Annotated in this window: 57 protein-coding genes, 7 pseudogenes and 1 riboswitch (1 of these 65 cut by a window edge); of the genes and pseudogenes, 43 read left to right on the forward strand and 21 right to left on the reverse strand. The window is 60.1% G+C overall.

Annotated elements, in window-relative coordinates:
• Positions 1–57: 57 nt before the first annotated feature.
• From NKH21_RS26950 to NKH21_RS26965, 4 genes are all read left to right on the forward strand, one after another.
• Entirely contained in the window at positions 58–564 is a 507-nt protein-coding gene (locus NKH21_RS26950; protein ID WP_352868783.1) for a GNAT family N-acetyltransferase, read from the forward strand.
• Positions 565–770: 206 nt separating this feature from the next.
• Positions 771–1,748, forward strand: coding sequence for a Bug family tripartite tricarboxylate transporter substrate binding protein (locus NKH21_RS26955; protein ID WP_352868634.1), 978 nt, complete (start codon positions 771–773; stop codon positions 1,746–1,748).
• Positions 1,749–1,900: 152 nt separating this feature from the next.
• Positions 1,901–2,449, forward strand: coding sequence for a tripartite tricarboxylate transporter TctB family protein (locus NKH21_RS26960; protein WP_352868637.1), 549 nt, complete (start codon positions 1,901–1,903; stop codon positions 2,447–2,449).
• A complete protein-coding gene (locus tag NKH21_RS26965) occupies positions 2,446–2,796 on the forward strand; it encodes a flavin reductase family protein (protein ID WP_352868640.1) in 351 nt (116 codons plus the stop codon). Before NKH21_RS26960 ends, NKH21_RS26965 begins: the two co-directional genes overlap by 4 nt.
• A gap of 6 nt (positions 2,797–2,802) precedes the next feature.
• Here NKH21_RS26965 and hpaR read toward each other — a convergent pair whose 3' ends face one another.
• Positions 2,803–3,213: a homoprotocatechuate degradation operon regulator HpaR gene (gene hpaR, locus NKH21_RS26970; protein ID WP_352868642.1), complete on the reverse strand. Its 411-nt coding sequence runs from the start codon at positions 3,211–3,213 to the stop codon at positions 2,803–2,805.
• Positions 3,214–3,433: 220 nt separating this feature from the next.
• On the opposite strand from hpaR, the gene NKH21_RS26975 reads away from it, so the two are divergent.
• Genes NKH21_RS26975 through hpaH form a run of 5 tightly spaced genes read left to right on the forward strand, consistent with a single transcriptional unit; the run spans position 3,434 to position 8,052 of the window.
• On the forward strand, positions 3,434–3,820 hold the full coding sequence (locus NKH21_RS26975; protein ID WP_352868645.1) for a 5-carboxymethyl-2-hydroxymuconate Delta-isomerase: 387 nt from the start codon (positions 3,434–3,436) through the stop codon (positions 3,818–3,820).
• 14 nt (positions 3,821–3,834) lie between these two features.
• Positions 3,835–5,352 carry a 5-carboxymethyl-2-hydroxymuconate semialdehyde dehydrogenase gene (gene hpaE, locus NKH21_RS26980; protein ID WP_352868648.1) on the forward strand — a complete coding sequence of 506 codons (1,518 nt, stop codon included), beginning with the start codon at positions 3,835–3,837 and terminating at the stop codon, positions 5,350–5,352.
• A gap of 15 nt (positions 5,353–5,367) precedes the next feature.
• The gene (hpaD, locus tag NKH21_RS26985; RefSeq protein ID WP_352868651.1) at positions 5,368–6,348 is read left to right on the forward strand and encodes a 3,4-dihydroxyphenylacetate 2,3-dioxygenase; all 981 of its coding nucleotides are present in this window, start codon (positions 5,368–5,370) and stop codon (positions 6,346–6,348) included.
• A gap of 25 nt (positions 6,349–6,373) precedes the next feature.
• Complete coding sequence (locus NKH21_RS26990; RefSeq protein ID WP_352868654.1) at positions 6,374–7,249, forward strand: fumarylacetoacetate hydrolase family protein; 876 nt, start codon at positions 6,374–6,376, stop codon at positions 7,247–7,249.
• Positions 7,246–8,052 carry a 2-oxo-hept-4-ene-1,7-dioate hydratase gene (hpaH, locus tag NKH21_RS26995; RefSeq protein WP_352868657.1) on the forward strand — a complete coding sequence of 269 codons (807 nt, stop codon included), beginning with the start codon at positions 7,246–7,248 and terminating at the stop codon, positions 8,050–8,052. The genes NKH21_RS26990 and hpaH overlap by 4 nt, the downstream gene beginning before the upstream one ends.
• A 409-nt stretch (positions 8,053–8,461) precedes the next feature.
• Here hpaH and NKH21_RS27000 read toward each other — a convergent pair whose 3' ends face one another.
• Positions 8,462–9,205 carry an ABC transporter permease gene (locus tag NKH21_RS27000; RefSeq protein ID WP_352868659.1) on the reverse strand — a complete coding sequence of 248 codons (744 nt, stop codon included), beginning with the start codon at positions 9,203–9,205 and terminating at the stop codon, positions 8,462–8,464.
• A 10-nt stretch (positions 9,206–9,215) separates the two neighbouring features.
• Positions 9,216–9,524, reverse strand: coding sequence for an ABC transporter substrate-binding protein (locus tag NKH21_RS27005; RefSeq protein WP_352868661.1), 309 nt, complete (start codon positions 9,522–9,524; stop codon positions 9,216–9,218).
• 39 nt (positions 9,525–9,563) lie between these two features.
• Here NKH21_RS27005 and NKH21_RS27010 point away from each other — a divergent pair, with 39 nt between their 5' ends.
• Positions 9,564–9,842 (forward strand): helix-turn-helix domain-containing protein, encoded by a 279-nt coding sequence (locus NKH21_RS27010; RefSeq protein WP_352868663.1) that lies wholly within the window; start codon positions 9,564–9,566, stop codon positions 9,840–9,842.
• A 604-nt stretch (positions 9,843–10,446) separates the two neighbouring features.
• Here the strand turns inward: NKH21_RS27010 and NKH21_RS27015 are convergent.
• Positions 10,447–10,995 (reverse strand): TetR/AcrR family transcriptional regulator, encoded by a 549-nt coding sequence (locus NKH21_RS27015; protein ID WP_352868665.1) that lies wholly within the window; start codon positions 10,993–10,995, stop codon positions 10,447–10,449.
• Between the two features lie 97 nt (positions 10,996–11,092).
• On the opposite strand from NKH21_RS27015, the gene NKH21_RS27020 reads away from it, so the two are divergent.
• From NKH21_RS27020 to NKH21_RS27030, 3 genes and pseudogenes are all read left to right on the forward strand, one after another.
• Positions 11,093–12,040 (forward strand): PDR/VanB family oxidoreductase, encoded by a 948-nt coding sequence (locus NKH21_RS27020; RefSeq protein ID WP_352868668.1) that lies wholly within the window; start codon positions 11,093–11,095, stop codon positions 12,038–12,040.
• A 143-nt stretch (positions 12,041–12,183) separates the two neighbouring features.
• Positions 12,184–12,378, forward strand: a pseudogene (locus NKH21_RS27025) (Rieske 2Fe-2S domain-containing protein); the annotation flags it as partial.
• A gap of 183 nt (positions 12,379–12,561) precedes the next feature.
• Entirely contained in the window at positions 12,562–13,332 is a 771-nt protein-coding gene (locus tag NKH21_RS27030; RefSeq protein ID WP_352868786.1) for an SRPBCC family protein, read from the forward strand.
• A gap of 32 nt (positions 13,333–13,364) precedes the next feature.
• Here NKH21_RS27030 and NKH21_RS27035 read toward each other — a convergent pair.
• Positions 13,365–13,825: pseudogene (locus NKH21_RS27035) on the reverse strand (maleylacetoacetate isomerase family protein); the annotation flags it as partial.
• A gap of 37 nt (positions 13,826–13,862) precedes the next feature.
• Positions 13,863–13,979, forward strand: a riboswitch (TPP riboswitch).
• A gap of 103 nt (positions 13,980–14,082) precedes the next feature.
• Between NKH21_RS27035 and NKH21_RS27040 the strand changes: the two are divergent.
• A pseudogene (locus tag NKH21_RS27040) lies at positions 14,083–14,667 on the forward strand (phosphomethylpyrimidine synthase ThiC); the annotation flags it as partial.
• Here NKH21_RS27040 and NKH21_RS27045 read toward each other — a convergent pair.
• Both NKH21_RS27045 and NKH21_RS27050 read right to left on the reverse strand, forming a co-directional pair.
• Positions 14,654–14,968, reverse strand: coding sequence for an FAD-dependent oxidoreductase (locus NKH21_RS27045; RefSeq protein ID WP_352868671.1), 315 nt, complete (start codon positions 14,966–14,968; stop codon positions 14,654–14,656). The pseudogene NKH21_RS27040 and the gene NKH21_RS27045 overlap by 14 nt on opposite strands.
• A 99-nt stretch (positions 14,969–15,067) precedes the next feature.
• Positions 15,068–15,684: pseudogene (locus NKH21_RS27050) on the reverse strand (FAD-dependent oxidoreductase).
• On the opposite strand from NKH21_RS27050, the gene NKH21_RS32870 reads away from it, so the two are divergent.
• Positions 15,577–16,095, forward strand: coding sequence for a hypothetical protein (locus NKH21_RS32870; RefSeq protein ID WP_502911919.1), 519 nt, complete (start codon positions 15,577–15,579; stop codon positions 16,093–16,095). The pseudogene NKH21_RS27050 and the gene NKH21_RS32870 overlap by 108 nt on opposite strands.
• A 117-nt stretch (positions 16,096–16,212) precedes the next feature.
• Here NKH21_RS32870 and NKH21_RS27060 read toward each other — a convergent pair whose 3' ends face one another.
• Positions 16,213–17,130 carry a LysR substrate-binding domain-containing protein gene (locus NKH21_RS27060; protein ID WP_352868674.1) on the reverse strand — a complete coding sequence of 306 codons (918 nt, stop codon included), beginning with the start codon at positions 17,128–17,130 and terminating at the stop codon, positions 16,213–16,215.
• A gap of 97 nt (positions 17,131–17,227) precedes the next feature.
• Here NKH21_RS27060 and NKH21_RS27065 point away from each other — a divergent pair, with 97 nt between their 5' ends.
• The 5 genes from NKH21_RS27065 to NKH21_RS27085 are packed head-to-tail and all read left to right on the forward strand — an operon-like array spanning position 17,228 to position 22,282.
• Positions 17,228–18,514 carry an aconitase X gene (locus NKH21_RS27065; RefSeq protein WP_352868677.1) on the forward strand — a complete coding sequence of 429 codons (1,287 nt, stop codon included), beginning with the start codon at positions 17,228–17,230 and terminating at the stop codon, positions 18,512–18,514.
• 3 nt (positions 18,515–18,517) lie between these two features.
• Positions 18,518–18,907, forward strand: a complete 390-nt coding sequence (locus NKH21_RS27070) for an aconitase X swivel domain-containing protein (RefSeq protein WP_352868679.1) — start codon at positions 18,518–18,520, stop codon at positions 18,905–18,907.
• A complete protein-coding gene (locus NKH21_RS27075) occupies positions 18,904–19,893 on the forward strand; it encodes a fumarylacetoacetate hydrolase family protein (RefSeq protein ID WP_352868681.1) in 990 nt (329 codons plus the stop codon). The genes NKH21_RS27070 and NKH21_RS27075 overlap by 4 nt, the downstream gene beginning before the upstream one ends.
• Positions 19,894–19,932: 39 nt before the next feature.
• On the forward strand, positions 19,933–21,513 hold the full coding sequence (locus NKH21_RS27080; protein ID WP_352868684.1) for an ABC transporter substrate-binding protein: 1,581 nt from the start codon (positions 19,933–19,935) through the stop codon (positions 21,511–21,513).
• Between the two features lie 40 nt (positions 21,514–21,553).
• Positions 21,554–22,282 (forward strand): dienelactone hydrolase family protein, encoded by a 729-nt coding sequence (locus NKH21_RS27085; protein WP_352868687.1) that lies wholly within the window; start codon positions 21,554–21,556, stop codon positions 22,280–22,282.
• 84 nt (positions 22,283–22,366) lie between these two features.
• On the opposite strand, the pseudogene NKH21_RS27090 reads toward NKH21_RS27085, so the two are convergent.
• A pseudogene (locus NKH21_RS27090) lies at positions 22,367–22,540 on the reverse strand (IS630 family transposase); the annotation flags it as partial.
• A 35-nt stretch (positions 22,541–22,575) separates the two neighbouring features.
• Here NKH21_RS27090 and NKH21_RS27095 point away from each other — a divergent pair.
• The 7 genes from NKH21_RS27095 to NKH21_RS27125 all read left to right on the forward strand — a co-directional run bounded on the left by NKH21_RS27095 (position 22,576) and on the right by NKH21_RS27125 (position 30,585).
• Positions 22,576–23,070: a type 2 periplasmic-binding domain-containing protein gene (locus NKH21_RS27095; protein WP_352868690.1), complete on the forward strand. Its 495-nt coding sequence runs from the start codon at positions 22,576–22,578 to the stop codon at positions 23,068–23,070.
• Positions 23,071–23,098: 28 nt separating this feature from the next.
• On the forward strand, positions 23,099–23,614 hold the full coding sequence (proX, locus tag NKH21_RS27100; RefSeq protein ID WP_352868788.1) for a glycine betaine/L-proline ABC transporter substrate-binding protein ProX: 516 nt from the start codon (positions 23,099–23,101) through the stop codon (positions 23,612–23,614).
• Positions 23,615–24,337: 723 nt separating this feature from the next.
• Positions 24,338–25,903 (forward strand): ABC transporter substrate-binding protein, encoded by a 1,566-nt coding sequence (locus NKH21_RS27105; protein WP_352868692.1) that lies wholly within the window; start codon positions 24,338–24,340, stop codon positions 25,901–25,903.
• A 67-nt stretch (positions 25,904–25,970) separates the two neighbouring features.
• Entirely contained in the window at positions 25,971–26,918 is a 948-nt protein-coding gene (locus tag NKH21_RS27110) for an ABC transporter permease (RefSeq protein ID WP_352868695.1), read from the forward strand.
• 1 nt (position 26,919) lies between these two features.
• Complete coding sequence (locus NKH21_RS27115; RefSeq protein ID WP_352868698.1) at positions 26,920–27,765, forward strand: ABC transporter permease; 846 nt, start codon at positions 26,920–26,922, stop codon at positions 27,763–27,765.
• Positions 27,765–29,480, forward strand: a complete 1,716-nt coding sequence (locus NKH21_RS27120; RefSeq protein WP_352868701.1) for an ABC transporter ATP-binding protein — start codon at positions 27,765–27,767, stop codon at positions 29,478–29,480. Before NKH21_RS27115 ends, NKH21_RS27120 begins: the two co-directional genes overlap by 1 nt.
• A gap of 154 nt (positions 29,481–29,634) precedes the next feature.
• A complete protein-coding gene (locus NKH21_RS27125; RefSeq protein WP_352868704.1) occupies positions 29,635–30,585 on the forward strand; it encodes a LysR substrate-binding domain-containing protein in 951 nt (316 codons plus the stop codon).
• A gap of 165 nt (positions 30,586–30,750) precedes the next feature.
• On the opposite strand, the gene NKH21_RS27130 is transcribed toward NKH21_RS27125, so the two are convergent.
• Complete coding sequence (locus NKH21_RS27130; protein ID WP_352868706.1) at positions 30,751–31,506, reverse strand: class II aldolase/adducin family protein; 756 nt, start codon at positions 31,504–31,506, stop codon at positions 30,751–30,753.
• Positions 31,507–31,753: 247 nt separating this feature from the next.
• On the opposite strand from NKH21_RS27130, the gene NKH21_RS27135 reads away from it, so the two are divergent.
• The 4 genes and pseudogenes from NKH21_RS27135 to NKH21_RS27150 all read left to right on the forward strand — a co-directional run.
• On the forward strand, positions 31,754–32,956 hold the full coding sequence (locus NKH21_RS27135) for a mandelate racemase/muconate lactonizing enzyme family protein (protein WP_352868709.1): 1,203 nt from the start codon (positions 31,754–31,756) through the stop codon (positions 32,954–32,956).
• A 24-nt stretch (positions 32,957–32,980) separates the two neighbouring features.
• Positions 32,981–34,009: a membrane dipeptidase gene (locus tag NKH21_RS27140; RefSeq protein ID WP_352868712.1), complete on the forward strand. Its 1,029-nt coding sequence runs from the start codon at positions 32,981–32,983 to the stop codon at positions 34,007–34,009.
• A gap of 39 nt (positions 34,010–34,048) precedes the next feature.
• Entirely contained in the window at positions 34,049–35,248 is a 1,200-nt protein-coding gene (locus tag NKH21_RS27145) for an NADH:flavin oxidoreductase/NADH oxidase (RefSeq protein WP_352868715.1), read from the forward strand.
• Positions 35,249–35,265: 17 nt separating this feature from the next.
• Positions 35,266–35,968: pseudogene (locus NKH21_RS27150) on the forward strand (NAD(P)-dependent oxidoreductase); the annotation flags it as partial.
• An 88-nt stretch (positions 35,969–36,056) separates the two neighbouring features.
• Here the strand turns inward: NKH21_RS27150 and NKH21_RS27155 are convergent.
• From NKH21_RS27155 to NKH21_RS27180, 6 genes are all read right to left on the reverse strand, one after another.
• Positions 36,057–36,395, reverse strand: a complete 339-nt coding sequence (locus tag NKH21_RS27155; protein WP_352868718.1) for an NAD(P)H-binding protein — start codon at positions 36,393–36,395, stop codon at positions 36,057–36,059.
• A 272-nt stretch (positions 36,396–36,667) separates the two neighbouring features.
• Complete coding sequence (locus tag NKH21_RS27160; protein ID WP_352868721.1) at positions 36,668–37,504, reverse strand: helix-turn-helix transcriptional regulator; 837 nt, start codon at positions 37,502–37,504, stop codon at positions 36,668–36,670.
• 202 nt (positions 37,505–37,706) lie between these two features.
• The gene (locus tag NKH21_RS27165) at positions 37,707–38,909 is read right to left on the reverse strand and encodes an acyl-CoA dehydrogenase family protein (protein ID WP_352868724.1); all 1,203 of its coding nucleotides are present in this window, start codon (positions 38,907–38,909) and stop codon (positions 37,707–37,709) included.
• Between the two features lie 19 nt (positions 38,910–38,928).
• Positions 38,929–39,363, reverse strand: coding sequence for an ester cyclase (locus NKH21_RS27170; protein WP_352868726.1), 435 nt, complete (start codon positions 39,361–39,363; stop codon positions 38,929–38,931).
• Positions 39,360–39,893, reverse strand: coding sequence for a flavin reductase family protein (locus NKH21_RS27175; RefSeq protein WP_352868729.1), 534 nt, complete (start codon positions 39,891–39,893; stop codon positions 39,360–39,362). Before NKH21_RS27175 ends, NKH21_RS27170 begins: the two co-directional genes overlap by 4 nt.
• 41 nt (positions 39,894–39,934) lie before the next feature.
• Complete coding sequence (locus tag NKH21_RS27180) at positions 39,935–41,410, reverse strand: aldehyde dehydrogenase family protein (RefSeq protein WP_352868731.1); 1,476 nt, start codon at positions 41,408–41,410, stop codon at positions 39,935–39,937.
• A gap of 210 nt (positions 41,411–41,620) precedes the next feature.
• On the opposite strand from NKH21_RS27180, the gene NKH21_RS27185 reads away from it, so the two are divergent.
• Positions 41,621–43,072, forward strand: a complete 1,452-nt coding sequence (locus tag NKH21_RS27185) for an NAD-dependent succinate-semialdehyde dehydrogenase (RefSeq protein WP_352868734.1) — start codon at positions 41,621–41,623, stop codon at positions 43,070–43,072.
• 126 nt (positions 43,073–43,198) lie between these two features.
• Here the strand turns inward: NKH21_RS27185 and NKH21_RS27190 are convergent, their stop codons facing one another.
• Complete coding sequence (locus NKH21_RS27190; RefSeq protein WP_352868737.1) at positions 43,199–43,345, reverse strand: hypothetical protein; 147 nt, start codon at positions 43,343–43,345, stop codon at positions 43,199–43,201.
• Between the two features lie 24 nt (positions 43,346–43,369).
• Positions 43,370–44,251 carry a MoaF C-terminal domain-containing protein gene (locus tag NKH21_RS27195; protein ID WP_352868740.1) on the reverse strand — a complete coding sequence of 294 codons (882 nt, stop codon included), beginning with the start codon at positions 44,249–44,251 and terminating at the stop codon, positions 43,370–43,372.
• Positions 44,252–44,520: 269 nt separating this feature from the next.
• Between NKH21_RS27195 and NKH21_RS27200 the strand changes: the two genes are divergently transcribed.
• Both NKH21_RS27200 and NKH21_RS27205 read left to right on the forward strand, forming a co-directional pair.
• Positions 44,521–46,026: an APC family permease gene (locus tag NKH21_RS27200; protein WP_352868743.1), complete on the forward strand. Its 1,506-nt coding sequence runs from the start codon at positions 44,521–44,523 to the stop codon at positions 46,024–46,026.
• Between the two features lie 293 nt (positions 46,027–46,319).
• Entirely contained in the window at positions 46,320–47,111 is a 792-nt protein-coding gene (locus tag NKH21_RS27205; protein ID WP_352868746.1) for a MoaF C-terminal domain-containing protein, read from the forward strand.
• A gap of 20 nt (positions 47,112–47,131) precedes the next feature.
• Here NKH21_RS27205 and NKH21_RS27210 read toward each other — a convergent pair whose 3' ends face one another.
• Entirely contained in the window at positions 47,132–47,833 is a 702-nt protein-coding gene (locus tag NKH21_RS27210; RefSeq protein WP_352868749.1) for an IclR family transcriptional regulator, read from the reverse strand.
• Between the two features lie 170 nt (positions 47,834–48,003).
• Here NKH21_RS27210 and NKH21_RS27215 point away from each other — a divergent pair, with 170 nt between their 5' ends.
• The 9 genes and pseudogenes from NKH21_RS27215 (at position 48,004) to NKH21_RS27255 (ending at position 53,769) form a co-directional block, all read left to right on the forward strand.
• Positions 48,004–48,921: a fumarylacetoacetate hydrolase family protein gene (locus NKH21_RS27215; protein WP_352868752.1), complete on the forward strand. Its 918-nt coding sequence runs from the start codon at positions 48,004–48,006 to the stop codon at positions 48,919–48,921.
• Positions 48,922–48,923: 2 nt separating this feature from the next.
• Positions 48,924–49,313 carry a carboxymuconolactone decarboxylase family protein gene (locus NKH21_RS27220; RefSeq protein ID WP_352868754.1) on the forward strand — a complete coding sequence of 130 codons (390 nt, stop codon included), beginning with the start codon at positions 48,924–48,926 and terminating at the stop codon, positions 49,311–49,313.
• Positions 49,314–49,459: 146 nt separating this feature from the next.
• A complete protein-coding gene (locus NKH21_RS27225; RefSeq protein ID WP_352868756.1) occupies positions 49,460–50,050 on the forward strand; it encodes a VOC family protein in 591 nt (196 codons plus the stop codon).
• Between the two features lie 82 nt (positions 50,051–50,132).
• A pseudogene (locus NKH21_RS27230) lies at positions 50,133–50,541 on the forward strand (MBL fold metallo-hydrolase); the annotation flags it as partial.
• A gap of 33 nt (positions 50,542–50,574) precedes the next feature.
• Positions 50,575–50,955, forward strand: a complete 381-nt coding sequence (locus tag NKH21_RS27235) for a LysR substrate-binding domain-containing protein (protein WP_352868791.1) — start codon at positions 50,575–50,577, stop codon at positions 50,953–50,955.
• Between the two features lie 54 nt (positions 50,956–51,009).
• Complete coding sequence (locus NKH21_RS27240; protein WP_352868759.1) at positions 51,010–51,150, forward strand: SDR family NAD(P)-dependent oxidoreductase; 141 nt, start codon at positions 51,010–51,012, stop codon at positions 51,148–51,150.
• Between the two features lie 45 nt (positions 51,151–51,195).
• On the forward strand, positions 51,196–51,915 hold the full coding sequence (locus NKH21_RS27245) for a LuxR family transcriptional regulator (protein ID WP_352868762.1): 720 nt from the start codon (positions 51,196–51,198) through the stop codon (positions 51,913–51,915).
• Positions 51,916–52,154: 239 nt separating this feature from the next.
• The gene (locus NKH21_RS27250) at positions 52,155–52,793 is read left to right on the forward strand and encodes an acyl-homoserine-lactone synthase (RefSeq protein ID WP_352868764.1); all 639 of its coding nucleotides are present in this window, start codon (positions 52,155–52,157) and stop codon (positions 52,791–52,793) included.
• Between the two features lie 22 nt (positions 52,794–52,815).
• Positions 52,816–53,769, forward strand: a complete 954-nt coding sequence (locus NKH21_RS27255) for a LysR family transcriptional regulator (protein WP_352868766.1) — start codon at positions 52,816–52,818, stop codon at positions 53,767–53,769.
• On the opposite strand, the gene NKH21_RS27260 is transcribed toward NKH21_RS27255, so the two are convergent.
• Together NKH21_RS27260 and NKH21_RS27265 are read right to left on the reverse strand one after the other, a co-directional pair.
• Entirely contained in the window at positions 53,717–53,941 is a 225-nt protein-coding gene (locus NKH21_RS27260) for a DUF2274 domain-containing protein (protein ID WP_352868768.1), read from the reverse strand. The genes NKH21_RS27255 and NKH21_RS27260 overlap by 53 nt on opposite strands.
• A 3-nt stretch (positions 53,942–53,944) precedes the next feature.
• Positions 53,945–55,102 carry the 3' portion of a TraB/TrbI/VirB10 family type IV secretion system protein gene (locus tag NKH21_RS27265; protein ID WP_352868771.1) on the reverse strand. 45 nt of this gene lie beyond the right edge of the window, so 1,158 of the gene's 1,203 nt are visible here — the last part of the coding sequence; its start codon lies beyond the right edge, outside the window; the stop codon is at positions 53,945–53,947.

Raw genomic sequence — 55,102 nt, forward strand, 5'->3', positions numbered from 1 at the left:
CGCCCGTCGCTTCACCGGCCCAGCAGGGCACAACCCACGCCGGAAACGAACTCAAAACTGGATAGAAACTGGGGGCAACGTCAGCCGCACCGGCTTGACGATTTCGACGCCTATGTCGCCATGTGGGCCGATCCCGTTGTCACCCGCTTTATCGGCGGCAAGCCGCGCACGCGGGAGGAAAGCTGGATGCGCTTTCTACGCCACGCCGGCCTGTGGTCGCTTCTGGGCTACGGCTTCTGGGCGATCGAGGAAAAGGCGACCGGCCGCTTCATCGGCGAGGCCGGCTTTCACGATCTGAAACGCGACATGACGCCGTCGATCGAGGGCATTCCGGAGACCGGCTGGGCTCTGGTTTCGGGCGCGCATGGCCAGGGGTTGGCCAGCGAAGTCGTCGCACGGGAGCTTGCCTGGGGCGACGAGACGTTCGGCGCCGCGAAGACCGTCTGCATCATCGATCCGGAAAACACCGGATCGCTGAACGTCGCGGCAAAATGTGGTTATGGCGAAGTGCTGCGAACCGTCTACCAAGGCAAGCCGACCATCCTGCTGGAGCGGCAACCCTGACGGATGCTGTTTGGCACTGCCTGCCACGTCGTCGTCGGGCATCGAGTTCGCCAGCCTGAAATCGCGCAGGCCGATTGTGCCGCATGCAGCGCCTTCTGTCTTTGACAGGAGGACGCAAACTCTGCATGAATTTTGTCGAGCGGGTCTGAAGTCAGGCCACGTTTCTGGCAGGCACCGGAGGAGGTGTCGCGATTTGGAGGAATCCCATGCTGAACAGACGCCGATTCTTGATGAGCACCGCGGCAGCAGGTGCTGCCGGACTCGCAGCATCGCATTTTGTCCCCGCCTTCGCGCAGGACGCGCCGCAGCTGCAGATTTTCGTGCCGGCGGCGCCGGGCGGCGGCTGGGACCAGACGGCGCGCGCCATGGACCAGGTGCTGCGCAGCGAAAAACTGATCTCCGGCTCGCAGATCACCAATGTCGGCGGTGCAGGCGGCACTGTCGGCCTGCCGCAGTTCGTCAACCAGTGGAAAGGCAAGGGCAATGCGCTGATGGTGGCCGGCATGGTCATGGTTGGCGCCATCATCGCCAACAAGGCGGCCAACAACCTTACCGAAGTCACGCCGATCGCCCGCCTCACCGGCGAGTTCGAGGCGCTTGTGGTGCCGGCCGCCTCGCCGTTCAAGACGGCCGCGGACTTTGTCGCTGCCCTCAAAGCTGACCCGACGCAGGTTCCGGTCGCTGGCGGTTCGGCCGGCGGCTCGGACCACATCTTGTTCGGCCTCATCGCCAAGACCGTCGGTGTTCCGGCTACCAATCTCTCCTATGTGCCGTTTGCCGGCGGCGGCGAGGCGCTTTCGGCGCTGCTCGGCAACCAGGTCGCGGCCGGCATCTCCGGCTATGGCGAGTTCGCCGAACAGATCAAGGCGGGTGCGCTGCGGCTGCTGGCCATCTCCGCCGACAAACGCCAGGACGGGATCGATGCGCCGACGATGAAGGAAGCCGGCATCGATGTCGAGTTGTTCAATTGGCGCGGCGTCTTCGCACCGCCCGGCGTCTCAGACGCTGACAAGGCAGCAATGATCAAGCTGATCGAGACCATGGCCAAGAGCGACGCCTGGGCCACCGAATGCAAGAACCGCAACTGGACGCAGATCCTGCTTACCGGTGACGATTATGCGAAATTCGTCGCCGAAGACACGGCCCGCATCGGGACAATCCTCAAGGACCTCGGCCTGGCGTGATGCTCTCGGCAAGGGGCGGCCTGCGCCAACCCTTGCCGACTTTCGCCAGCCGCATGGACATACGCGGCGCCGGAGGTGAAACTACGAGATCGGCCGAGTGAGACCGGTCCAAGGAGAACCGGCCCCAAGGGACCGACATTGGGAGGACGATCATGAGCACCAGCGACCAGCAGGCGCCGCCGCGCCTTGCAGTGCCCGAACTGCTGATCGGCGTTGGGCTCCTCGCCTGTGCGGGTGCGGTTGCCTGGCAGACGCTGGCAATCCCGGTGTCGCCGCTCTATTCCAAGGTCGGTCCGACCGTATTTCCCTACATCACCATGACCGGGATGGCGATCCTGTCGCTGCTGCTCATCATTGCCGCCTTGCGGGGCGGCTGGCAGCCGGACGACGAAAAGGAGACGCCGACCGACTGGAAGGCGATGGGCATCGTCGCCCTCGGACTGATCGCCAATCTGGCGCTGATCCAGCCGCTCGGCTTTACCGCCGCATCTGTCATCATGTTCGTTCTCATCTGCCACGGTTTCGGCAGCCGGCGTCCGCTGCGTGATGTGCTGCTGGGGCTGATCCTGGCGCTGGCCGCCTATTTCGGTTTTGCCAGGGCGCTCGGCGTCAATATTGGCGCCGGCTTCATCGAAAACCAGCTGAACGCGATCGTCGATTCAGCGTTTCCGACGATCCGCCGACGCTGCTTGTGTGCATGAACGAGCGCTCGGCGCAGACCGGCTTGTTCCTTGCCAACCAGCGTTTCTGCGTCAACGTGCTGACGCAGTTACACACGCATCTGGCGGCAAAGTTCGCCGGCACGATCCGCGACATGGGCGAGCGCTACAATGCTGCCCGATGGCAAACCATGCCGTCCGGCATGCCGGCGCTACTCGACGCCATCGTCAGCTTCGACTGCGAGATCGGCGACGTGAACAAGGTTGGAACGCACAATGTGATGTTCGGCCGCGTCGTCGACATCCGCCACGGCAGCGACGAGGCGGCGCTGCTCTATGTCGGCCGCAACTACATGCAGCCAAGCGCGCTCGGCAGTTTTGGCGGGTAGAGGCTGTCAGGTCTGGTTTTCGGATGATTCCGACTGGATCAGGTTCTCCAGAAGGTCGAGCAGGTGCTCGTGCTGTTCGGCACCGTAGCGCTGCTCGATCGCATCGTAGATGGCGATTCGCTCGGGCGACAAATCCTCGATCAGCGCCAGCCCGGCCGGGCTGATTGCGAGCAGCGCCCGGCGGCCGTCGTCCTTGACCTTGTTGCGGGTGATGAACTGCCGCTCCTCCATCGCCTTGATGATGCGTGTGAGGCTGGGCGGCAGGATCGAGGTGCGATTGGCCAGTTCGGTCGCCTCCAGCGGACCGGCTTCGGCAAGCACACGCAGCACGCGCCATTGCTGTTCGGTGATGTCGTGCCGGGCAAGCATCGGCCGGAAATGCGCCATGATCACTTCCCGGGCGCGCAGTAGAGCCATCGGCAGGGAACGGCGAGTGCTGGGCGGTAACAAGGTCAGGTCTCCGACAATTCCAATTCTGATACGACTCGCACCTCACAATGAGGCTCGGATCGAGCTATATCCGCGATTTTGCCGGGGGCGGCAATCCCACCATTGGAGCTGTACCTCATAGAGAACGACACTTGACATTCCGTCGTCAAGATGTAATTCACATGTTAATTACAAGGTGGAGGAAACCTTGCCACATATGGCGATCGAATATTCGGCGAATCTCGACGCCAAGGTCGACATCAGCGCGCTTTGCACGCTGGTCGCGCGCACCATCCTCGAAACCGGCCTGTTCGAGCCGGGCGCGGTGAGGGTACGCGCTTTCCGCACCGAGGCATATGCGATCGCCGATCGTCTCCCGGAGAACGGGTTCATCGACATGAATTTCCGCATCGGCAAGGGCCGCAGCGCCGAGCAGAAGAAGCGCGCCGGCGAGGCGATCTTCACTACGGTTTCGGATCATCTCGCATCTCTGTTCACGACGCCGCATTTCGCGCTGTCGCTGGAGGTCCGCGAGATCGATGCCGAACTAAGCTGGAAAAAGAATGCCATCCACCCGCGCCTGCGCGGCAAGTGACAGGAACCCATATCATGGCGGCATTGGACGACAATCTGAGAAAGGCCGAGGCCTATCTGGAGCGCTTCAGGAGCGCGGGCGTGCTTAACCAGATCGGCGGCGAGGCCGTGCCGGCCGCCGACGGTTCGACATACGAGACAATCTCGCCGATCGACCTGAAGCCGATCGCCAAGGTGGCACGCGGCAAGGCTGCCGACATCGACCGCGCCGCCAAGGCGGCGAAGGCTGCCTTCCGCGACTGGGCGGCGATATCGGGCGACGCTCGCAAGAAGCAGTTGCATAAAATAGCCGACGCCATCGTCGCGCGCGCCGAGGAAATCGCTTTCGTCGAATGCATGGACACCGGCCAGTCATTGAAGTTCATGGCCAAGGCAGCGCTGCGCGGCGCGGAGAACTTTCGCTTCTACGCCGACCGCGCGCCGGAGGCGCGCGACGGCCACACGATCCGCGCACCGAACCAGGTCAACATGACGACGCGCGTGCCGGTCGGCCCGGTCGGCGTGATCACGCCGTGGAACACACCTTTCATGCTGTCGACCTGGAAGATCGCACCGGCGCTCGCCGCCGGCTGTACGATCGTCCACAAGCCGGCCGAGTTCTCGCCGCTGACGGCACGGCTTTTGGTCGAAATCGCCGAGGACGCGGGCCTGCCGAAAGGCGTGTGGAACCTCGTCAACGGTTTTGGCGAGGACGCTGGCAGAGCGCTGACCGAACACCCCGACATCAAGGCGATCGGCTTCGTCGGCGAAAGCCGCACCGGCTCGATGATCATGAAGCAGGGTGCCGACACGCTGAAGCGCGTGCATTTCGAGCTCGGCGGCAAGAACCCGGTCATCGTCTTTGCCGATGCCGACCTGGAGCGGGCGGCGGATGCCGCCGTCTTTATGATCTATTCGCTGAACGGCGAGCGCTGCACCTCGTCGTCGCGGCTGCTGGTCGAGGACAGCGTCTACGACAAGTTCACCGCGCTGGTGGCGGACAAGGCCAAGCGCATCAAGGTCGGCCATCCGCTCGACCCTGAAACCGTTGTAGGCCCGCTCATCCATCCGATGCATGAGGAAAAGGTTCTCTCCTATATCGAGATAGGCAAGTCGGAAGGCGCCGTCGTCGCCGCCGGCGGCGGCAAGTTCGCCGGTCCGGGCGGCGGCTGCTATGTCAGCCCGACGTTGTTCGTCGGCGCCACCAACAAGATGCGCATCGCCCAGGAAGAGATATTCGGACCCGTGCTGACCGCCATCTTGTTCAAGGACGAGGCCGAGGCGCTGGCGCTGGCCAACGACACCCAATACGGCCTGACCGGCTATCTCTGGACCTCGGACGTCACCCGCGCCTTCCGCTTCACCGACGCGCTCGACGCCGGCATGATCTGGGTCAATTCGGAGAATGTGCGCCACCTGCCGACGCCGTTCGGCGGCGCCAAGAACTCGGGCATCGGCCGAGACGGCGGCGACTGGTCGTTCGATTTCTACATGGAAACCAAGAACATCGCGTTCGCCACGGCGCCGCATTCCATTCAGAAGCTCGGCGGCTGACCGGAGACCCTCAAGATGCCCTTGCCCACACCCAATCTCTACCCGGCATTCAATATCGTGCGGCTCAGCCACGTCGAGCTGGCCGTCACCGACCTTGCGAAATCACGCGCTTTCTATGTCGACACGCTCGGCCTGCAGGTGACCGACGAGACCAAGGAAGCCATCTATCTGCGCGCCATGGAAGAGCGCGGCCACCACTGCATCGTGCTGCGCAAAGGCCCGACCGCGGAAGCCCGCGACCTCGGCTTCAAGCTGTTTTCCGACGACGATCTCGACAAGGCCGAGCACTTCTTCAAAGCCAAGGGCCTGCCGGTCGAGTGGGTTGATAGACCCTACCAGTCGCGCACCTTCCGCTCCCGCGACCCGCATGGCATTCCGCTCGAATTCTATTCGAAAATGGAGCGGCTGCCGCCGATCCATCAGAAATATGCGCTGTACAAGGGCGTCAAGCCGCTGCGCATCGACCACTTCAACTGCTTCTCGCCCAACGTCGATGAATCGGTGGCGTTCTACAACGAGCTTGGCTTCCGCGTCACCGAATACACGGAAGATGAAGCGACCGGAAAGCTGTGGGCGGCCTGGACGCACCGCAAGGGCGGCGTCCACGATATCGCCTTCACCAATGGCATTGGCCCACGCCTGCACCACGTCGCTTTCTGGGTGCCGACGCCGCTCAACATCATCGACCTGCTCGATCTTATGGCCACCACCGGCTGGTTGCCGAATATCGAGCGCGGCCCCGGCCGGCACGGCATCTCCAACGCCTTCTTCCTCTATATCCGTGATCCCGACAATCACCGCATCGAGATCTATTGCTCGGACTACCAGACGGTAGATCCCGACCTAGAGCCGATCAAATGGGACCTCAAGGACCCGCAGCGCCAGACGCTGTGGGGTGCACCGGCACCGAAGAGCTGGTTCGAGGAAGGCAGCAGCTTTGTCGGCGTCGAACCGCGTGCGTCCGAGCTGGCAGCCTCGCCGATCGTCGCGCCGTGACGCCGGCTAACTGCAGGGGAAACATATGAGCGCGGCACGTCTCGCCACCTTCACCGTCGGCGGCAAAACGCGCTACGGCGCGATCACGGCCAAGGGTGTTGTCGACCTGTCGGCGCGACACGCAAAGTGGCCGACTTTGCGCGAGGTGATAGAGGCCGGCGCACTGCGACGGCTGGCGGAAGAGGCGGACGCTTTCGCCGCCGATTTCCCGCTCGACGCCATCGCTTACGAGATACCCGTCCCCTCGCCCGAAAAGATCATCTGCGTCGGCGTCAACTATCCGGACCGTAACGAGGAGTACAAGGACGGACAGGCCGCACCCTCGAACCCGTCGCTGTTCATCCGTTTCCCGCGCTCCTTCGTCGGCCATGCCGCGCCGCTGGTCCGGCCGCCGGAATCGCCGCAATTGGACTATGAGGGCGAGATCGTCATCGTCATCGGCAAGGAGGGCCGCCGCATCGCCGAGGCGGATGCGCTCGGCCACATAGCAGCACTGTCGCTCTGCAACGAGGGCACTATCCGCGACTGGGTGCGCCACGCCAAGTTCAACGTCACCCAGGGCAAGAACTTCGACCGCACCGGTTCGATCGGACCGTGGCTGGTGCCGTTCACCGACGAGGCTCAGATCGCCGACATCGATCTCACCACCCGCGTCAATGGCGAAATCCGGCAGCAGGACCGCACCAGCCGCATGATCTTCTCCTTCCGCAAGATCATCAACTACGTCTCGACCTTCACCACGCTTGTTCCCGGCGACATCATCGTCACCGGTACGCCGACGGGCGCCGGCGCCCGCTTCGAGCCGCCTATCTGGCTGAAGCCGGGCGATGTCATCGAGGTCGGGGCCGACGGCATCGGCCTGCTCAGCAACGGCGTGGTCGACGAAGGAGCCGGCCGATGATGACGCCGGAACAGGTCGAGGACGCGGCCGCGAGGCTGTTCGAGGCCGAGCGCGACCGCCGCCAGATCGGGCTGCTCAGCCTCGATTTTCCGCAGGCGTCGATGGACGACGCCTATCGCGTGCAGGCAGCACTGGTGAAACGGAAGGTCGCATCGGGCCTGTCGATCAAGGGCTGGAAGATCGGCCTGACTTCGAAGGCGATGCAGTCGGCGCTCGCCATCGACATTCCCGATTCCGGTGTGCTGTTCGACGACATGTTCTTCGAGGACGGCGGCACCGTTCCAGCCGGCCGCTTCATCCAGCCGCGCATCGAGGCCGAGATCGCCTTCATCATGAAAGCACCGCTGGCCGGCCCGGACGTTTCGATCGACGACGTGCTCGACGCCACCGACTACATCACGCCGGCGCTGGAGATCCTCGATACCCGCATCGAGCGCGTCAACAAGGAGAGCGGCAGGATACGGACCATCTTCGACACCATCTCCGACAATGCCGCCAATGCCGGCATCGTCATCGGCGGCCGTCGTGCCGGGCCGCGCGAGGCGGACCTGCGCTGGATCGGCGCCATCCTGTCGCGCAATGGCGAGGTCGAAGAGACCGGGCTCGGCGCCGGCGTGCTCGACCATCCGGCGAAGGGCATCGCCTGGCTGGCCAACCGGCTGCATCAGTACGGCATGCAGATCGAGGTCGGACAGGTCGTGCTGTCGGGATCGTTCGTGCGCCCGGTAGAAGCGCGCCGCGGTGACAATATCATTGCCGATTTTGGCCCCTACGAAACGATCCGCATCGCTTTCGCCCAATAGCCGCCACCAAGATCATCGGTGGGATGAACGTCAAACACCCATAGCGGATTGCGAAACACAAGGCACTTGCAATGACGCCGGCGCCCCGAATGATGTTATTCGCCGGCCAAAGTTCTGGTTGGATTTCTGGATCAACCAGTTCACTGGATCATTTTTGGCGAGGCCGGACTTTCTCCCGTCGTCCGCTACGATAGCGCGCTTAGGGAATGTGTTACTGGCGATGAGACAAGCCGCCGGGATATCGGCCGCCGGCCTCATCGAATTCTTGCTGGCGACTAACGTCGCTTGGTCACGGCACCTGCGGTTCACCGGGCAACCGAGCATCGACCGGGCGTGCCGGGCAGCCAGTGCTATCGATTCGAGCGGCCGAGCGCCGTGGACGCAATCAGCAAAACGATCGAGGCGGCGATCAGGACCGTCGCGGCAGCGCGATGGTCGGCGTGAGCGTGTCGCGCGCGATGGTGAACATCTCGCGCGGCAAGGTGCGTTGTCCAGGACCGGCGAGGAACATCGTCACCACGACTTCGTCGAGCGAGGTGGCGAAGGCAAACAGCGCGCCCGACGCGATGCCCGGCAGGATGACCGGAAGCGTGACTTTGCGGAAAGTGAGGAAGGGCGGCGCCCCCATGCTGGCGGCCACCCAGAGCAGCCGCCTGTCGAGACCGGTGAGAACGGCCGAGACGGTCACCACGACGAAGGGAACGGCGAGCGAGGTGTGGCCCAGGATGAGGCCGGGAAAAGTCGCGGTCAGGCCGGTCATCGAGAACACGAAATACATGCCGACGCCGACGATGACCACCGGCGCGATCATCGGCACCAGCAGCAAGGCCGAGATCGTACGCCGGCCTGGCAGATTGGGGGCCGCGAGGCCGAGCGCGGCCATGGTGCCGAGCGGCGTCGCCAGCAGCGTCGTCGAGACAGCCAGAACAAGGCTGTTGCGCAGGGCATCCATCCAGGTCTGCATCGAGAAGAACTCGCGGTACCATTTCAGCGACCAGCCGGTGATGGGAAAGGTGAAATCGCCGCTGCTCTTGATCGAGAACAGCACGATTATGATCAGCGGCGCCATGAGGAAAGCCAGCACCATCATGGCCGTCAGCCCGAGGCCGAAGCGGCCAAGCCGGCCCGCGGTCGTTGGTCGTGGAGCGGACATACCTAGCCTCCTAACGCGGGCCGGCGCCGCTGCGGCTGAGCAGGGCGTTCTGGATGGCATAAAGCGAGAGCGTGACCTCTCCCGATGCGATCGCCCCCATGGAGGCCGGCCCGCCCTGGACAGCAATCAGTTCAAGGTCGATCCCCGCCTCCGCACAATACCCTTCATCCAGTGCGTAGATCACCGGCAGCATCGCGTCGGCGAGCAGATAGGCCATGCGGACCTTGACGTTTCCCGCGTTGGCCGAAAGTGCCGACACGGCGACCGATGTCAAAGCAAGCAGGCCGCCCATAAGGACTTTTCTGGTCACGCTGGTCATCTAGCCTTTTCCGTGCGCCGTTTATTATTTGAAACGCACATGTCACTGACTGTTGCCAAGACGATGTCCCTGCTTTGGCTCTTCAACGAAGAGGAGCCCGAGTTGAGCCTGCGCGATCTGGCGCTGCGGGCAGGATTGCACAATTCGACGACGCATCGGTTGCTTGTTTCCCTGGCCGAGGAATGGCTTTGTCGAGCAGAACCCCGAAACCCAGAAATACCGGCTAGGAAGGGCCTTGTTGCGGCTTGCTCGAATCCGGGAGGCAGTCTTCCCGCTCGTGGCCCTTGCACAGCCAATCGTCGACCGTCTTGTGCTTGAGACTGGAGAGACCGCGTATGCTACCTTGCCCCATAAGGCGGGCATGGCACCGTTGCAATCGAGGAAAGTCGGCAGCCGAATCGAGTTTCCGTGCTGGCCTCTCAACATTTGCCATTCCATGCGACGGCTGCCGGCCTAGCGTTTCTGTCGTACAATACTAGCGAGACGCGCGACAAAGCCCTGACACAAGACTGGAGGCCTCACCGAGAAAGCCCCGACCTCTCGCGCGGTACTGGAGGAACACATGCGGCAAACCCGCATTGCAGGATGCGGCTTCGTAGATCAGACGTTTTACGACGGCGTCAACAGAATCGCGTCGCCGATCTTCGGCGCTGGCGGATCAGCATCGGTGCGGTGTCGATCTCCGCTCCCATGCAGCGGCTCTCAGACGAGATCATAAGATCCTATGCCGAGGCAGTGAAGCGCGCGGCCGTAACCATTTCCAGGTCAGTGGGCTACGAGCCGCCCAACGACTTCCTGTCGATGCTGGGCGCGAAAGAACGGTAGTTCTCGCGCGATAGTCAGCATGGCACAGCGCTGTGGTTCCCGAAGGTAGCCGATCATCGTTAACCGAGGACTAATCTGCCAAAGTAGTCTTGTCTGGTTATATATCACCCTTGGCGGCGAGTTCGGTCAGGAGTCCGAAAAGTCGTGAGCGGTCGGCCGGCTCGAATCTGTGCAGGCCCATCAATTCGAGCATCATGATCCCTTCGCATGCCATCCAGACGACGCGAGCATGGTCGACATCGTTTGCCTCCGCCTCGATCATGCGTGCATAGTTCTGATAGGCTTCGCGAACCGGCCGCATCAACCTAGGATCCTCCGCCAGCGCAAGCAGCATCGCCTCCGCATAGGAGGGTGCCTGCGGATCGGTGGCAGAAAACGTCTCGAGATAGGCGCGCAACGTCGCGGACGGTTCGCCGGAAACCAGATCGCGGCTGCGCCTGAAGCGTTCATCCCAATCCTCACAGAGATCCTTGAGCAGCGCCTCGAACAGCTTGGCCTTGCTCGGAAACGAGTGAAGAACCGCCCCTTTGGTGGCACCGATCTCCCTTGCCACGGCCTCAAGGGTGACGTTTCCCGCTCCACGCTCGAAAGCGATCCGTCTTGCCGCCGCGATCATATTCTGTCTGTCGAACTTGCGCCTTGCCACCCGGTAAACCTTCCTGTTACATACCTTCTGGTCGGTATAAATGATAATACGAGACGCTGCCGACGGAAAGCCAAAACATTCCAGGACGCGGGAAGCGATGATCGAAGCCAGAATTGTCAGCGTCGAACAATTGTCGCCGGACGTGAAGTCCTTTGCAGTCGAATCTGTCACAGGCAAGCGCATGCCTGCGACCGCGCCTGGTTCGCACATTGACCTCCACCTCACCAACAGTCTGATCCGTCAATACTCGCTTTACGAGGAAACGGACGGAAGCCGGTACAAGTTCGCCGTCAAACACGTCCCAAATTCGAGGGGCGGCTCGCGGTTCATTCACGAGAACCTCGCAAAAGGCGATAAGATTACGATTTCTCCGCCACGCAACAACTTCATTCTTGGGCGCCACCCGCACACGCTACTCATTTCAGGCGGAATCGGCATTACGCCGATCATGTCCATGACGCGAGCGCTCGCCACCGAAGCCCGGAGCTTCGCCCTCCACTATTTCTGCCGTGACGCAAATGCGCCGTTCAAGGATTTCGTCGACGGACTGGCAGTGGATGCATATGCGTCATGTCATGTCGGGTTGGATCCGATGGCGACCGCGCGCAAGCTCCACGAACTCATTGTCAGCGACCTGCCTGCGCAGACTCATATTTACGTGTGCGGCCCTGAACCACTGATGGACGAGACCATCAGGCTCGGGACGCCAAAGCTAGGCACACACGCTGTCCATCTCGAGCGGTTCAGCCCCAAAAGCTCCACCACCGACCAGACCGACCAGGCTTTTGTCGTGAAGCTTGCCCGAACCGGGAAGGTCCTCGAAGTGCCGGCGGGCCAGTCACTTCTGTCGGTCCTTGTCGGGGCTGGAGTTCGCATATCCTCTTCCTGCGGAGAGGGCGTGTGCGGCTCGTGCGTCACAGGCGTTCTCTCCGGCATCCCCGACCACCGTGATTCCTTCCTGACCGAGGAGGAAAGGGAATCGGGGCAGGACATCTGCCCCTGTGTGTCGCGTGCCAGGACGCCGGAACTGACCCTCGATCTTTAGAACCACGGAAACTGAATGGGAGCAGCACCATGACGATCGTAGCCAGAACCCATGAACCGCAGACAAACTTCGACTGGGCGCCAGGCCATTGTTTGCCGCAGCCCCTTTATCTGTCGGAGGACATATTCCGCTCCGATGTGCGGATGCTGTTGAATGGTCAATGGCTTCTGGTCGACCACGAAAGCCGGATTCCCAATCCGGGTGACTACTTCTTGTTCGAGATCGGGGCCGAGAGCATCATCGTCCTGCGATCCCGATCTGGCGCCGTGAACGCCTTCCACAATGTCTGCCGCCACCGCGGCTCGCGTATCTGCCTGGAGCCGGAAGGCAGCAAGCGGATACTCACCTGCCCATATCACGCTTGGAGCTACGATCTCGACGGCAAGCTGCGGGCCGCGCACTTGATGCCAGAGGATTTCGACCATTCGCAGATCTCACTGGAACCGGTCCATGTCGGCGTTTTCGAGGGGTTACTTTTCCTGAATGCGGCCGTCGACAAACCGCCCTCTTTCGAGGAGTTCGTGGCGCCCTTCCGCGAACTGCTTCGGGGGCAAGGCGTGGCGGTCGGCAAGATAGCGGCGCGCAAGCTCTACCCGACGCAAGCGAATTGGAAGCTGGTCGTCGAGAACTTCTTCGAATGTTACCACTGCAACACCGCACACCCGACCTACTGCTCGGTCCACGACAAAATGAAGATGCTCGCCTTTGGCGCGGGCGCGGGATCGGGGGACCGCGAGGCCGTCCATGAATACGAGAAAAAACTGAAGGAATGGGAAGTGAAGTCGGCTGCCCTTGGATATCCGATCGGCATGTTCGCAGACGGACCGGACACCCGCTTCTTCAGGTCGGGCAACCGCCTTCCGATCTCGGACGATGCGAAGACCGAAAGCGTCGACGGCAAACCCGTGGCGCCGCTAATGTCCGCCTACGGCGAATTCGACGGGGGACAGACAGGATGCGTCTTTAATCCCCTGAGCACGATACTGGTCAACAATGACCATGCTGTGATCTTCCGCTTCACACCACGTGGCCCGCAATCGACCGATGTCGATGCGATCTGGATCGTCCGCGGCAATGCACGTGAAGGCATCGATTTCGTGCCGGAAGAACTGATGCGAGTTTGGGACGTGACGCTTCGGGAAGACAAGACAATCACCGAAAACAATCAGAAAGGTGTCAACTCGTCCGCCTACAGGCCGGGCCGATACTCCACCCAGGAAAAGCGCATCTCGGAGTTCGCTGATTGGTACATGGGGATGCAGCTCGAGCCCACAGCGCCGAGCGCGGCCTGACAGAGACGCGGCACCGCGGTAGAAGTCCTTCTTCAGCCCTCCGTCCGCGCGGATCCCCCGCTCGGCCCGCGCGTTTTCTCCCCCACCCAGTTGCGGGGAGCGGCAGTTTGGAACGCCGGCAGCTCCGCACAGCGCTCCACGATCGCATTGACGCTGTGCAACGCGCCTATGTCAACATTCCAGCGGCGGGCGTTGTAGACCTGTGGCACCAAGCACAGATCGGCCATGGTCGGCCCGTCGCCATGGCAAAAGTGGACCTTGGCCGGATTGTCGAGCATCTTCTCGAACGCCGGCCAGCCCCTCGCCGATGAACTTCTGCATCCAGGCGGCCCGGACCTCCTCGCCGCCGCCGGTCAGGAGCATCACATGGCTGACCGGGCCGAGGTTGCAGATTGGATGGATGTCAGCGGCGATCGTATAAGCCAGCTTTCTCACCCGCGCGCCCGGCAGGCTCCGACGGCAGCAGGCCGGTGTCCGGACGGGTCTCGTCCAGAGCGCTTGACAAAATAGCGCCAGCCCATTCAATTCGACGCATTCACCAGGGGAGTCCCGGCAAGGGGCTGAGATACTGCTGGCTTTCGCGGCGCAGTGACCCGTTGAACCTGATCCAGTTCATACTGGCGTAGGGACGGTGCAAGCGCTTTGCGGGGGTTTACACCCGAGGTCCTGTTTCGAGCAGGTCGACCAAGCGTCTTTTCATCCTTCCGGCACAGAACTGGGTCTCCAATGCATGAGCAAAGGAGCCTCAAGATGAATGCCCTCACCCCCGCCGTGTCGACGGGACCGCTGCCCGCCTCACGGAAAATCCACAAGCCCGGTGCCATCCACCCGCAGATCAGGGTGCCGATGCGCGAAATCTCCGTCCATCCGACGGCCGGCGAGCCGCCCGTCACCGTCTACGATTCGTCCGGCCCCTACACCGAACCGACTGTCGGAACCAGCATCGAAAAGGGCCTTGTGCGGCTTCGCCACGAATGGGTCACCGCGCGCGGCGACGTCGAACCCTATGACGGCCGCCATGTCCGGCCGGAAGACAACGGATTCGCGACTGGCGAGCGCCTGACGCCGGAATTTCCAGTCCGCAACCGGCCACTCAGGGCCAAGACCGGCAGGGCTGTGACCCAGCTTGCCTATGCGCGCGCCGGCATCATCACGCCAGAAATGGAGTTCGTCGCCATCCGCGAAAACCTCGGACGCGAAATCCTGCGCGGCAAGCTGCAACGCGACGGCGAGGCCTTCGGCGCATCGATACCAGATTTTGTCACGCCTGAGTTCGTCCGCGACGAGGTGGCGCGCGGCCGGGCAATCATTCCCGCCAACATCAACCACCCTGAGGGAACAGCACAGGCGCACCTGCATCAACAACCAGTTGATCAAGCTGGCGCTTCAGGCCTTCTGGCTTGAAGGGGATCCACCTGTTGAGTTGCGATGACCAGAACGTCTTGTCCACATGCGGGCCCAGATGGCCGTTGCTATACATGGTTTCGATCAATTCGCGAGTGAAGCCGCCGACAAGTGTGCGCACTCCGTCGGATATCGGTCCGAAGGTCGTGACCATGCCGGAGGTGCCCATACCACCAAGGCAGCCGGTGGCTTCGATCAAAAGGACGCCCAAGCCGAGCCGTGCCCCGCACACGGCTGCCGCCGTGCCAGCCGGCTCGCCGCCAGCGACTACCAGGTCATAACCTTTAATCGTCGATCCGTCTGGAAAATTGAAAAGTCATGAGGAACAAATCTAGCTATGGGGGCCGGTTCGCCGCAGGATTGCACCTTGGGATTTCAGCAGCGCCAGCACCGGCGCAGGCGGCACGTCACTGATAGGAACGTTGTGACGCAATGATACGGCGGCCAAAGCTCCGGCTGCGTGTCCAGTAACCATGCATGTCGCCTGACCTCGGACTGAGCTCCCAGCTTCGTGGTCGGCCGAAATCGCCCGGCCTCCTACCGCGACGTTGCGACAGCCGAGCGGCACCAGGCAGCGTAGGGGCACACCAAATGACCGGGTTAATCGCTTGTAGTGGATGTCGCCGAGCGGCCCTGCCCTCTCGTCGCCAGGCTTCACGTCATGAATGTCGAAGGGATAGGACGACAGCCCAATCTGGTCTTCGAACTGGCGCCCCCGAACATGTCGTCCTTGTCGAGGACATAGGATCCGACGATGTGACGCGACTCGCGGATTCCGAAGTGATCCGGGGATGACGAAATAAAGATGTTCTGGAGCCCAGGCACGTATTTGCGCAGAAAGTGAATCGCCTCCAGCATTTGGCGCTGGCACTCCACATCCGCAGCTGTGACCGAAAAGGGATCATCGACGACAACGCGATGAACGCGGGTTATGTTTATTCCAAGCATGTCGCGGCCGGGCAGCGTATAGACGATCACGTTGCTGCGCGGGATCGTGAAATCCCCATTGCGTTTGGCGTCGTCGACCAACGGCCCGAAGCCGGAAAATGCGACCCCTGGCGCATCACGCACGATCCTGACGAGGTATTGCGCCTTGGTGACCGGATCGCCATCCTAAGAGACGGAGAAATCATCCAGCAAGGAACCGGACAGAACATCATGCTGCGGCCGGCCGACGACTATATTGCCCGGTTCGTGCGCGAGGTTAATCGCAGCAAAGTGGTGAAGGCCGCCTCGATCATGAATGAACTCAGGGGTCGTCCGCCCGTCGGGCCGGAATTAGAGGACGACGCCTCACTTGAGAATGCGGTCAAAAACTGTGACAGCGACAGGCAGCCGCACTGCACACCTAGTCGATAAGCAGGGAACCGCGGTCGTCGAGGTAACGCTCGAGTCGCTGGTTGCAGCGATGATGACTCCGGCCGAAAGCTGAAGCGGGTCGTCCTAAGGTGCTTGCGCACTTTTCGGCGACAAGCATCAGCCGGCAGCTTTGACCGCTCTGACTTCATCAAGCAACCAGGTCCGGAATGACCTGACGACCGGTCGATCGAGGATCGTCGGAGGCGTCAGCAATCGGTAAGCGAACCTCGAGGAGAGGCTGAGCGCATGCGGAAATAACTGGGCCAGGCGGCCAGCCTTGATGTCGTCGGCGACAAGGGTCGAATTTCCCAGAACGATACCCTGCCCTTGGATAGCCACCTCGAGCGCGAGATAGGTCTGTGAAACGTGCAGCCCGCGTTTGACATCCACGCCATGCACACCCGCCGCAAGCAGCCAGGAGTGCCAGTCAGGCCAGGCATCGTTCTTGCCACGCCAGTCGACGTGAATAAGATGCTGTGACTTCAAGTTCTCTGGGTCGGAAAGACCGGGGTTTGCATCCAGCATGCTCGGCGCACACACGGGCGATATCCGTTCGTCAAAGAGTTGTTCGGCATGCAGTCCGTCAGGTGGAACCGCGCCGAACCTAACCGACAAGTGGGGGCCTTTTTCGCTTAGCGGAAGGTTCTGATCGGACACGTCCAACCTTAGCTCGACCTCGGGGTACTGGCGGCAGAACGCGCCAAGTCTGGGAACCAGCCATTTTGTCGCAAAGGACGGCGAGGTGGTGATGCTCAAGGTTCGGCGCTTCGCGTCACCAATCCAGTTTGTAGCGCGCCGCAGCAGCGTGAAGGCGTCTTGGGCGCTGACAAGAAGCAACTCCCCGTTCTCGGTAAGCTTCAGGGATCGGGCATTGCGTTCGAAAAGCATCGTGCCGATCTCCTTCTCAAGTTGGCGGATCTGATTGCTCACCGCAGCGGGCGTGACATTCAGTTCCTCGGCCGCCCTGGAGAAATTCAAGTGGCGAGCCGCGCATTCGAACACGTAGAGCGTTGCTAGCCCTGGCAGTCTTTTCATGTGGGGTCGACAACTTTCCGTTTAAGCCCCTTCAATAAGATATCGTTTGTGGTTTGCAAAGAACCGCCTCAGCCTGAAGCAAGAGCAGGCGAGCCCCATGGTTGCATTGACGGTTCACGACCTCAGGACGTTGGACGGCCTACACGGCGACGGCGCTGCCTTGGCCATGAAGCTTGTCGTTGGAGTGGCTGAGTCTCTTGATGCGGCCAACCTGATCGATGTCTCGTCAGCACACATAACTGGCTGCTTCTACAATGGTCAGCCTAGCCTCGACTTCGCTGAAAAACTTGCCACCGCCAAAGCGCGAGTTAGTGTGCCCACTACCTTGAACTCTACCGCCCCTCCGGCGTGCCTGTTCAACAACGGATGCTCAGAGCTGCTGAGCCGACGCTATCCTCCATCTTCTGCCGAATGCTTAGACGGCGCTCGCTTGATGCACCTGTACACGGTCCTAGGCTGTCGACCGACGTTCACCTGTGCTCCTTACGAATTGCCGACAGTGCCCAAGCTAGGTGAGCAGATTGCTTGGGCGGAATCAAACGCCGTGATGTACGCAAACTCGGTGCTTGGCGCCAGAACCAACAAGTACGGCGAGTTCATAGACATCAGTGCAGCGATAACTGGCCGGGTACCGAATTTCGGCCTGCATCGGGATGAAAACAGATTTGGCAGTTTGCTGGTGGAGGTTGTCGGCGCGCCCGAAGATCGCTTCGAGCTGCAGGTCTGGTGCAATCTTCTGGGCCTTGCCGTTGGCCGGTCCGCCCAGGACCGGATACCGGTCTTGCTAGGCATGCCGAAAGCAACGAGCAGCAACAGCCTCCGGCACTTCGGCGCGGCGGCGTCGGTGGTCAGCGGCCTCGCCATGTTTCACGCAGTGGGGCTGACACCGGAAGCCGCGAGTTGCGAGGAAGCCCTCGGCGGACTGAAGCCTGAGGAACGCATCTCGATCGACGCCAAGCAGATCTCCAGCCTTCGTAGCCAATTGCTGGGAGACAGGTCAGCCCCACTGACAGCAGTCTGCCTGGGCACTCCGCATATGAGCCTCGCCGAGTTTCAAGAGGTGATCGAACTGCTCGATGGTCGCAAGGTCTCCGGGAACGTCCGACTGATAATCACGACCAACAGGCATACGCTGGGTAAGCTTCGCGACGAAAAGCTTGAAAATCTCATCACGGAATGCGGCGCCGAAATCATCGTCGATACCTGCTCCTACATTCCGGGAATGCTCGACGAAACGCCGGGTTTGATGATGTCCAATTCCTCGAAATGGGCATTTCGCGCGCCCAACACGTTGAAGGTAAACGCATGCCTTGGCACCACTAGGGAATGCATCGAGTCGGCGGTCCGCGGCCGGATATCCCTGGACCAGTATGCGTGGGGCTGACCGATGATCTCAGACGCTCTTCCGATCCTTGCCCTGGAAAAGCCGATCAACCTCTGGGGCGGCCTAGATCCTCGGGACGGTACAATTACGGATGGAGGTCACCCGCAACGGGGGCAGTCCATAGCCGGAAAAGTCGTGATCTTGCCTGGCACCCATGGTTCGTCCAGCGGTGTATCGATCTTGATCGATGCTGTGAGACGCGGGTTTGGCCCTGCCGCGATCGTGGTGCGGCGCCCGGATCCGCAAATTGCGATCGCCTCACTGCTCGCCAGAGAGCTGTACGGGACAACCCTACCCGTCAAGGTCGCCAATGCGGATGAGTATTCGCAACTCGAAAAGCAGCGCTCGATAAGCGTTGCGCACCTCTTTCCCAGCAGGGACCAGAATTCATGAAGCTTGTCACCTACGCCGTCTCGACCTCGCTGGGTCGAGCTGAACGGCTTGGAGCAGTTCACGGCGACGCCGTCGTCGATCTTCAGCTTGCCTATGGCGCCTGCCTTCTGGACAACGATACGGTCGACATTTTCGCCGCCGACCGAATGGCTGCTGCAGTGGTCCCGACGGATATGACCGCCTTCCTCGAAGGCGGGTCCGTGAGCATGGCAGCCGCGCGGCAGGCTCTTGAATGGGCCGTTCGAGCCCCGAGCGACACCACGCAAAGCGGCGCAAGGTTTCGGTGGCCAATGTCGCAGGTCCAACTGCTTGCACCAGTGCCGCGACCTCGTACGGTCCGCGACTGCATGGCGTTCGAACAGCATGTCACGAACGGGTACAAAGCGATTGGGCGAACGGTGCCTCCGGAATGGTACCAGATCCCTGCCTATTACAAGGTGGCCCCGACATCGATATCGGGCACCAATGGTGTCGTTCTTTGCCCAACGCAAAGCAAATGGCTCGACTTCGAGCTGGAATATGCCGCAGTCATTGGCCGCCGCGGAAGTTCCATCAACGCCGCCGATGCAATGGCCCACGTGGCTGGTTTCGTCATCTACAACGACTTCAGTGCCCGAGACCTGCAGAAGGTCGAGATGGCCGTAGGCCTTGGGCCTGCCAAGGGCAAGGACTTCAACACTGGAACCGTAATAGGTCCCGCCCTGGTCACGCTGGATGAGATTGGTGACCCATACACTCTAACCATGTCGGCCCGATTGAACGGAACCGAACTTGCAAAGGGAAAAACCGGCGACGCGTTCTGGCGCTGGGAAGCAATCATCGAGTTCATCTCAAGGGACGAAACCCTGCTTCCAGGAGACATCATTGGATCGGGGACCCTTGGAGGGGGCTCCTTGCTTGAGCAGGGTCTGCCGCCTCTAAAGGCGGGGGATGTTGTCGAACTCGAAGTAGAAAAAATTGGGGTACTCAAAACGACTGTTGGTTAGTCGACTACGCAACTGCGTCCGACAATTTGGGAGGGCACTATGATCACTGCTTCGAAATTCTTGCGGAATAGCTTGGGAAACCGGCGCGACTTCATCAAGGCCGCCGGCGCCCTCGGCCTGGCGGCCGCAACGTCAAACTTGATTGGATCGAAGGCACAGGCGGCTGAGCCGAAAAGAGGCGGCAAGTTTCGCCAGGCCCTCAAGGGAGGGGCAACCTCCGACTCGCTGTGGCCGGGGCAGTTGACCGATAGCCACCCCTGGAATGTCAGCACCCAGATAAGAAGCACGCTTACGGAGGTTTCTCCGACTGGCGAATTGGTCGGCGAGCTCGCAGAAAGCTTCGAACCGGCAGCCGGGGGCGCCCAGTGGTTGTTCAAACTTAGGAAGGGAATCGAATTTCACAGCGGCAAATCGCTAACCCCTGAAGACGTCATCTACAGCTTAAACCAACATCGCGGACCCGACACGAAGTCGCAAGCCGTCGGCGTCATGTCATCCGTTACCGATATCAAGGCTGACGGCAAAGACGGTGTGCGCATCACCCTCAAAGGACCAAACGTCGATTTCCCGTACGTCCTGGCTTTCTTCAAGTTGGCTGTCGGACCAGAAGGAACAACCGGCGCCGATTGGGACAAGGGCGTTGGGACGGGGCCTTATATACTCACTTCCTGGCAGGCCGGGGTCAGGGCAACGACAAAGCGCAATCCAAATTACTTCAAACCCGGCAAGCCCTATTTCGATGAGGTCGAAACTCTCAACGTGCCGGACGATGCGGCGAGGTTTTCAGCGCTCCAATCAGGACGGGCCGACGCGATCGAATCGCCAGACTTCAGGGTCATCGAGGCCGCGTCCAAGCTATCGTCGCTGAAAATCATCGAGGTGTCGGGGAATACGCACTACACGTTCCCAATGCTCACGAACCTCAGTCCATTCGACAATGTCGACCTTCGGAAGGCGCTCAAATTTGGCGTCAATCGCGATGAGATGGTCAAGAAGATCCTGCGCGGACATGGTTACGTCGGCAATGACCATCCTATCGGAAGAAACCAGGCCTTCTTTGCGAAGGACCTCGCTCAAACCGTCTATGACCCCGACAAGGCGAAATTCCACATGAAGAAGGCGGGTTTGGGCGACATTTCGCTTGAGCTCCATGCTGCCGACGCGGCATTCGCCGGTGCTGTCGATGCAGCCCAACTTTATCAGATCGGTGCCGAGAAGGCAGGCATAAAAATCAATATCGTCCGGGAGCCCAACGATGGATATTGGGGGCAGGTTTGGCGCCACAAGCCGTGGAGCGCCTGCTTCTGGACCGGCCGGACCACAGCCGACTGGATCCTGTCCGAGGTCTACGCAAGCGATGCAAGCGCCAACGATACGAATTGGAAGAACGAGCGGTTTGATCAGCTTCTCGCTGCGGCGCGAAGTGAACTCGACAAAAACAAGCGCGCGGTCCTCTATGCGGATTTGCAAGAAATACTGCGGGATGAGGGGGGAACCGTCATCCCGATGTTCGCGAACGTGATTTGTGCGGTCGGTTCAAAAATCCAGACCGGTCCGGTGGTGGGGAGCGACTTCCCAATGGATGGCGAGAAGAACCACGAACGGTGGTGGTTCGGATAGCTTGCGAACACCATTCCCGAACTGTCATAGCGCGAAATTCATGATCAACGCTTCACTTTTGCACTGCCCCTTCGAGGTTGTTCTGGTTGCTCCGGAAACTGCCAATCCAGGGCCGCTAGCGGTCATCTTCCCCGATATCTGGGGGGTGCGAGCGGCAATGGTGACGATCGCCAAGACGATCGCCGAATTGGGCGCCACGGTCGTCGTGCCAAACTTCTACGACACTTTTGGATACAAGCTCGGGACGATCGACGGCTTACCGAATGTGGTCGCGAAGGAAAATGAAAATCATCTTCTGGCGCTCGGAGACAAGCTAACGGATGAAGACGTCGTGTCCTCGACACGCGCGATGCTGCACTGTCTGAAGGACGGCGTCGCACCCAACGGGGCGACCTCTCTGGCCGTAGGCTTCTGTATGGGTGCTAGGCACGTTCTTCGGGTGGCGGAGCGGTATCCCGAGGACTTCCGCGTTATGGCTTGTCTGCATGGTACTGACATGCTGCCCGAAACGCCCCAGGCACGTGCCTCGATGAAGAAAAGCATTCGCGGAGATCTGTATTTCGGCTTTGGGTCTGGAGATCCCTACACGCCACCCGAAGAGATCAAAAGAGTCCGGCGCGCGTTCAACCGCGATAAGGTCGATATGGCGATCAGGGTACATCGCGGAGCCAACCACGGCTATGCAGTTCCAGATCGTCCTCACTATGATAGCAATTCGGCTCAGATCGATTTCGAACAGATAGCTAAAATGATTACGCTGGCTCGGTAGGACCGGCTTTCATAGTCAAAATCTGGTCCGCTAAAAACTGCTCGATGAAATTGGACAAGGCTGCCTCTCTAGAGGGCGATGACATTAGGTTGCGGAGTAGCCTGAGTTGATCAGGTAATTTCGACATTCTAGCGGGCTGAACTGGTCGAGCAGAGACCCGATGCGCCTCCAGGTGGCTTCAGGGGCACGCTCGGCCGCCTTTCTCAAGAGGTGTTTGAGCTTGGCGAAGACCTGCTCGATCGGATTGAGGTCGGGGGAGGAGGCCCGGCAAAAATTTCTGAGTAAGCCCCGCTTTGCAGGACAGACAGTTTTGTGGCGTTTACGAGCAATCGGGACTGCTCGATAGCGCGAGTGGCCTCAACGACGACAGAAGGGGGAATGGCAAGATGATCGGAGCGAATTCGATCCGCATACTGACGCTCGGTGCCGCGTTGCTGACGGCCGACATGGCCTGCGCGCAGATGCCTGGCGAAGGCAAGTCGGTACAGCCGATTACGAACGGCCAGACAAATCACGTCTTTCAGCATGAGGCGGTGCGGCTGGGCCTCGAGGCGCTTGGCTATCAGGTCAAACCGGCGCTCGAGGCCGACTATCCGGCCCTGCACCTGGCAATCGGCCAAGGCCAGGCCGACTATACCGCCACACACTGGGCGCCGCTGCATCAAAGCTTCTATGATGCTGCGGGTGGCGATCAGACGTTACACGCGCAGGTGTTCTTATCGCGGGCGCCGGCCAAGGCTATTACATCGACAAGGCTACCGCCGATAATACAAGATCAAGTCTTTTGATCAACTGGTTTTACCGGATATTGCCAAGCTGTTTGACAGTGACGGAGACGGCAAGGCCAATCTGGCAGGGTGTAACCCTGGCTGGGGGTGCGAGCGCGAAATCGAGCACCAACTCGATGCCTACAAGCTGCGTAGCAGCGTCACACACGACCAGGGCAGTTACTTCGCATTGATGGCTGACGTCATCACCCGCTTTAAGGCTGGCCAGCCGATCTTCTACTACACCTGGACACCGCTGTGGGTAGGTTCTGTGCTGCAGCCGGGACGTGCTGCCAGCGATAGTAGCGATACGGCACTTCATCCCGGATTCAAGGTCAACGATATCGACATTCTGGCGAACAAGGCTTTCCTGGCGGAAAATCCGGCTGCCAAGAAGTTCTTCGAGTTGGTGAAAATCCCGTTGGCGGATGCCAACGCGGTCATTTTGCGAGAGCACAACGGCGAGGAAAAGCCGGAGCAGATCACTCAACAGGCTAAGGAGTGGGTCGCCCAGCATCAGACTGTGTTCGACGGCTGGGTAAAGGAAGCGGCGGCAGCGAAATAGCCTAAGGGGTAAACGACCGTTGGACGAAAGGATAGGCGGCAGGTGGTTGGCCGTCACGGCCGAAGTGGCCCGGCATGCGAGCCTCCAAGGGCTGCGCGCGAACCAACATATGGGTGAAACGCTCCGGCTGCTGCGCCAAGGCAGCTATCCCAGACAGCATGCGCGGCGTCGATAGGACGCTGATAACAGGACGGTCGCGCCCACCCTATCCCGGCCAAATGGCTTCCAAAGCCAGCACGCTACGCGCCGGTCTTTGTCCTGATCGAAGCGCCAGATACGTCGGCTAGCCCGTCATAGCGCTCCTTCATCACGGTCAGATGCGGCGAAGTCGGAAGCTTTGGCATTCGGCCAATTTATACCGTCGGGCTCTGCCGGATCACAGCTCCACTAATCGAGGCCGTAAGTTTTTTTGTGGTTGCCGCTTCCAGCTCACGCGAACATGTTGAGCCCATGTTTGCTCGTCCGCGGATAGAACAAAAACCGGGCAGAGCGAGGGGATCCAATTTTGAAACTTTTCGCACGCGACCACCGGCTGCTGGGTGAGGTCCGCGCGTCCTCGCTCGCCTGCGCCATAACCGCAGCTTCGGGCCCCGCAGGCAACGGGCGGACGGACCGAAGAAGTAGGGACATAACGACGAAGATGTTCGGGGCTTGCGATGCGCGCTTGCAAAAATCCAGACGCATGCGGGTGCCCGATAGTTTGAAGCTAATGGGAGGACCAGTATGAGCAAATGGGAAAAAACCGCGGCGGGGCTGCTGACCCGCCGCCAGTTCAACTTTGGAGTCGGCGCCCTTGCGATTCTGGCGGGGACAGGCTTGGGCGTCGGCCGGCCTGCGGCCCAGGAGCCCAAGAAAGGGGGCCGCCTTCGCGTCGCGCTGCCTGATGCCTCCGCAGCCGACACGATCGACCCTCACAAGCAGGTCACGCTAACGGATCTTTCCCGATGCTCCATCCTCTATGAAAAGCTTGCCGACTTCGACACCGATGGCAAGCTGCAGCCTTATCTGGCCGAAAGCTGGGAGGCTTCACCAGACGCCAAGGTGTGGCACATCAAGCTCCGTTCCGGCGTTGAATTCCACAATGGCAAGACGATGAGCTCGGCAGACGTCGTCTACTCGCTCAATCGCGTGCTGGACGAAAAGACTGCCTCGCCTGCCCGATCACAACTTGCCAGCATCGAAAGCGTCAAGACGGATGGCGATCTCGGGATAACGATCACGCTGAAGGCTGCCAATGCGGAGTTGCCGTATCTGCTTGCAGTACGCGCTCTCGGCATCGTTCCCGACGGAGCCAGTGACTTTCCCAAGGACGCTATCGGCACCGGTGCGTGGAAGGTTGCGGACTACCAACCCGGCATCAGCGCGGTGTTCACACGTCACGACAACTACCGGATCAATGGGCAGCCCTATCTTGACGAGATCGAGACCTTTGGCGTCCCGGACACCACCACTCGCCTCAACGCGCTGTTGTCGGGCGAAGTCGACGTCATTCAGCGTCTAGATCCCCGCGTCGCCAACAAGATCAAGGCTGACGCATCCGCGCAGGTGCTCTCTGTCGCCGGCACGGCGCATATCAGCTGCCCGATGCGCCAGAACGTCGAGCCCTACAGCAACAAGGATGTCGTGATCGCGCTGAAGCATTCGTTCGATCGACAGCGCTACATACAGCAAGCCTTCGACGGGTATGGCACTGTTGGTCGCGACAACCCGGTTTTCCCGTCCGATCCGGCCTTCGACGATACCATCCCGGTGCCGCAGCACGATCCGGACAAGGTGAGGTTCCACCTGAAGAAGGCGGGGCATGAAAACACCACTTTCGAGATGTCGGCAGCCGACGTCATGCAGGGTGGCATCAATGCCGCGGTCGTGCTGACGGAACTGATGCGCGAGACTGGGGTCAACGTCACCCTGCGGCGCGTACCGTCCGATGGGTTCTGGCAGTCGGTGTGGCTAAAGGCACCGTGGTGCGGATCGTCCTGGAGCGGACGGCCAACGGCGCTGACGATGATGGAAGCCGCCTATGAGTCCAACGCTGCATTCAACGAGACCGCCTGGAACAACCCGACCTTCGACAAGCTGCTTGTCGACGCACGGGCGCAGGTCGATGAGGTCAAGCGCACTGAAATGATCAAGGAGGCGCAGCGTATGATCACTGACGATTGCTCCACCATTATCCCGGTGTTCGTGCCCTTCCTCGACGCCGTCGCAAACAACGTGAAAAACTTCAAGGGTCACCCGCGCGGCCCAATTGGCGCCGGCCATTGGCAGGAAGTGTGGCTTGATAGCTGACGAGGCGGCGGTGTTTTCGACCGGCCGGACGATCTGAAGTCCGGCCGGCCCCTAAGGAGCGCATGATTTGTTGTTGTTGATTCTGCGGCGGCTCCTGTTCGGCCTGCTGACACTTTTTGGAACATCGTTGCTGGTGTTCGGCGCAACCCAGCTCCTGCCGGGAGACGTTGCTGAAGCCGTTCTGGGCCAGGAAGCGACCCCCGCCCTGGTCGAAGCATTCCGCAAGGAAGCTGGCCTCGACCGTCCGCTCGTTGATCGCTACGTGGAGTGGGTGGCAGGTTTTGCCACCGGCGATCTCGGCACTTCGCTCACCAATCGGACCGACGTAGCCCAGTCGCTACTGCCACGGCTCAAGAACTCACTGTTTCTTGCGATTTACGCGCTTGGCGTGGCAGTGCCAGTTGCCACTTTGCTCGCATTGCTCAGCGCAGCCTATCCGGGACGACTTCTGGATCGTATTGCCGGCTCTACTTCGGTCTTCCTCACCGCCCTTCCCGACTTCGTCATCGCTCTGGTCCTGGTGACCGTCATGGCGGTGAAGATAAAACTGTTTCCTTCGGTCGTGCCACGTCCCGACTGGTACCACCTGTCGCAGGGCTTGCAGCAGACTTTCCTGCCAATGCTCACGCTTGTCTGTGCGCTGTTGGCGCATATGGTGCGGATGGGACGCGCTGCGCTGGTCGACGTGCTGGGCACAAGCTACATCGAGATGGCTCTGCTCAAGGGGGCGCAGAAATGGCGCATCCTCCTTAGCCATGCGATCCCAAATGCCATTGGCCCACTCTTCAGCGTCCTTGCATTGAGCATCGGCTATCTCGTCAGCGGGGTCGTGGTCGTCGAGGTGGTGTTCTCCTATCCGGGCATGGGTCGATATCTGGTCGATGCAATCTTTTATCGCGATATGCCGGTCATCCAGAGCGCGGTCATGATCTTCTGTGCCGTTTACATACTGGCTAACGTACTGGCCGACATCAGCCTTATCGCCTTCAATCCAAAGATCCGTTTCCGGAGGTAAGATGACCACGGTCATCCATGTCCAGACCCGCACCCGCGCTCCGATATCGCTTTGGGTGGGCTTTGCAATCATTTCGGTTGCGCTGCTCGTTGCGATCCTTGCGCCCTTGATCGCCCCTTACGCTCAGTCGGCAATAGTTGGTAGTCCATACGAGTCGCCCGGATCACATCTTTTGGGCACAGACCTCGTCGGTCGCGATCTCCTCAGTCGCCTCATATACGGCACGCGCCTAACAATCATCGTCAGCTTGGCCGCGACGTCCATCGGCTTTGTCATCGGCGTCGCAATAGGTTTCGTCGCGGCTGAACTACGTGGCGGGGTCGAAACCGCCATCATATGGTTCATCGATACGCTGCTGTCTTTCCCTCCCTTGCTTCTTGGTCTGGTCATCATTGCCGCCCTTGGCGCTGACTTGACGCTTCTGATCGTGACGATCGCCATCGTCCATGTACCGCGGGTCGCCCGCATCGCGCGTTCGATCGCCGCCAATGTGGCCAGCATGCAGTTCGTGGACGCCGCGCGAGCGCGCGGTGAAGGGCTCATCTCGATCGTTTGGCGCGAGATACTGCCAAACACCCTGCGGCCGCTGGCGGTCGAATTTGGCTTGCGCTTCAGCTACGCGGTGCTCTACGCGAGCAGCCTCAGCTTTCTGGGTCTCGGAATTCAGCCGCCCGATGCCGACTGGGGCTCCATGGTTCGTGAGAACATGAACGCCCTGCAGGTGGGCGTCGTGATGCCGATCCTTGCCCCGGCACTTTGCATCGGCATCCTGGCCGTCGGCGTCAACCTCGTCGCCGACCGGTTCGCCGGCGAGCACAGCCGAAAGCTTCCGGAAGAACTGCGTTGATGGCAAATCTTCTCGACATACATGAGCTTGTGGTTACCGCCATCCTGCCTAGCGGTGATACCAGGCAAACCGTGCGCGGGGTCAACGTGCATGTCGCTCCAGGCGAGGTGGTCGCCCTCATCGGCGAGTCCGGTGCTGGCAAGAGCACCATCGCGCTGGCCGCGCTCGGCTATGCTCGTCCGGGAACCCATTTCACGGGTGGGTCGGTTCTTCTGGACGGCGAGGAATTGCTTGCAATGTCGGTCAGTCAGCGCGCCAGGCTGCGCGGCATGAAAGTCGCCTATGTCGCGCAGAGCGCGGCCGCGTCGCTCAATCCCGCCATCCCAATTGGCCGCCAGATCGGTGAAGGATTGCAGATCCACCGGCTGGCGTCGAGCGGGCTGCCAGCCGGGCGTGTCAACAAGTTGTTGGAGCAACTCAGCTTCCCGCGCCCCGACATAATCTCAAAACGCTATCCGCAACAGCTCAGCGGTGGCCAGCAGCAACGCGCCATGACCGCGATGGCAATGGTTTGCGAGCCCAAACTGCTTGTGCTGGACGAGCCGACCACGGCGCTTGACGTCACGACCCAGATAGAGGTCCTACTTGCGATCAAGGAAGCGATCCGGCGCACCGGATCCGCCGCTATCTACGTTAGTCACGATCTTGCCGTCGTTGCCCAGATTGCCGATCGCATCATCGTCCTGCGTGATGGCGAAATCGTCGAGCAGGGAAATGCAGCGGCAGTTCTCAATTGTCCGAGACAAGAGTATACACAAACATTGCTTGCTGCGGTCAAGCTCAGGCCCGCCGCACTGGCAACCGGAGCCGCAGAGCCACTTACGCCTGTCTCGGTTGGAATCCCGCTCATCGCCGCATCTGGCATTCGCGCCTCCTACTCACAACCCACCTTCAGTTTGGCGCCGAAAGCCCCTCCGCTCGTCCTTCACGGCGTCGGCGTCTCCGTCTATCGGGCAGAGACTTTGGCGCTAGTGGGTGAATCTGGCAGCGGCAAGACCACCTTGCTGCGAGCGTTGGCTGGCCTCCACCGGCCGTCGGAAGGAACATTGGAGATTGGCGGCACGCGGGTGTTCTGGCCGGTGTCGAAGCGCAGCAAGGATCAACTGCGACAGGTACAAATCGTCTTCCAATCGCCGGAGGAAACGCTGAATCCCCGTACGCGGGTAAGCCACATCATCGGCCGACCGCTGCAGTTCTATTTCGGCATGGGAGCAGCGGCGCGGCGGGAGCGTGTAGCCGAATTGCTGGAAGGCGTCGGGCTGGCGGCGGACTATGCGCAACGCTTCCAGAACGAGTTGTCAGGCGGTCAGCGACAAAGAGTTGCTATCGCCCGTGCCCTGGCCGCGCGGCCAAGCTTGGTACTGTGTGACGAGATACTTTCGGCACTCGACACCCTTGTTGCGCAGCGCATCCTCGACTTGCTCAAAAAGATCAAGGACCGGCAAGGGACATCATTCCTGTTCGTATCTCACGATCTAGGCACTGTGGCCCGCATCGCAGATCGCGTCGCCGTCATGCAGGCGGGGCTGATCGTAGAGGAAGGGACCACTGCCGAGGTGTTCGACACCCCACACCATCCCTACACACAGCGTTTGCTGCGGGCGATACCAGAACTGCGACAGGGCTGGCTAGAGGAAGTCGCCGACGACCCGCGGGTGCGAGCTTCGATCGATCGCAACGCGCTTGGTGTGGAGGTGGATTCCTCGCCCAACTAATTCTTCCCGACGCCAGCGTTGTCTCATCCTGCAGCTTCCCAGTCGGATTGCATCAACTTGCAACCAGGTGGAGGCTGCATTATGCCCAGCTTGGAGAAGGCTGACCTCGGGAGGATGCCGGCGGCTTTCACGGGCTCGCGGGGGATTCTGATCAGTGCGCAAGAAGCTTCCGACCGCTTCCTGGCTGTGCGCTTTCGAGGCCACCGCGCGTCATTGCAGCATGACGCGCGCAGCAGATGAGTTGAATATCAGCCACTCAGCGGTCAGCCAGCAGATAAAGAGCCTCGAGCAATATCTTGGCGCCAACCTGTTCAGCCGCACACCGAAGGGAATTGTACTCAGCGAGAGCGGACGGTACTACATGCCGCTGGTCGCCGAGGCCATAACGCTTCTGCATCGCGGGACCATGACCTTTCTGGCGAGCGGCCGGCGGATAAAGCTCAACGTCGCCGCCAATTTTTCCTTCGCTCTGTTATGGCTGATCCCGAAGCTAAAGGGTTTCAGGCAAACGCATCCCAACGTCGACGTTTCAATTTCTTCAATGCTGTGGCCGCACGAATTCGACGGAAGCGACGCGCAGATCAAGATCCGCTACGGTCGAGGACGATGGTCAGACGGGGCGTACCACAAGCTCACCGACGATCGGCTCTTTCCTGTGTGTGCGCCAGGGGTGGCGCAAAGCATAGGCAAGATCGAAGACCTGTTCTCGCAAACGTTGATCGATGTCACGGGAACCCCCAGTACCTGGGATACATGGCTAGCAGCCATGGGATTGGCCGACGCACCGCCTGCCGTGGGTCAAGTCCAGGTCAATAACTTCTCGTCGAGCATGGAACTCGCCAAACGAGGCCACGGCATTGCATTAGGACATGAGACCGTGGCGCACGAAGCGCTTGCCAGTGGCTGTCTGGTCATTCCACTGCGCAGCGACGTCATCTCGCGGGAACAATACTATGCCAGCGTCAATCCAAACGACGGGTCCAAAAGGATCGTGATGGAGTTCATGACGTGGATGGGGGAAGAACTGAAGCTTCATCATGTGGCGAGCCAGAAGCACGCCGTTTCATCGCTACTCGGCCCCAATCTCCACGGTGTCGGATCGTAACGACGAGCGTGCTGTTGTCGTCGTTTCACTCGGGATCCAGGCTGGCGCAGCATCAACGCAATTGGCAGCGGCGAAAGAATTCGAGACGGCGCTAGCCTGAAGGCTTGCCCAGGCATTTGAGCTTGCAGCGAAATCGAGGCAGCCCGGGCAACATCGCTGGCGATCTCAATCCCGGTAGGATGGGTCAATGCGGTCGAGCCTGCGCTTCATCGCGTCGAAGTGCGCAAAGGCCTGGTCGTTGTAGCTGATCCAGTCGTCGGCCGTGCTGGCCGCCAGCGCATCCGGCATCTCGGCCAATGGTTGGCCCGAGCTATAGGCCAGGATAAGTGTCCTCGCGGCACGTTCGAGGTAGTAAAGGTGATGGAACGCCTCGGCCACCGTTCGCGCCGAGACGGTGACACCGTGATTGCCCATCATCAGGATTGGGAATTCACCCAGCCGCGTGGCAATGCGCTGGCCTTCGGATCTCTCGTCAGCCAAGCCGCCGAATTGGAGATCAAGGCCGATCAGGCCGAAGAATCGCGCGGTCGCCTGATCAATCGCTTTCAAGCGCGGATCCTTCAAGCTCGCCAACGCAGTGGCATAGGGCGGATGGCAATGCAGAACGACACGGGCGTGTAAAACCAGCCGGTGGATGTGGCCGTGGATGCTCCATGCACTTGGATCGGCCTTTTCACGGGCGAAGTCACCACCGATGTCAGTGGCGTCGAACAGGATCAGATCGCTGGCGCGGATCTCCGAGAAATGCTGCCACTTGCGGTTCATCAGGAACCGGGTGCCATCATCGGACACCGAAGCGCTAAAGTGGTTGCTAACCGACTCGTGCCAGTCAAATTCGACCGCCAGCCTGAATGCGGCGGCGAGGTCGATGCGCAACTGTCTGATGTCAGCATCGAGACCGAACTTGACGTCGACGTTCATGGAATGTGTTCCCTCAACCTAGCAGGGGGGCGGCTACGAATGACCGATCGGGGATAGCCGCATTTTGCAGCATCTAAGGCTGCCCCAGGCCTGCCGGATCGACAAAGCAATTGTGCTAACTTGCGGCGTTAGAAAATTTGGTATTCCGCGGCTGCCCGTTCCATCGGAGTGTCGGGCGCCCGTCTACGCGCCTGATGCGGGCCTCTCCCTGGAACTGGCTATTGCGCCGGCACCTACTGGACCGAACATGGATCAATCACCGCAGCATCAACTGCCGCCGCCCGCTGGTATTACAGAACGCGAATGCGCCATCGCTGCGGTGGATAGCTGGGCGATCGCTGCGCCGGAATACCTAACCGGAGCCTGGGTGATCGTGCGCATCCGTACCCGTGGAGGCGTCGAGGGCTTTGGCGAGTGTTACGTTCCCGACCGCGCCGGTCGGGCCATTCTGGCTGGGAAGTCAATTATCGATACCACGTTCCGTGACGCCATCCTTGGAGAACCGGCTCTCGACCTGACGCGCCTTTGGCACAAGATCTACGATCTCTGCAAACGCATGTACGACCGCCGAGGCATCGCAATTCACGCCCTCAGCGGAATCGACATTGCGCTTCACGATGCCGCGGCCCGGACGCTCGGTATACCGGTGTACCAGCTCCTTGGTGGGCGAACCCGCTCGAGCATACAGCTCTATGCCAGTTGCATCCATATCGACGTCAATCGGTTCGACGTCAGCCTGGCGGACGCATGCCATTATTCCGCGCTTGGCTATCGCGTCATCAAATTCTGGGGTTGGCCGGATTTTGGCCAGGACGAGGCCGGTGATGTTCAACGGCTGCGCGACCTGCAGGACGCCGTCGGCCAAAATGTTCGCCTGATGCTCGACCTTGGCCGTCCCGGATCAATGCCGGAAGCGCAGCGCTTGGTGAGGATGATCGGGCGCTCGGGCGTGGACCTGCTTGGCTGGGAGGAGCCATTCAGCTCCGTCGACCAGCGACAAAATCTGATCGATCTGGCCGCGACCTCGTCAGTTCCTATCGCAACGGGCGAAGCCGAGAAGACCACCCAGGCTTTGCGCGATCTGATCCACACGCGGCGCTTCGCCGCCATACAGCCGGATCTTTCACTTGTGGGAGGACTGACCGAAGGTCGACGCATCGCAGAACTGGCATGTCTCGACGCCACCTGTCTTGCCCCGCACAACTGGGGCACGATTGTGAACTTTGCCGCCAGTCTGCATCTCCTGAGCGCAGCGCCGGGTACGGCCATCTGCGAACATCCAATCAGCGGCCGCGTACCGACAGGAGATCGACATTTGCCCAGCCCGGTGATGACCGACATTGCCGGGCACGGTTTCGAGGTCATCAATGGCACAGCCACCCTGCCCGCAGACACTGTCGGGCTCGGCCTGGAGGTCGATGCCGCAGTGCTCGACCGCCTCTCCATCTGACATTCAGCCCCTGGGGGAACTCACTTGGCCGACACGACCGACGACAGGCACGTCTGTTTCGACGCGCTGCAATACAGCAACTGGTTTGGCGTCGCCGAGACCGATGCAATTTCCTATCATCCCGACCGCGATCTCATCGAGCAGTGGAGGCGCGGAAAGGTCGACGCTGTCCACGTCACAGTCACACTGTGGAGTGACGCCCGCGCCACCATGAACAGTGTCATGCGCTGGCATCGCCTGTTCCGCGAGCATTCCGGTCTCGTCCTGCACGCTACGAGTGCGGCAGACATTGACCTGGCTCGCAAAAGCGACCGAACCGCAGTGTTCCTCGGGTTTCAAAACACCAGCCCGTTCGAGGACGATCTGGCTATGATTGAAGCCTTCCACCGGCTGGGCGTGCGCTGCGCGCAACTGACCTACAACATCCAGAACTACGTAGGTTCGTCCTGCTATGAGCCAGTGGACACGGGCCTATCCCGGTTCGGCCGCTTGGTTCTTAGAGAGATGAACCGCGTCGGCATGCTTATCGACGTGTCCCATTGCGGACACCGCACCACGCTTGACGCAGTGGAGCATTCCAAGGCGCCCATCGCGTTGACGCACGCCAACCCGCTTTCCTTCGTAAAGCATCCGCGCGCCAAGTCCGACGAGGTCATCAAAGCCGTGACCGGCCGCGGCGGCGTCATCGGCGTCAATGCGTACGCACCGTTGCTCGGCGGAACCCATGTGACGCTTCAGGACTGGGCCGGCATGGTCGCCCGGCTTGTCGACATGGTGGGAATTGCCCATGTGGCGATAGGCACGGACACGTCTTTGCGCTGGCAGGACGCCGACCTGTTGTCGATGAACGTGGCGCGCTGGAGCCACGAGGCCAATTGGGGATCGAACATCGGCAACAAGCAAGGCTGGTCCGAGCCGCTGAGCTGGTACCAGACGTCCGAGCATTTCCCGACGCTCGTGGCGGGCCTTGAGAAGCACGGTTTTGGTGCGTCTGACGTGGCCGCAATCGTCGGAGGCAACTGGAAGCGCCTTTTCGGCGAAGTGATCGGTTAAGTCGCCGCGGAGACAACTCAGATATCGGAACATATCGTCTTGGCGAAATCGCGACTTTTTACTCCCATCTCGCTGCGTGGCTTCACCAGTCGCAACCGCATCATGGTCTCGCCCATGTGCCAGTATGCGGCAACGGACGGCTTCGCCAACGATTACCACCTGGTGCATCTCGGGCGATTGGCGCTCGGCGGCGCCGGCATCGTCGTGGTCGAGGCAACAGCCGTTGAGGCAAGAGGGCGCATCTCTCACGGCGATCTCGGCTTGTGGAGTGACGAGCATACAGAGCCATTGCGCCGCATTGCCAGTTTCATTTCCGAACACGGCGCTGTGCCGGCAATCCAGCTCGCCCACGCCGGCCGCAAGGGAAGCACGCAGAAACCCTGGCGCGGAAATGGCCCACTGACCGAACACGACCGTGAGTATGGCGAGCCGGCGTGGCCATTGATCGGTCCAAGCGCCGTCAGCGCCGGCCCGGGCTGGCCAGAACCTGTCGAGCTCAACGAAGCGGACCTGACTGGTGTTGTACAGTGTTGGTCGGTGGCTGCGCGCCGCGCCGCGGAGGCCGGTTTCCGTATCATCGATATCCATGGCGCGCATGGCTATTTGCTGCATAGCTTTCTCTCACCGATTGCCAACAGGCGAACTGACCGCTACGGCGCCAGTTTCGAAAACCGTATTCGCTTCCCGCTTGAGGTCGTTAAGGCCATGCGCTCGGTAATGCCGCAGGATTGCGGTTTGTTTTATCGGCTGTCGGTTGTCGACGGCATCGATGGCGGCTGGACGATTGAGGACTCGGTGGCTTTTTCGCGCGTTCTGTTTGCGCACGGCGTGGACCTGATCGACTGCTCATCGGGCGGCGTTACGTCCGACCGCGCGCGCGATGTCCGCATTCACCGCGACTTCGGCTACCACGTACCCTTCGCCCGTCGCATCAAGCGTGCGGCCGAAGGTTCCGTCAGTGTTGTGGGCTTCATTGTCGACGCGCACCAAGCGGAGGTAATACTTCAGTCGGACGCCGCGGATATCGTCGCTGTGGGACGTGAATTCCTGCAAGACGCCAACTGGGCGCTCCATGCTCAACACGCGCTTGAAGGACGGAGCTTCGAGGACTGGCCCAAGGAATCGGGTTGGTGGTTGGCACGGCGAGAGCCACAGCTGCGCGAGATGGGGAACGCAGGAAGCTCGCCAGCTCGGCCCAATTGGGTCGTGCCTGAACGGCATTCCGGAGGAAGTGCATGAAAGAGGAAAGCTCAGCAATGTTCACGATTTCTGAAATGAAGGACCAACTTGAGCGCGAGAAGAACATCACTCGCTCAAGCCCACCGAAGCCGCCGTCGAATCCCTTCTTCGGAGTAGGCCCTATCACCGACGCGACAATCGATGAGCTTGCGGGGAGAATTCGTCGCATCGAATTCGATGCATGGTTGGAAGCCAACTACCGCAAGCTCGATGACAAGGGCAACGACCTCGGTCCATTCACGACGGCCGAGATCGGTCGCAGCATGCATCGGGGTTATCCCGCCGACAAGATTTTGGCGGACATGATGGGGTCCATCCATCAGTACTTCGAATTTCCCAAACAGAATTTGATGGCCGTTGGCCTCGGTGGCGGGCACAGCGGCTTCACGGTCGCGGTCATGCACCTGATGAACCCGAACGGCGCAAATCAGCGAGTTTACGTGGACACGACAAAGCCGGAAGCTTCTGAGTCGGATGGCGCCGGCTTCTTCAGAGAATCCTGGGCCACAGCTTCTCGAACTTCAGAAGTTTGCGCAAAAAGGCAGCACCGACAGGCTTCAGTTCGCGACCGTCGAGGGATCCATTCCCCCTAGCGAACTTGAGGCGCTTGGGACAACGCTGTTTCTCGGGGTTGGACACGAGACCACCGTCGCAAACACCTACAGCCGATCGGAGATTGAAGAGCTTTTAGCGTGGTTGAACCGGGATCCCGACAATCGCGCCACCCAGTTAACCTCCTTCTCCGCCTGCAGACGACGAAGCGCGTTGAGAGCCGGACCTGAAGTTGGCGGAAGGACACCCGTGTCCTTCATATGGTCGAACCAGAGGCGGCCGTCGGGCATTTCAAGACTGCCCGCGCCGATGATGAAGATCGCGCGTGGCAATTCAGCACGTTTGACCGCTGCGAGAACGTCTCGACAGCGTTAGTGGTCCATTGCAACGCGACGAGAAGTGTCTCCGAGCCACGGATGATTTCGGCAAGCTGTTGCGATTGACGCGTATCGCCAGCAACCGTCTTAAGTCCGTCCCGGGAGCGAATCTTTGTGGGATCGCGCGCCACTACCGTCACGTCGTGCTTGCGTGCGAGCGCCTCCGTCAGAATTCGTGACCCGACATTCCCGGTGGCGCCGATAATTGTAAGCTTCAAAACTGTACTCCTCCGCTTGACGGCTGAATGTGACAGGCCCCGCCCTTGCTAGGTGATCCCTCTCGATGTGCAGCATAGCAGGCATCCCGGTCCTAGCCGTTACCTCGTGGGTGACAGCCAGAGATCGGACTGGGTCATGAAGGTGGGTAGAAGAGCGCGTTCGCCGTCAACAGGGTGGCCGCTCCCAAGGTTATGAAGATAAGGGCTTCAAAACCAGCCTGCCAAGAAGGTCCATCGTCAGTTCTGAAGTTGCCACGCGCTGTACCCGTAGATCAGGCGGACAGCAGCTCCCCAGGCGTCCCGAATAGGTGCATGTACCTACTGAAGAGTTCGTTCTGGCTGCAGATGCCGAGCTTGGCGTAGGCGCGCTTGCGATGGGTCGCCACGGTATTCAGGGAAATCCCGTAGTGTAAGCTGATGGCTAACGTCGAATAGCCGAGCGCAATCCGTGAGCAAACCTCCGCTTCGCGGACGCTGAGGCGCTGCGGGCCTCCCAACAGCACGTCCCGGAGGTACCCAATCGCATTGTCCCGTTGGACCTGAGACGAGAAATCGATCGCGGTCCCGCATGCGCGCGTGCGATCTTTGCCCGCCACCAACTCTTCATGTCGGTGGATCGTTTTCAGGATCAGACCCGACAGCGCTTCGAAAGTCCTGACGTCGTGGCAGTCGAAGTCGTCGTCGCGTGAACGGCGGGCCAGCGTCATCAGGTAGTGCGTGTCGTTTACTCTGGCCATCAGTCCGAGTTCGCGACAGATCGACGGGTTTTCATAGTAACGCCGGCGATATGAATCGTCATTGATTTCGCGAGGTTTTAGAACGTAGGTGAGCCGAGTGCGCGCTTGGTTGTACCGACGGATGTTCTGGTCGACGAGATAATCTCCTCCGACCCACCGCTCCGCAAGTTGTACGGCTATCTGCTTGGCGGCAGGGTTATCAGCTTCGATTACGACCCGATTGGGCATCCTCGAAGGCGGAAACGCGAACACCGTACATTCTTCGATCGCGAATAGATCGTGAAACAGCCTGTAAAATTGCAAGCCAAATTGATCGGAACCCACCGTTGACACAAGGTCTCCGGCCTTGTCGAATTCGCTTATAACGTCCAAATTCCTCACTCCCAATGCGGCCACTCCCTTGGCCCCATATGATCGAAATCCGAACGTTACAGTTCGATATCCGGTCTGTCAACGGATTTCGCAAATATCGATCTGTACGCGTTTGGACAACTCATTGAAGGGTGGTGTTCGGAACGCCAAAACGCCGCCCGCCTATCGCAGACAGCGTTTCAGTTGGGAGGTATTTTTGGCGTCAGTCGGACAGCTTCATTTCGATCGGAAGGTCCAGCAGGTGCTTGCCCGAAAGTTCCAGGTGGATTTCGCGATAGTAAAAATGACGGATACCGCTCGACAGGTCGCGCCAGATGCGATCCCAAGCTCCGCTTTTCAACGTAGAAGTGGCACCAACGATGTCAAGAGCGATATTCGCGGCTTCGAGGCAGAGCTTTGCAGCGATGACGGGCGCGCTTTGGAGGTCGGCGTGCTGCTGGGACGAGAGCGGCTCGCCAGCAAGAAGCGAGTCAGTAATGTCACTGGCCGTAGTAAGAGCATAGGCGCGGGACGCACGGTAAAGGGAGTCCGCCTTTGCCATCTGAATCTGGATGAATTGGGATTCGGCGGCGCTTGCACCCCATTTGCTCTTGGCCTTGCTCAGGTGCTCCTTCAATAGCTCGACAGCATGCCAGGTGATGCCGAGGATAACGCCGACCTGGTTGCCCGTAAGGGTGCCGTAGTAGCGGCTGAGCGGCGGGAGCTCTTGCGAGCCATAAAACTGCTGCGCATACTTGTAGCTGTGCGATCGGGGCACAACGATATTCTCGATCGAATAGTCACAGCTGCCTGTAGCGGCCAGCCCGGTCGTATGCCACGTGTCGTGACGGGTCACGTTGTTGTTAGGGAACCATGCAACGCGCAGATCAGGTTCTCCGTTCTCGTCGTTTTGCTGCACGCCATCCTTGTGGACACGGAAACGTCCCAGGATAACGTCCGCGTCGCGGTTGCCAGTTCCGAACCGCCAACGGCCGCTCAGCTTGAAATTTTCGCCATCGATTTCCGCGACACCAGGCGGGTTGAACGAACCAGCCGTGGACATATCCAGGTCGGGGTATACCAACTTGGCGACCTCAGGGTCGAGCTGACCTGCATAAAGGCCGCTGTCGGCCATAATGTTAACGGCGAAGCCCACCGAGCCGTCGTAATAAGAGAGCAGCTCGAGGATGCGGATCTGATCATCGATCCGGATTTCCGGACCGCCCCAGACCTTAGGGAACCCCATGCTGTAGACGCCAGTTTCCGCGACGGCCTTCTTGACGTCCTCCGTGAAATGTTGGCGCCCCTCCATCTCGTCAGCCCGCTCGCGGATGAGCGGACCGATCTTGCGGATGTTGTCGAGGATCTGTTCGGCGGTAAGGGACGTTTTGCCGTCCCACCGGGTCGTGGTGGATTGGGAAGTCATGCTGGTTTGCCCTCTGTTCTCAGGTGTTGGGGATACGGCGACGAAGCGCCGAAATTCCGAGGTTCTCGAGGAAAGCCAACTTGTTCCAGGAGGCCTGCTCCTCGACGATCTTGCCGTCGCGGAAACGGCTGATTGTGATGCCCTCAGCCGTGACGGATCGTCCGGTTGGCGGCGCGCCCTGGTACTGGCCCAAGTGCCTGGCGGTAGCTGTCCAACGGTAGACGACATAGTCACCCTCAGCGACCGTTACCTTGACGTCGGTGATGTGATCGGGGAACGCCGTATAGAGCTCCTGGAGCTGGCGGTACCAAGCATCGCGGTTCAGCTGACCGCTGTCGCCGTTTCGCACATAGGCGGGGTCGTAGTACTCGTCGAGCACGTTCCAGTCGAGGCCAGCCTCCAGCCGCCTCCACATCTCCTCGATCGCCTTGCGATTGCTTTCGATGGCGTTCATTTCGCTTTGCCCTCTTCCAGCTCGACGAGTTTGCCGCCGTCATGGAAGCTCCCATTGAAATAGACCAGCGGGGGAGCGTCCTGCCGGACCCCCGCGTGAAGGACACGCCCGATGAAGATCGTGTGGGTGTGCGCGAGGATGCGTTGCTCGACTTCCATTTCGAAGAAGCCCGACGACTTATCGAGCACGGGCGTGCCGAACTTGCCCTTGTGCCAATCTACACCGCGGAACTTGTCCTCTCCGGGCGCTCCGAACTGGCGGAGAACGCCCGCCTGTTCCGCGGACACGATATTCACGCCCAGGCGTTCCTGCGAGTAAAACCGCGCGTGGTTGGACGACGTGAAAGACACGAGGACCATGATGGTCGGCGGATCCAGCGACACGCTGCAAAATGCGCTTACCGCCAAACCGTGCGGTGTCTCGCCATCAAGCGCGGTTACAATGGTGACGCCCGACGCATAAACACGGTGCACGCTTCGGACGATCTCGCTGAGAGACTGTTCTCTCGTATCGGCGTTGACTGCTGTCATGCCAATATCCTCCCGATTACCTGATATTGAATGCCCGCCGCTTAGCTTCGGATGAGAACCGACTTGGTTTCCAGGAACCCGTCGATGGCTTCCTCACCGAGATCGCGGCCGTAGCCTGATGCCTTACGACCGCCCTCCGGAAGTGCGGGGTACGGGATTGGATCGCTATTCACCGCGACCTTCCCGGTTTTTATCCGCTTCACGAAACGCATCGCCTTGGACAGGTCCTGCGTCCATACGCAGGCGGCAAGGCCATAGACGCTGTCGTTGGCGAGGCTTACGCCCTCGTCGAACTCGTCGAAACCGATGACGGTGAGAACCGGACCAAAGATCTCTTCTCGAGCAACCTTCATCGACTGCTTCGCATCGGTGATGACAGTCGGGCGAACGTAGAAACCCTCGGCATTGAGATTTCCAGATCCCGACGCAATCGACGCGCCTTCCGCCTCGGCGGACGCGATATACCCGGCGACCTTGTCCCTTTGTGCGGCGCTAACGACCGGGCCGATCTGCGTGGTTTCCAAAAGTCCCGGTCCGACCCTCAGCTTGTCCGCCAATTGCGCAAGTCTTTCGACGGTCTGTTCGAAGATTGAGCGCTGGACATAAAGGCGCGAGCCAGCGACGCAAATCTGGCCTGAATTCAGGAATATTCCGTTTGCGACCCCAGGAATCGCCTGGTCAAGGTTGGCGTCGTCGAACAGGACCTGTGGAGACTTGCCTCCAAGTTCCAGTGTAATCTTCTTGACGCCTTCGGCTGCCGCCTTCGCTATTCTGATACCCGTGCCCGTCGATCCCGTGAAGGTGATCTTCGAGACATCCGGATGACGCACGAGCGCCTCCCCGGCCTCTTGGCCATATCCAGTGACGACGTTGATGACGCCGTCGGGAATGCCAGCTTGGCGGCCAAGATCGGCAAGCACTAGAACCGAAAGACAGGCGTTCTCGGAAGGTTTGACGACGATCGTGCAGCCCGCCGCCAGCGCCGGCGCGATCTTCCACGCAGCCAGCATCAGTGGGACGTTCCAAGGGATAATCGCACCGATCACCCCGATGGGCTCGCGCACGGTGTAGCCGAAGAACTCAGCGTCGGGAATCGGAAGACCGATATCCACTGTTCGTCCGCTTATCTTCGTCGGCCAGCCGCTCATATAGCGGATCGAACCAAGCGTCCCCTGAACATTGAGGTTGGTAGCCATCCAGAGCGGCATCCCGACGTCGACCGTCTCGAGTTGCGCCAGCAGCATGGCATTCCCCTCGACGAGGTCCGCCCACTTCCGAATAAGCGCCTCGCGCTCGCCGGGTCCTTTGCTGGCCCAGATGCCGTCGAATGCAGCTTTCGCCGCGCCGACGGCTGCGTCAACATCTGCGGCAGTACCCGCGACAAGAGCCGAAATCTCCTGCCCCGAACTTGGATCCAGCACAGGGATTGATCTGCGAGCTCCGACCGTCACCCACTCCCCGCCGATCAACATACGCGCACCCTGATCCAGTACGCGCCTCGTTTCGTCGCTCAGCACAGTTAAATCGTTTTGAAGATTCCGCATGTCGACCCAGTCGATTTGTCGTTTCCGGCAATAATCGCGGATCGCGGCTCAATGCATATACCCTTCACAGGTGACCTTAGCGTGACGTGCCTGTAGCCCTACAAGGGGACACCACGTGATCGCCGCACCCTTTATTCAGCCCTATCAAGCCTTCGCGGACTTCAAGTAGGTAAGAGAGCCACAATGCGAGATCACACCAAGTTCCTGAAAGAGGCATCCTTCGTCGACGGGAGATGGATTCCGGCGCACAATGGCGAAGTTCAGGAAGTCGTAAATCCTGCGACCCTAAAAGTCCTCGGCACTGTACCCCATTGCGGCCGTGAAGAGACGTCGCAGGCAATCGAAGCCGCGCACACTACCCTTCCGAGCTGGTCTTCCAAGACAGCGAAGGAAAGGGCGTCATACCTTCACAGGTTGGCGAACCTCATCGAGGAACACACGGAAGCCCTTAGCCATCTCCTCACGCTTGAGCAGGGTAAGCCCATCGCCGAAGCGCGCGGCGAGGTCGGCATGTCGGCAGCCTACGTCCGCTGGTTCGCCGAAGAGGCGCAGCGCGTCTATGGCGACGTCATCCCATCCCCCTGGAAAGGCCGCAAAATCCTGGTTACGAAGCAGGCGATTGGGGTGGTCGGCGCGATTACCCCTTGGAACTTCCCCTCCTCAATGATCGCGCGCAAGCTTGCCCCTGCGCTGGCCACGGGCTGCACGATCGTCATCAAACCGGCGACGCAGACGCCGTATTCCGGCCTCGCGTGGGGTGTTCTGGTCGAGTTGGCAGGTATACCATCTGGCGTCGTCAATATTGTCACCGGCTCCCCACCAGAAATCGGAGCGACCCTAACCTCCGATCCACGAGTCAAGAAGATCACCTTCACAGGATCGACGCCGATCGGGAAACTTCTCGCCGAACAGTCTGCGAAGACTCTGAAAAAGGTCTCAATGGAGCTCGGTGGCAATGCGCCGTTCATTGTGTTCGATGACGCGGATGTTCACCGGGCGGTGGAAGGAGCGATCGCGGCGAAGTTCCGCAATTCCGGCCAGACGTGCGTTTGCACGAACAGGTTCCTAGTGCAGTCAGGTATCCACGACGTCTTCGTCCAAAAGCTGTCGGATGCCGTGGCGGGTTTGAAAGTCGGCAACGGCCTCGAAGCCGGCGTGGCTCAGGGACCACTTATCGACGGCAAGGCGGTCGCGAAAATCGAGGAACACATCGCGGATGCAGTTTCCAAGGGGGCGCGAGTCTGCGTGGGCGGCAACCGACACGCCCTAGGGGGCACTTTTTTCGAGCCGACGATCATCGAAAACGTTCGACCGGACGCTCTTGTCGCCAGCGATGAAACCTTCGGTCCGCTTGCACCCATATTCCGGTTCGAGACGGAAGCTGACGCGGTCAGGCTGGCAAACGACACCGAGTACGGACTCGCATCGTACCTTTATACCCAAGATCTCGGCAGGGCGTTTCGGATGTCAGATGCCTTGGAATACGGCATGGTTGGCATCAACGAGGGCATCATCACGACCGAAGTCGCTCCCTTCGGCGGCCTCAAGGAGTCCGGCATCGGAAAGGAAGGCTCCAAATACGGCATCGAAGACTACCTTGCGGTAAAATATGTCTGCCTTGGCGGTCTCGCATGAAATCGTTGGCAGGCGCGACGACGATCCAACCCGGGAAATTTTCTAGAGCACCTTTTTTGGGGAGTTAGTTCGAACCTGCGGCCGTCGACCAGCTGGCTGACGCCCACGCCAGTCGAGATGCAGAGTTCAGCGAGATGTGCGCGGATCGAATGTAAGAGAAACCGCCACTTCCAGCGCCTCGCGGATGAACTGCGCCTTCTCGACATCGGCAAGCCGGATCGGCGCCACGAAGCTGCCGCGCTGCGGCAGGATGAGCGTCTCCGAGGGCAGCATCGCCGGCGTGGTATTGGCGACATCTCAATTGTCCGGAAGAGCGGGGTATTGGAACGAATTTGCAATGTAGGAATACGCGCCGAAGACCATCCTCACGGTTCGATTGACGCTCTTCTCCCAGCAGAAGAATCGGCCGACGGACCGGTTCTCGCTGAAATCGACCAGAACCACGGACTCGACCGGAAGATTGCTCTCGGTCCAGTTCAGGATATACAGGCCATCAGCCACTTCGTAGTGAGCGCAGTTCTCGGTGTCGGCGGCGCCGCGCTCGATTCCCCGCAGGCAATGCCAGCTGAAGGTGCCGCTGTTCAAATAGAAGTGCTCGTACCAGTCGCGGTCGTTGTAGCGATGAAGCGCGTGCTTGCCGACGAGCTTCGAGGTGCGCTCGAGAGCCTGTAGTTGTTGCCCCGGCAATGCGACGGTGGAGGTCACGGTCCTCGTCCGGATCCCGCGTTCGTTCTCGGTCAAAGACGACTCGAACAGCCATCCCCTTCCCTTGTTCTGATCGAACACAAGCGTACGTTCGGTGCTCTGCTCTGCGTCGGCAAACGTCAGGTAAAAGACCCCTGGACGCATTTCGAACACGTCTCCGGGCGCCGAAACCTCCGACCCCTCGCCTTTCCATGAGAACACATCCCCGACCATCAACTGGAAGCTGGAAGTGGCGTCAGGCCCGTCAAACAGAGTCAGCGACTGTCCGTCAAGCTTCGCGGTTTTCGGCGGAAGATAATCGTCATATCCTTTAGCCAGATCTTCAATGCTCGGCCACTGATCGCGATCGACGAACTGAAGGTTTGACGAAATCTCGACAAGTTTCTGGGTGTTATCCATCTGCTCCTCCCGCAACTGAACAGGCGCATTCTTACGACTGAACGGCTCCACACCAGTCACCTTGAAGGGTGACATACCTCCCGTCACCTCCTTGCTCGTGTTGCAATGCACCCAACGACAGCGGAGCCGACCCCGATGGTCGAAGTTCCGCGTCTTTATTTCACTTTTGACAGCCTATTGCCCGCCGGGACGGTTCGATCCGAACGCGCGCAGCCATGCTCGGTGGCGAATTGTTTCGCACATGCAGCACGGATGCATGTCCTGCCTGAGCCCTTGACCCGTCGAAAAGCCCGTGCCTAGTTGTCGAATATTCGGACATTGGGGACCGATAATAGGACAAAAAGATGACCAACTCGCAAAACGACACTTCAACTGGGAGCCACGCTCGGCGTAAGCTCGGGCCTGTTCAGATTGCTATCCTGATCTTGGCCGCGTCGACACCGTTGGCCACCGTTGTGACCACCATGCCCCTCGGCCTCGCTTTCGGCGGCACATCGGTTGTGTTTGCCTTTCTGGCCTCAGGTCTGCTGATCGCCCTTTTCTGCGTGGGCTACGGCCAAATGAGCAGAAGGATCACACGCCCCGGTGCGTTTTACAGCTATGTCACCAAGGGCTTCGGGCCCGTCGCGGGCGTTGCGACAGCATTCGTCGCACTGCTGGGATACATCGCCTTCCTCGCGGGCGCTCTCGCTATCCCATCGTTCTTCGCCAGCGAAGTTCTCAAGGCAGAGTTCTCGTTGGATGTCTCGTGGGGACTCTACGCATTCTTCCTCCTCGTCGCCGCAGCATTTTTTGGTCTGCGGGGGATCGACTTCAACGCGCGATTCATGTGCTTTACGATTGTATTGGAACTCGTGCTCGTGTTCGCTCTTGTCGTCGCGATTATCGTGTCTCGCGGGGCAGAGGCCTTCCCGACGGATATTTTCGGCTACCAGTCAATTGCCGGAGGTAACTTCGGTGTAGCCATCATTTTCGCGATCATGTGTTTCGTTGGATTTGAGTCCGCCGCGCTTTACGCTCCGGAAGCACGCAATCCCGAGGATACCGTCCGCTACGCCACCTACCTCGCAGCCGCATTGATTACCGTCGTGTATGCTGTCGCGGCCTGGGTGCTGATCGGCGCCGTCGGCTCCGCTGCCGCACAGCAGGCTGCATACGCCGACATCGGGCAGTTCGTTTTCAAACTGAACACACAATATGTCGGCGTCTGGGGCACAACTGCAATGTCGTTCGCGCTGATCCTCGCGCAGTTCGTGTCGTTCCTCGCCCTCGCCAATGCGACCGCCCGGTACCTGAGCAGCCTCGGGAAGGAGGGTATCCTCCCGCGTATGATCGGTCGCGAGAATGCCGAGACCGGCTCTCCGTCGGTGGCAATTGTCGTTACGCTCTTGATCTGCGCTCTGCTCGTCGGCGGAATGGGTGCCGCGGGCCTCGATCCCTACACGGACATTTCGTCCGTCCTCTTCGGCATCGGCATCGTCGCGATCGTCGTTCTCCAGGCAGTAGCATCCCTCTCGGTGATCGCGTACTTCTCGAAGCTTCCCGAGCAGCGCAATTGGTGGGCAACGCTTGTAGCTCCGCTACTCGCTGTTGCTGGTCTTCTTGCGGCGACTGCCCTTATGGTGAGCGAATTCAACCTTGTGACGGGCAAGGAGTCACCGGCCATTATGGCGCTGCCGTGGCTGATCGTGGTGTTCGCCGCTGCGGGCGCAGGCCAAGCCCTTTGGCTGAAGTCCCGTCAGCCCGAAGTCTACGAATTGCTCGGCGCAGGCGACACGTACCAGCAAAGTGCCAAGCTGCAAGCCGAAAGCGCTGCCATCGCGAGCACGTCAGCCTCGACTGCGAACTGACAACATTCCTGAAAAAAGGCGGCGATTTCGATCGCCGGCTTTTTCGCTTCAAGCTCTCGCGGGCCGTATTGTAGCTCGGCTGCACGCGATGGAATTCAACCATCGACGGCCGCGCTGTGAGCGAGCGAACAAGCCGTCTCGTCAACGCTAAAACCATGTCATCTCAAAGGGGACCAACGGCGGCTGACCGCCCCTCTCGCCGTCGCATTGTGTCACTTTTCAGGGTGATATTCGCACAACTCGACAAATGCCACAGTCCGGAAAATCCTAAGAGCCAGATATTGGAGAAATTTATGTCGACCCATACCGCAGGCTACCGTTCACCGGGCGAAGTCATGATGTCGGAGCTGTTTCCGAACCACGACGGTGCTCGCCCCCTTTCTGTGGACGATCTCGCCGGGAAGAGCGTCGAAATAGCGTTGGACGAAGGCTCGATGGTGACGCTTTCGTTCGAGGACGGCTCCGTTGACGTCAATGTCAGCCACTATGGGTCCTTCGCCTTTCTCTCGGGCAAGCTCGCCTGCGAAGTTATTTCCGTGACGGACACCATCCTTGGAGCCATTTTTGCGGATGAGCGCACCCAGTCGTCCTACTATGTAATCTTCGAATTCGACAAGAGCCGCGCGTTCGTCGTTCACTCGGACATTCTCTCCGGCCCGGCCGGCACGGGCGAGCGCACCCGCTTCTACCAAGGCGGAATCGGTGGAGCAGACGCGGAACGCTTCGAGCACACGTCAGAGCTCGTCGGAAAGCGCGTATTCTGGAAGTACAGCAATACCCACCACTTCGAGCACATCTATCTCGAACCGAACCGCTATTGCTGGCATGGCATTAAAGGTCCCGAAAAGGGCATGGGCGGCGTCGAGCCGACGTCAGCTTTCAAAATCAAGGACGGCCTTTACCTCTTTTCGTGGTCTGACACGTCGGTGGCGTTCAACGGCACGATCGTGATCGATCTCCAAGGCCACGTCCGCTGCCTCGGTCGCCTTTTCGGCTGGGAGCGCTCCGAGCAGAAGGGCTGGCAAATTATCGTCGGCGGGCCAGGACAGCTTCTCAACGAAACCGCGCAGCCCGCCGACCTCTAAAACTGAGGCGGACAGTTCGCTCAGAGCCGTTCGCCGATTTCTCGCGACGCGACCTGCAAAGGCTTCACGAATTCCACGAGATGCGCCGACCGCGTGCTCGGGACCAGAATTCCCAGGCTGACTTGGCATCGGCCGTCTTTTTCGAGAACCGGAACAGCGACGCCATGTACTCCAAGCTGAAGTTCGTCATGGGTAATCGCAAAGCCGTCATTGCGCGTGACATTGATCCGGTCCCGCACAGTGTCCGGGTCGGTCGCCCTCTTGAGGACCCGCGCGACGATCTTGTCGCTCTGGAAAGCGAGAAGAGACCATCCGCTCGCTCCCCTGTCGAGGGAATGCCTGGAACCGGGGTTGTGCTCGACGCGGACGAGGTGCTTCTGGCCGAGCGCCTGATCGATGACAACGGCTTCGAGGTTGTCAATAGCGTGAAGGACAACGGTCTCGCCTGTCTCCTGGGCCAGACGAACCATAATGGGCTTAGCGATCGTCCTGACATCCAGGTCAATCTGCTTGGCGAGCTTCAGGACAGCTGGACCGATAGTGTAACCGTCGTCCCCGCGCCGTACGTAAGCCCGCTGCGAGAGCGTGGTCAGGAGGCGATAGGCAACGGTCCGGTTGATCTCACAATGCCGCGCGATTTCCGCCGCACTCAGCGGACCTTCCTGCGCCACGGCCTCCAGCACAGTAAGCATTTGATCTCCAGTCAACGAAATTTCCGCCACGTCCCTCTCCATCCAGCAATCGCGACTGTCCGCTCATACTATCAGTCACGGCTCGCGAGCAATCACGACACGTCGAAGTGCCCGATTTTCGGACGCGACATCGACATGCGTTGACCTCGCCAAAGATGATCTATAAACGAACATAGTTCAACGATAATCGGAACAAAAAAATGAAACTCCTCAGCTACGAAGAAAACGGAAAACCGCGCTTCGGCGCACTCGTCGAGCATCGAGTTGTAGACTTCGAGCGCGCCAGCGCCGCATACGCAAAGCTCGATTCTTCGGTCAAGCAACTGCCCTCTAGCGTCGAACTCTTTTTCGACGAGATCGATGAACTGGACTCCTCTGCCCGCAAAATCGTGGCGAAATTCATCGAAGACGGCGCTTCCGACGCCTCGATCTCGGCACCACTCGAAGGCCTCAAGATCCTCGCGCCGATCAAGCGCCCTCCCAAGATCATCTGCGTAGCGCGCAACTACGCCGAACATGCGAAAGAAGCCGGACTTGAAATCTCGCCCATCCCCATCCTCTTTGCCCGATTCTCCAACACGTTCGTCGCGGACGGCGATCCGATCGTGGTGCCCAAGGTCTCCGACAGTGTGGATTGGGAAGGGGAACTCGCCATCATTATTGGCAAGGACACAAAGGGGCGCCGCCTCAGCAAAGAAGAGGCTATGGATTACGTCTACGGATACTCCGTCTTCAATGACGTCAGCATTCGCGACTACCAGTTCCGCGTGACGCAGTACACTGCCGGAAAGAACTTCCGCGCCTCCGGTCCGTTCGGCCCGGTGATCGTCACCGCCGATGAGGTGGCGGATCCGCACAAGCTGGATATCAAGACCACCCTCAACGGGCACGTCATGCAGTTCGCCAACACCGATACCATGATCTACAACATTCCGACGATCCTGGAACATATCTCGGAATTCATTGATCTCGAAGCGGGTGACGTCATCCCCACGGGCACCCCTGCGGGGGTCGGCTTCAAGCGCAAACCTCCGGTATTCCTCAAGCACGGCGACGTCATCACCGTCGAAATTCCGGGCATCGGCATTCTCTCCAACCCGGTCGCCGATGAGGCTTGATGATGAGCCAGGAAGTCTTTGATCGGGGTCTCGAGATCCGGAAGGAAGTCCTCGGGGCCGAGTATGTCGAGAAGTCGCTGCACGCCGCCGACGATTTCAATCGCGATTTCCAGAACATCGTCACTGAGTTTTGCTGGGGCGCAGGCTGGGGTCGGAGCGCGCTTTCCAGGCGGGATAAAAGCCTGCTGAACCTTGTCATGCTGGGCGCCCTCAACCGAGGCAGTGAGTTCAAACTCCATCTGCAGGGCGCTCTCACGAACGGCTGCACCAAGGATGAGATCAAGGATACTTTGATCCAGTTGGCGATCTACGCCGGTATCCCCGCAGGAGTAGAAGCGTTCCGATTGGCGCGCGAGGTTTTCGCGGAACTCGAAAACGAGAAAACAGCCTAATACTGGACGGCGCGGCGCGGTCGGAAAACAGCCGCGGCCGATCCCTTCGTCACCCTTGACGGTGATACCCAAATCCAAAGCAATTAAGCATGTTCACAATACGAACTAAGTTGTTCGATAACCGCCTCAACGAGGGAGAGCCCTACATGCAGACGCGAGTTGCGAAGCTCGGCCATATCGGACTAACCGTCCGTGATATCGACCGCACGGTTCAGTTCTACGAGCGCTACCTTGGTATGCGCCTCACTGAGAAGTTCGAGTACCCGCCGGAGAAGATCGGCCACGGTGTGGCTGTGCAGGCGGGCGCATTCATCCGCTGTGACGTCACCCATCACGAGCTCTCGATCTTCAAGATGCGAAGCGACATCATCCCAGACGATGCGCCGGATGCGCCGCGCTACGGCTTCGGGCTTCACCATATCGCATTCGAACTCGCGTCTCCTCAGGACCTCCTTGCCCTTCTCAAGAAGATGAAAGAGGAAGGCGTGGAGATCGTCAACTGCCGCAAGGGCGGACCGGGCAACCAGCCGCGCTTCTACGCCCGGGATCCCGATGGCAACCTGCTCGAATTTTACTGGGGGATCGATCAGATCGGTTGGGATGGCGCGCCGCGCGCCTACGACGCCATCAGGGAAATCGATCTCTTCAATTTCGACTTCGAAGCTTATGTCGATAAGCGCGAGGCAGACGCTCAGGAAGCGCGCAATGGCATCCGCAGCAGGCAAAACCCTCAATAATCCGGCTCTCGAACTACTCGTCTCCGCAAACCAGCTGAACCGAGGCGACAGGAATCACCTCGTGGGCCTCGCGGTCGAGAATGCCGGCAAGGTGATCGAGAAGATCAGCGGGGTCACCGACAAGCCGATCAAATATATGGTGCTGTCTCACTATCACGCAGTGCGCGTGCTCGGCGCCTCGGCCTACGGTGCGTCAGAGATCATCATGTCGCACAAGGCGCGCGCCATGGTCGCCGAGCGCGGTCAGGAAGACTGGGATTCCGAGTTCGGTCGTTTCCCGCGGCTCTTCCAATGGGCACGAGTCGATCCCTGGGCTGACCTGGCCGACGCTGACCTTCGACGACGGCCAGACGCTCGGTTTCGGCAAGCGCCGCGTCGACCTGAAATTCCTCGACCGAGCGCACACGGCTGGCGATATCGTCGCGCATGTCCCGGACGCCAACGCGATGTTCACCGGCGATATCGTGAGGTTCTGCGTTGCCTGGACATGTCCTTGATCTTCGGTTGTTCTGGTATGCCTTGGCATCCGCCGAGCACGGCAGCTTTCGGGGCTTCCCAAGTCCCATCCACTGGCCGGTGCGCGCAGGTTGACCCTCGAAGTCCTCCGCCTCGAGCAATTCATCCTCTGCGCGGGTGGGCTAGTATCAGACATCGAGGAACACCTGGTGCGGCGGATGGCCAAATGGGGCGTGAAGCCGCGAGTTCAGTTGCATCGGGTTGATCAATGCAATCTCATCAACATGGTGGCGATGGGATTCGGCGTGACGATCATCGTCGGGCCACCGCCGCGCGCTGCTACCGACGGCGTCGTGCTCGTTCCTCTTGCTGGTTGGAATGTCGTATCGCTGAGCGCGGTCTGGATGGAATCCAACCCTAATCCTGCGCTCAAAGGCCAAACCCAGTGATCTATACCCGGAACAAGGTTCGCAACGTCATATCAACGTTAAAGGTGATCTTTCATGAAATTGGAAGGCAAAACTGCCGTCATCACCGGCGCTGGCCGCGGTATCGGGCGAGCTACCGCGCACGCCCTGGCTAGGGAAGGCGCTAACATCGTTCTCGCGGCGCCCCAGGCGTCTATATTCTGCACTACTCTATAGCCAGGGAAAGTGGGCGGCCGCGCCCGCCCCTCGACAGGGTAGGCGATGATTCTCGACCTTGCCTTTAGAGATTTCGTTGACGCGCTTGAAACTGCCGACAACGAGATTGGTTTCAAGAGTGCAGCGGATCGTTTTGCCCACGGACTGGGCTACCGATGGTTTGCCTATCTCGGGTTTTCGGAACCAGCGCTCAAGGTTCTCTCTTCATATCCAGGTTCATGGGCGCGGCAGTACATCGAGGAACGATACGAGGATATTGACCCCGTCGTCGGGTTGGCACGATCATCGCAACGGCTGTTTCAATGGGATCGGCGGACGTTTCGACTGCCATCAGCATCTCAGCAGCGCTTTTTCGCTGAGGCCGCCAAATTCGGGATTCACAGTGGCGCGACTGTTCCTATACGGGGCGGTTTTGGGCGCTTCGCAGCGTTCACGCTCGCGGGCAATCGGGACGCAAGTCTCGAAGGTCGGCCGACCGAGGTACTGGACATCCTGCAACTTGCAGGCCTTTACTATCACGCGCACGTTTACGCGAAACTCCAATTGGGCCTGACCCGCCTTGCCGACGCGCCGCTCACTCAAAGGGAGCGGCAGTGCCTTTTCTGGGCGGCGCGCGGCAAGAAGATGCCAGAAACCGCTAAAATTCTCGGCATCAACACGCGAACAGTGGTCTTCCATCTTGAGAATGCCCGGTCGAAGCTCAGCGCGTCCACAGTGACCCAAGCCGTAGCCGAGGCCGTGTACCGTGGCCTGATCTTGTCCTAAGGAAGTAAGGAAGCGTTCGACGCTGCTTCCCGCAAGACCGCCACGGGCGCTCTGATGTGGCGACTCGACTTCTGACCGGCGTCTCCAAAGATTCACCAGCCATTGCTACTGTAGAAAATGGCTGTTGTACGCGAAATTTACGCTAGAGCTTGCTCGCCTACCCGCCCTGTAAAACTCTACAGCTACGCGTATCGTCTCACCGTGCTCTTTGTTTTCTGCAAACAAAGGAGCCCGTTGCTATGCGTGTAATCTCAATTGCTCACTCCGACTACTCTGAATTTCCCGATCTGATCGCGGGGATGCACCGCTTGCGCTATCGCGTTTTTCGGGATCGTCTGAACTGGGATGTTTCTGTTTCGGGCGATATGGAGATCGACGCTTACGACGCGCTTAAGCCAACATACATTATTGCCGTAGGCGACAGCAGTTCGGTGATTGGCTGTGCAAGGCTGCTGCCGACAACAGGGCCGACAATGCTGGCGAACACCTTCCCGGCGCTGCTTGGATCGAATTCCCCTCCGCGAAGCGACTCCATGTTCGAAAGTTCGCGCTTCTGTGTAGATACAAGCGCGGCGGACAGCGTAGCCGCCACTGGGCTTCGCGACGCGACGTTCAGTCTCCTCGCGGGGATTCTCGAGTGGGGACTATCGAAGGATCAAGAGGCGGTGGTCACGGTAACGGACGTTCGATTTGAGCGCATCTTGAGGCGTGCTGGATGGCCACTCGAACGCTTTGCTCCGCCGATGCAGATTGACGACACAAAGGCTTTGGCCGGTCACCTGCCGATCTCTGAATCCGCGCTGATGATCGTCCGCGAGATGGGGCAGATCCAAGGGCCAGTGCTCGCGGCTCGCTTCACCCATCAGGCGGCGGCGTGATCACGGCTGCTGCTCGTCGATAATGGCAATCGAACTGCGCCATCTTCGTTACGCTGTCGCCGCCGCACAATATGGCAGCTTCCGTCGTGCGGCTGAGGCGCTTGGCGTCAAGCAGTCGTCGCTCAGCCGCCGCATTCGCCAGATGGAGGATCGTCTGGGCGTCGCGGTGTTCGAGCGATCGAGCAGCGGCGTGCGGCTGACAACGGCCGGCACCGAAATTCTGCGCACCTCCCAGCACTTGGTCGATGGGCTGGACCACATGATGGCGTCAGCCAAGGCCGCAGGCCGGGGGGAGTCCGGCCGGCTAGCGATCGGCTTCTACACCTCGCTGTCGGCGGGGAATTTGCGCGCGAGCTTGATGGAATATGCGCGACGATTCCCTGAGGTGGAAATCCGCACGATCGAGGGGGCGCGGGCGAGTCTTTTCGTGGGTCTGGAGCATAGCACGCTCGACATTGCCTTCGTCACCGGCGACCCGGCCGTTCGCGATGGGGGTGCAATGGCCTTGTGGGGCGAACGCATTATGGTCGCTCTCCCGGAGAGCCATCCCCTGACAGCGAACGAGGTAGTGTATTGGACCGACCTCAGAAGCGAGACCTTGCTGCTGAGCCAGCGCGATCCTGGACCGGAACTCCGGGACATTCTGCTGGCAAAACTCGCCTCACCCGGCGTCCAGCCTAAGATTGTCAGCGAGGACGTCAGCCGCGAAGGCATAATGAGTTTGGTGAGTGCAGGCTTCGGCGTCAGCCCGATCTGCGAGTCTGGGATCGGCGCCAATTACGCCGGCGTTGTCTATCGCGATGTGCAGGACGGCAACGGCCTGAGCTGGATCAGCTACGCCGCCTATTGGCAGAGGAACAACGACAACCCGGCGCTCGCGCACTTCCTCACGCTGTTGGAGGAGCGCTATCCTTCGCTGTCAACTAGAACTGCCGAATCCGCCGCGCCTTCGCGAACGCCCGATCCGTCGCCATGAAGCGCTCAATCATCGGCGCGACTAGCTTGGCCGGTTCGCCAACAGGCTGGCCAGTCTCCCGGCCGAGAACCTCGGCGTAGGCGATGAGATCCCGATGAACGGCGGCCGGAAGTTCGATCGACATCTTGACTGGCTTGTCGTCGGCAATAGCCCCAAGTTTCAGCTTGGCCATCGATCAGCCTCCGTAGGGTTCGAGGACGAGATCGCGGGTGACGATCACACGGACGGGGAAGCCCGGCCGAATGGTCAGCGTCGGGGCGATATCGAGCTGACGGCCGACGATCTGCTGCCCGATTTGGCTAGTGCTGTTGGACGCGCCCTGGCGCAGCGCGCGGACAATATCACTTTCATCGCTCGACGATCCGCTCTCCGCGCCAATGCTAAGCAACGTGGAGAGCGCGGCGGCCTTGAAGAGTTCGCGCCAGTGATAATCGACACCGTCCTCAAGCCCGGCATAGCCTTCAGAGTCGGCGCCAGGCTGCCGTTCCAGCACGATGGACCTGCCGTTCGGCATGATGATGCGGTTCCAGACCAGCAGCACGCGGCGCTGACCGAAGCCGACACCATTGTCGTACTGACCGATCAGCCGCGCTCCCTGCGGGATGATGAGGAGCCGCCCGGTTGGGCTGTCATAGACGTTCTCGGTCACCTGAGCGGTGATCTGGCCGGGTAGGTCGGAGCGGATGCCGGTGATGAGGGCGGCCGAGATGATCGAACCTGCCTGCAGGACATAGGGCGAGGCCGGCGGTGCGACACGATCGGGGCTGACGGTTCGGCGGTCGGCGGCGGCGTTGATGAAGGCTGCCTGCCGTTCCTGCGCGGTAGGGGTCGCAGGTTCTGGCGCAAGACCAAGGCCCGCGAGCGGCGGCGTCTCAATGGCCGGTGCTTCGATCGGCGCGCGTGGTGGAGTGGCCGGTGCGGACCGCGTTTCGGTGCCGGCGAATAGCCGACTGGTACGCGCGGCGTCAATCTCCTGAAGTCGGCGTTGTTCCTCGGCGCTGAGGCCTGCAACGGGCTGACCACGGTTCTGGGCGCTGAGTATCGGACGCCCCAGGTCACCAGGAAGCGGAGGCCCTAGTTGAGGGACAGTAGGCTGAGGCACGCCGGAATAGTCGCGTGGCAGTCCGGTAAGACCGTCCGCCGTGGTGCGGTTGTCGGTCGAATACAGTTCTTCGTTGCCGGGGCCACCATGACGTGTCTGCAGCGCGTAGATCAGCGCGCCTCCAACGCCGAGGCTGGCGACCAGGCCGAGCCCGGCCAGCACACGGCGGGACAGGCGCGTGACGCGAGGCGCCTCGCCACGCAGACGCATGGGCGCGGGACCAGGCGCTCC

Origin of the sequence: Mesorhizobium sp. M1329 (assembly GCF_040318035.1) — a bacterium.
GTDB lineage: Bacteria > Pseudomonadota > Alphaproteobacteria > Rhizobiales > Rhizobiaceae > Mesorhizobium.

Excerpts from the sequence above, each read along its gene's own strand:
- NKH21_RS26955 (WP_352868634.1), top strand. The coding sequence starts at position 771 with ATGCTGAACAGACGCCGATTCTTGATGAGCACCGCGGCAGCAGGTGCT.
- NKH21_RS26960 (WP_352868637.1), top strand. The coding sequence starts at position 1,901 with ATGAGCACCAGCGACCAGCAGGCGCCGCCGCGCCTTGCAGTGCCCGAA.
- NKH21_RS26965 (WP_352868640.1), top strand. The coding sequence starts at position 2,446 with ATGAACGAGCGCTCGGCGCAGACCGGCTTGTTCCTTGCCAACCAGCGT.
- hpaR (WP_352868642.1), bottom strand. The coding sequence starts at position 3,213 with ATGGCTCTACTGCGCGCCCGGGAAGTGATCATGGCGCATTTCCGGCCG.
- hpaE (WP_352868648.1), top strand. The coding sequence starts at position 3,835 with ATGGCGGCATTGGACGACAATCTGAGAAAGGCCGAGGCCTATCTGGAG.
- hpaD (WP_352868651.1), top strand. The coding sequence starts at position 5,368 with ATGCCCTTGCCCACACCCAATCTCTACCCGGCATTCAATATCGTGCGG.
- NKH21_RS26990 (WP_352868654.1), top strand. The coding sequence starts at position 6,374 with ATGAGCGCGGCACGTCTCGCCACCTTCACCGTCGGCGGCAAAACGCGC.
- hpaH (WP_352868657.1), top strand. The coding sequence starts at position 7,246 with ATGATGACGCCGGAACAGGTCGAGGACGCGGCCGCGAGGCTGTTCGAG.
- NKH21_RS27000 (WP_352868659.1), bottom strand. The coding sequence starts at position 9,205 with ATGTCCGCTCCACGACCAACGACCGCGGGCCGGCTTGGCCGCTTCGGC.
- NKH21_RS27005 (WP_352868661.1), bottom strand. The coding sequence starts at position 9,524 with ATGACCAGCGTGACCAGAAAAGTCCTTATGGGCGGCCTGCTTGCTTTG.
- NKH21_RS27010 (WP_352868663.1), top strand. The coding sequence starts at position 9,564 with ATGTCACTGACTGTTGCCAAGACGATGTCCCTGCTTTGGCTCTTCAAC.
- NKH21_RS27020 (WP_352868668.1), top strand. The coding sequence starts at position 11,093 with ATGATCGAAGCCAGAATTGTCAGCGTCGAACAATTGTCGCCGGACGTG.
- NKH21_RS27060 (WP_352868674.1), bottom strand. The coding sequence starts at position 17,130 with ATGAAAAGACTGCCAGGGCTAGCAACGCTCTACGTGTTCGAATGCGCG.
- NKH21_RS27065 (WP_352868677.1), top strand. The coding sequence starts at position 17,228 with ATGGTTGCATTGACGGTTCACGACCTCAGGACGTTGGACGGCCTACAC.
- NKH21_RS27070 (WP_352868679.1), top strand. The coding sequence starts at position 18,518 with ATGATCTCAGACGCTCTTCCGATCCTTGCCCTGGAAAAGCCGATCAAC.
- NKH21_RS27075 (WP_352868681.1), top strand. The coding sequence starts at position 18,904 with ATGAAGCTTGTCACCTACGCCGTCTCGACCTCGCTGGGTCGAGCTGAA.
- NKH21_RS27080 (WP_352868684.1), top strand. The coding sequence starts at position 19,933 with ATGATCACTGCTTCGAAATTCTTGCGGAATAGCTTGGGAAACCGGCGC.
- NKH21_RS27085 (WP_352868687.1), top strand. The coding sequence starts at position 21,554 with ATGATCAACGCTTCACTTTTGCACTGCCCCTTCGAGGTTGTTCTGGTT.
- NKH21_RS27105 (WP_352868692.1), top strand. The coding sequence starts at position 24,338 with ATGAGCAAATGGGAAAAAACCGCGGCGGGGCTGCTGACCCGCCGCCAG.
- NKH21_RS27115 (WP_352868698.1), top strand. The coding sequence starts at position 26,920 with ATGACCACGGTCATCCATGTCCAGACCCGCACCCGCGCTCCGATATCG.
- NKH21_RS27120 (WP_352868701.1), top strand. The coding sequence starts at position 27,765 with ATGGCAAATCTTCTCGACATACATGAGCTTGTGGTTACCGCCATCCTG.
- NKH21_RS27130 (WP_352868706.1), bottom strand. The coding sequence starts at position 31,506 with ATGAACGTCGACGTCAAGTTCGGTCTCGATGCTGACATCAGACAGTTG.
- NKH21_RS27135 (WP_352868709.1), top strand. The coding sequence starts at position 31,754 with ATGGATCAATCACCGCAGCATCAACTGCCGCCGCCCGCTGGTATTACA.
- NKH21_RS27165 (WP_352868724.1), bottom strand. The coding sequence starts at position 38,909 with ATGACTTCCCAATCCACCACGACCCGGTGGGACGGCAAAACGTCCCTT.
- NKH21_RS27170 (WP_352868726.1), bottom strand. The coding sequence starts at position 39,363 with ATGAACGCCATCGAAAGCAATCGCAAGGCGATCGAGGAGATGTGGAGG.
- NKH21_RS27175 (WP_352868729.1), bottom strand. The coding sequence starts at position 39,893 with ATGACAGCAGTCAACGCCGATACGAGAGAACAGTCTCTCAGCGAGATC.
- NKH21_RS27185 (WP_352868734.1), top strand. The coding sequence starts at position 41,621 with ATGCGAGATCACACCAAGTTCCTGAAAGAGGCATCCTTCGTCGACGGG.
- NKH21_RS27190 (WP_352868737.1), bottom strand. The coding sequence starts at position 43,345 with ATGCTGCCCTCGGAGACGCTCATCCTGCCGCAGCGCGGCAGCTTCGTG.
- NKH21_RS27195 (WP_352868740.1), bottom strand. The coding sequence starts at position 44,251 with ATGTCACCCTTCAAGGTGACTGGTGTGGAGCCGTTCAGTCGTAAGAAT.
- NKH21_RS27200 (WP_352868743.1), top strand. The coding sequence starts at position 44,521 with ATGACCAACTCGCAAAACGACACTTCAACTGGGAGCCACGCTCGGCGT.
- NKH21_RS27205 (WP_352868746.1), top strand. The coding sequence starts at position 46,320 with ATGTCGACCCATACCGCAGGCTACCGTTCACCGGGCGAAGTCATGATG.
- NKH21_RS27215 (WP_352868752.1), top strand. The coding sequence starts at position 48,004 with ATGAAACTCCTCAGCTACGAAGAAAACGGAAAACCGCGCTTCGGCGCA.
- NKH21_RS27220 (WP_352868754.1), top strand. The coding sequence starts at position 48,924 with ATGAGCCAGGAAGTCTTTGATCGGGGTCTCGAGATCCGGAAGGAAGTC.
- NKH21_RS27225 (WP_352868756.1), top strand. The coding sequence starts at position 49,460 with ATGCAGACGCGAGTTGCGAAGCTCGGCCATATCGGACTAACCGTCCGT.
- NKH21_RS27240 (WP_352868759.1), top strand. The coding sequence starts at position 51,010 with ATGAAATTGGAAGGCAAAACTGCCGTCATCACCGGCGCTGGCCGCGGT.
- NKH21_RS27245 (WP_352868762.1), top strand. The coding sequence starts at position 51,196 with ATGATTCTCGACCTTGCCTTTAGAGATTTCGTTGACGCGCTTGAAACT.
- NKH21_RS27250 (WP_352868764.1), top strand. The coding sequence starts at position 52,155 with ATGCGTGTAATCTCAATTGCTCACTCCGACTACTCTGAATTTCCCGAT.
- NKH21_RS27255 (WP_352868766.1), top strand. The coding sequence starts at position 52,816 with ATGGCAATCGAACTGCGCCATCTTCGTTACGCTGTCGCCGCCGCACAA.
- NKH21_RS27260 (WP_352868768.1), bottom strand. The coding sequence starts at position 53,941 with ATGGCCAAGCTGAAACTTGGGGCTATTGCCGACGACAAGCCAGTCAAG.